The organism is Pseudoalteromonas sp. SWYJZ19, from assembly GCF_015864375.1.
Taxonomy (GTDB): domain Bacteria; phylum Pseudomonadota; class Gammaproteobacteria; order Enterobacterales; family Alteromonadaceae; genus Pseudoalteromonas; species Pseudoalteromonas arctica.
Genome location: NZ_JADYXI010000012.1, coordinates 115,343 through 159,813, shown reverse-complemented (window position 1 = coordinate 159,813; position 44,471 = coordinate 115,343). Strand labels below are relative to the sequence as shown.

Sequence of the window (44,471 nt, the reverse complement as noted above, 5' to 3'; positions counted from 1 at the left end):
CGTTGTCGATTGATGCGAAATCTTTAGCAACACCGCCGTATACTTTTGCAAGTACGTTAGTGATTGCTGCAGTTAGTGTAGTTTTACCGTGGTCAACGTGGCCGATTGTACCAACGTTTACATGCGGTTTTACGCGTTCAAACTTTTCTTTTGCCATCTTAAAAAATTCCTAATAAAGAAATTAAAGCCTGACTCACTATTGAGCCAGACAAGCTAAAATTATATAACAGCGCGAGCTGAAATTATTGTATCTGCAACGTTTTTCGAGGCTTCAGCGTACTTCACAAACTCCATAGAGTATGAGGCACGGCCCTGTGTTGCAGATCGTAAAGCAGTCGCATAACCAAACATTTCAGAAAGAGGAACTTGCGCATTAATTTGCTTAAGTCCACCTAATGCATCTTCCATGCCTTCGATTATGCCGCGGCGACGATTTAAGTCGCCAACTACATCACCCATATTTGAATCAGGAGTGAGTACTTCAACCTTCATTACTGGCTCTAAAAGTACAGGGTCAGCTTTACGCGCCCCATCTCTCATTGCCAGTGAACCTGCTATTTTAAATGCCATTTCATTCGAATCTACATCATGGAATGAACCATCATATAAAGTCGCTTTAACGCCAAGTAATGGGTAGCCTGCCAGTACACCTTGAGACATTTGCTCTTGGATACCTTTGTCTACCGCAGGAACGAACTCTTTAGGAACAGACCCACCTACGGTTTCGTTAACGAACTCGTAAATTGGTGACTCATCATCCGTAATGTCCATCGGTTCAAGTTTAAGCCAAACGTGACCATATTGACCACGACCACCTGACTGACGTATAAACTTCCCTTCAACCTTAACAGTTGAACGAATAGCTTCTCGGTATGAGACCTGCGGCTTACCAACGTTACATTCAACACTGAATTCACGTTTCATACGGTCGACGATGATATCTAGGTGAAGCTCACCCATGCCAGAGATTATAACCTGGCCTGATTCTTCGTCAGTTTGTACGCGAAAAGAAGGGTCTTCAGCAGCTAGTTTACCTAGCGCGATACCCATCTTATCTTGGTCAGCTATAGTGCGAGGCTCAACCGCAATAGAGATTACTGGTTCAGGGAATTCCATACGCTCAAGCGTAATAATAGAATTCGGATCACACAGTGTTTCACCTGTTGTTACGTCTTTAAGACCAATAGCTGCCGCGATGTCGCCTGCGAAAACTTCTTTGATCTCTTCACGAGAGTTTGAATGCATCTGTACGATACGGCCAAGTCGCTCACGCTTACTTTTTACTGGATTATATACCGTGTCACCCTGTTTAACAGTACCAGAGTAAACACGGAAAAAGGTCAAGGTCCCAACGAACGGGTCTGTAGCAATCTTAAATGCGAGTGCAGCAAACGGCGCTTTATCATTAGCAGGACGTTCTTCCTCAGTACCATTTTCTAAGATACCTTGGATTTGTTTCACTTGCTCTGGCGACGGCATATACTCAACAACGCCATCAAGCACAGCTTGAACGCCTTTGTTTTTAAATGCGCTACCACAAGTAACTGGAACAATCTCATTAGCTAATGTTCGTTGGCGTAAAGCATTTTTAATTTCTGCTTCACTTAACTCTTCACCTTCTAAGTATTTATCCATTAGTTCTTCTGTTGCTTCAGCAGCGCTTTCAACTAAATGAGAGCGCCATTCTTCAGCTAATTCCAGAAGTTCTGCCGGTATTGCCTCATATGAAAAAGTCATACCCTGGTCCGCTTCGTTCCAGTTAATCATTTTCATTTTTATGAGGTCAATAACACCTTTAAAGTCGTCCTCAGCGCCTACAGGCAACTGAATTGGAACAGGCGTTGCTCCAAGACGAGATTTCACCTGGCTAACCACTGCTAAGAAGTCAGCGCCCGTGCGATCCATTTTATTTACGAAGATCATTCTCGGAACTTCGTATTTGTTCGCTTGACGCCAAACTGTCTCAGTTTGCGGCTGTACACCAGATGAAGCACAAAGAACAACTACCGCACCATCGAGTACACGTAAAGAACGCTCTACTTCGATAGTGAAATCTACGTGTCCTGGAGTATCAATAATATTGATACGATGGGCGTCAAATTGAGCGTCCATCCCTTTCCAAAAACACGTTGTTGCAGCAGAAGTGATTGTGATACCACGCTCTTGTTCCTGCTCCATCCAATCCATAGTTGCAGCGCCATCATGTACTTCACCGATCTTATGAGAAAGACCTGTGTAGAACAGAACACGTTCTGTTGTGGTGGTTTTGCCTGCATCTACGTGAGCAACAATACCTATATTACGATAGCGCTCAAGTGGAGTTGTACGTGCCATATGATCCTCTTAAAGGTTAAAGACAGATTACCAACGGTAATGAGCGAATGCTTTATTCGCTTCAGCCATACGGTGAACGTCTTCACGTTTCTTAACCGCAGTGCCTTTGTTGTCAGCAGCGTCAACGATTTCTTGAGCTAAACGTAAGCCCATAGATTTTTCGCCACGCTTACGTGCAGCGTCTACTAACCAACGCATACCTAATGCGTTACGACGAACTGGACGTACTTCAACTGGTACTTGATAAGTTGAACCACCAACACGGCGAGATTTAACTTCTACCTGTGGGCGGATGTTATCAAGTGCAGTTTCAAAGATTTCTAGGTGCGACTTGCCTGATTTCTCAGCAGCCACGTCTAGCGCACCATAAACAATTTTTTCAGCAGTAGATTTCTTGCCGTCTAACATTACGATGTTAACGAATTTAGCAAGAAGTTCCGATCCGAACTTAGGATCTGGAAGAATTTTACGTTGACCGATTACGCGTCTTCTAGGCATTTTGTATCTCCGGTTTATTCAGGTTTGCTCTTTCGAGTCAATCACCCAAAACAATAATTATATATATTTAGTGCTTGGCCTTACTAACGGAATACAATTAGCCTTTAGGGCGTTTTGTACCGTATTTAGAACGAGCTTGACGACGATCGCTAACGCCTGCACAGTCAAGTGCACCACGAACAGTGTGAAAACGCACACCTGGTAAATCTTTAACACGACCACCACGGATTAGGATTACACTATGCTCTTGAAGGTTATGACCTTCACCGCCAATGTATGAAGTTACTTCGAAACCGTTAGTTAAACGTACACGTGCTACTTTACGTAACGCCGAGTTAGGTTTCTTAGGTGTAGTTGTATATACGCGAGTACATACACCGCGCTTTTGCGGACACGCTTTTAGTGCAGCTGAGTTACTTTTCGTAACCTTGCTACGGCGTGGCTTACGCACTAGCTGGTTAATAGTTGCCATTTAAATAGCTCCTGAAATTAAAATTACTACTGAAAAAAATAAAAAATCCGCCCTTTATTTACGAGCCTGCATTGAGCACACAAGTAAATGGGTGGCGGAATTTTAATGAGCAAAGTTTAACCTGTCAACCTAAACTAACCGTAAGACAGCATATAACTGCCTCACGATCACTTAATCCATTGATTAAGAACAGTTTATTGATTTCCAGACAAATCAGCATTTAGAGCGTCTGTAAGTGCTTGAGTTGCCTCTTCTGCACTTACTGTTTGCTCTTCTACTACTACTTTGCTTTGTTTACGGCGAGCCATACGTTCTTGATGATACGCAAAACCGGTACCGGCTGGGATCAAACGACCCACAATTACGTTTTCTTTAAGACCGCGAAGCTCATCGCTCTTACCATTCACTGCCGCATCTGTAAGAACACGTGTTGTCTCTTGGAAAGACGCTGCAGAGATGAAAGATTCTGTTGCTAGTGATGCTTTTGTGATACCCATTAACTGGATTTCATACTTAGCTGGTATCTTACCTTGTTTTTCAAGGTCACGGTTTGCGATATTAACGCGCGCCACTTCGATTTGTTCACCGGCTAAGAAGTCAGTATCACCGCTGTGTATGATGGTACATTTACGAATCATCTGACGGATAATTGTTTCAATGTGCTTGTCATTGATCTTAACGCCTTGCAAACGGTAAACCTCTTGCACTTCGTTAACGATGTAGTTAGCAACATGAGTCACACCACGTAGGCGTAAGATGTCATGCGGTGATTCAGGACCATCGGCGATAACTTCACCTTTAGACACTTGCTCACCTTCAAACACGTTAAGTTGACGCCACTTAGGAATCATTTCTTCGTAATGATCACCTTCAGCTGGAGTAATAACTAAACGCTTCTTACCTTTAGTCTCTTTACCGAAGCTAATAGTACCTGTGATCTCAGCTAATATAGCTGGTTCTTTTGGCTTACGAGCTTCAAATAAGTCGGCTACGCGTGGTAGACCACCCGTGATATCACGAGTTTTCGAACCTTCTTGCGGAATACGTGCTAACACGTCACCTGGGTTTGCTGTAACGCCGTCAATAACTTCAATCGTCGTGAATGAAGGAAGACGTGTTTCTTGCAGACCGCGCTCTTCACTTTCGATGATAAGCTTTGGTTCTTTCGTATTTACTTTAGCAAGATCTTTTACAACTACACGGGTTAAACCAGTTAGTTCATCAGTCTGTGCTTCAGTATTTGAATCATCGATATCGCTGAACGATACTTTTGACTTATGCTCAAGAACGATTGGGTGACTATGCGGGTCCCAAGTAGCAACGATGTCGTTACCTTGAACTTCCGTATTGTCTTGCACTGTTAATACCGCACCGTAAGGTACTTTATAGCGCTCTTTCTCACGACCATGACTATCAATGATAGTAATTTCCGTAGAACGAGAAGTAATAACAATCTTACCGTCTGTGTTAAGTACGTACTTAGAGTTATGAAGTTTTAATGTACCGTTAGTTTTAACTTGTACATTATTTTCTGCAGATGCTCTAGATGCCGCACCACCGATGTGGAAGGTACGCATTGTTAACTGTGTACCTGGCTCACCGATTGACTGTGCCGCGATAACACCCACTGATTCACCAGCGTTGATGATATGACCACGTGCTAGGTCACGACCGTAACAGTTAGCACAAACACCAAAGTCATTATCACACGTGATAACAGAACGTACACGAACTTCATCTACTGAGTGCTCTTCTAAAAGGTCACACAGTTTTTCGTCTAGCATGATATTACGTTCAACAAGTACTGTATTAGTACCTGGAATTACAATATCTTCAGCAACAACACGACCTAGAACACGTTCACGAAGTGGTTCTACAACATCACCACCTTCAATAAGCGGTTTCATTGTTAAGCCATCTTCTGTACCACAGTCATCTTCATTGATTACCAAATCTTGTGCAACGTCTACTAGACGACGCGTTAGGTAACCCGAGTTTGCTGTTTTAAGTGCTGTATCGGCAAGACCTTTACGCGCACCATGCGTTGAGATGAAGTACTGAAGTACGTTTAGACCTTCACGGAAGTTAGCTGTGATTGGCGTCTCGATGATTGAACCATCTGGACGTGCCATTAGACCACGCATACCCGCCAACTGACGAATCTGTGCAGCACTACCACGAGCACCTGAGTCGGCCATCATAAACACTGAGTTAAATGACGGTTGCTCTACTTCTTCACCTTGTGCATTGATAACTGTGTCTTTCGACAAGTTAGACATCATCTCACGTGATAAGTTTTCGTTTACACGTGACCAGATATCGATAACTTTGTTGTACTTTTCACCAGCCGTTACAAGACCTGATTGGAATTGTTGGTTGATTTCAGTAACTTCAGCTTCAGCTGATTCAATTATCTGTGCTTTAACCGGTGGGATAACTAAGTCATCAATACCGATAGAAACACCTGACTTCATTGCATAATGGAAACCGGTGTACATAACTTGGTCAGCAAAGATAACTGTATCTTTAAGACCTAAACGACGGTAACACTCATTCAATAAGCCAGAAATCTGCTTTTTACCTAGCGGCTGGTTGATTGACGCAAACGGCATGCCTTTAGGTAAAATTAGAGACAGAATTGCACGACCAACAGTTGTATCGATAACAGTGATAGTGTCTTCTACTACGCCGTCTTCGTTTTTAACTGATTGACTAATACGTACTTTCACGATTGCGTGAAGGTCTGCATTGCCACTGCGGTATGCTTTTTCTGCTTCTTTTGGATCTTTAAATATCGCGCCTTCGCCTTTAGCGTTAATGCGGTCACGAGTCATGTAATAAAGACCCAATACAACATCCTGTGAAGGAACGATGATTGGCTCACCATTCGCAGGAGATAGAATGTTGTTTGTTGACATCATCAATGCACGAGCTTCAAGCTGCGCTTCGATTGTTAACGGTACGTGTACCGCCATTTGGTCACCATCGAAATCGGCGTTGTACGCCGCACATACTAATGGATGCAAATGAATTGCTTTACCTTCGATAAGCACAGGCTCAAACGCTTGGATACCCAAACGGTGAAGTGTTGGTGCACGGTTAAGTAATACTGGATGTTCACGAATTACTTCGTCAAGTACATCCCATACTTCCGGAACTTCACGTTCAACCATCTTCTTAGCAGCTTTGATTGTCGTAGCCATGCCGCGACGTTCTAGTTTGCCATAGATGAATGGTTTGAATAGCTCTAGTGCCATCTTCTTAGGAAGACCACATTGGTGAAGCTTAAGTGTAGGACCAACTGTGATTACAGAACGGCCTGAATAATCTACACGCTTACCAAGTAGATTCTGACGGAAGCGACCTTGCTTACCCTTGATCATATCAGCAAGAGATTTAAGAGGACGTTTGTTAGAACCTGTAATTGCACGACCACGACGACCGTTATCAAGTAGCGCATCTACCGCTTCTTGTAACATACGTTTTTCGTTGCGTACAATAATGTCTGGTGCTGCTAAATCTAGTAGACGTTTAAGACGGTTATTACGGTTAATAACACGACGGTAAAGGTCATTTAGATCAGATGTCGCAAAACGACCACCGTCTAATGGTACTAATGGGCGTAGATCAGGTGGCAATACTGGAAGTACTGTCATGATCATCCACTCAGGGTTATTACCTGATTGGTGGAACGATTCCATTAACTTAAGACGTTTAGTGATTTTTTTACGCTTAGTTTCAGAGTTAATTGTTGGTAACTCTTCACGCATCTCAGCAATTAATTGAGCAAGATCAAGTTCACGAAGCAAGTCTAAAACTGCTTCAGCACCCATCTTAGCTTCAAATTCATCACCATGCTCTTCTAGTGAATCTAAGTATTCTTCTTCACCTAATAGCTGACCACGCTCAAGCGTTGTCATACCAGGCTCAGTTACTACGAATGATTCGAAGTAAAGAACACGTTCAATATCACGAAGCGTCATATCTAGCATTAAGCCAATACGTGACGGTAATGATTTTAAAAACCATATATGTGCAACTGGGCTCGCAAGGTCGATATGACCCATACGATCGCGTCGCACTTTAGTGAGTGTTACTTCAACGCCACACTTTTCACAGATCACACCACGGTGTTTAAGGCGTTTATATTTACCACATAAACACTCATAATCTTTCACTGGGCCGAAAATACGGGCACAGAATAAGCCATCGCGCTCAGGCTTGAAAGTACGGTAGTTAATAGTCTCAGGTTTCTTTACTTCACCGAATGACCATGAACGAACCATGTCTGGTGAAGCAAGACCAATGCGAATTGCATCGAATTCTTCGGTCTTATTTTGTTGCTTCAGAAACTTAAGTAAGTCTTTCACCTTAGCTCTCCTGTCGGAGTTAATCTTGAGGACGGATAATTTCGTCCCTACATTCTATTCAGCCGTAACAGATGCTGCAGCGTTAACTGCAGCATCTAATTGGCTTAATTTTCTTCCAACTCGATGTTGATACCCAGTGAGCGGATTTCTTTCAACAATACGTTGAACGATTCTGGCATACCTGGTTCCATTTTATGGTTACCATCAACGATGTTTTTATACATCTTAGTACGACCGTTCACGTCATCCGATTTCACTGTTAGCATTTCTTGTAGAGTGTAAGCAGCACCGTAAGCTTCAAGTGCCCATACTTCCATCTCACCAAAACGCTGGCCACCGAACTGGGCTTTACCACCCAGCGGCTGCTGAGTAACAAGGCTGTAAGAACCAGTAGAACGTGCATGCATTTTATCATCAACTAAGTGATTCAATTTAAGCATGTACATGTAACCAACAGTTACTTGACGTTCAAACTGATCGCCAGTACGGCCATCATAAAGTGTAACCTGACCACTACGAGGATAGCCCGCAAGCTCAAGCATGTCTTTGATTTCGCTTTCTTTCGCGCCATCAAATGCAGGAGTAGCTATTGGTAAACCACCTTTTAAGTTTTCAGCTAGACGACGAATTTCGTCATCAGTGAAGCTAGCAATATCTACAACTTGGCGAGATTCGCCAATTTCGTATGCTTGCTTGATGAAGTCACGTAGCTCATGAAGCTCACGTTGTTCTTTCATCATCTCTTCAATACGTTCACCGATACCACGTGCAGCAAGACCCATATGTGTTTCAAGGATCTGACCGATGTTCATACGTGATGGTACACCTAGTGGATTCAATACGATATCTACCGTACGACCTTTGTCATCGTAAGGCATATCTTCTACTGGTACGATAGTCGAGATAACACCTTTGTTACCATGACGACCCGCCATTTTATCACCCGGTTGGATACGACGTTTAACAGCTAGGTATACTTTAACAATCTTAAGTACGCCTGGTGCTAAGTCATCACCTTGGGTAATTTTACGACGTTTGTTTTCAAACTTCTTATCGTATTCAGCTTTAAGCTCATCGTATTGTGCAGCTAGTTGCTCAAGCTCAGCTTGCTTGTCTTCTTCAGCAAGACTTTGCGTAAGTACTTTTTCAGCATTTAGAGATGCAAGTTTATCTTCATCAAAACCAGCAGCTATAAGTAGCTTACGTGCACGGTCTAAAACGCCTGCTTCTAAAATACGGAACTCTTCGTTGAAGTCTTTCTTCGCTTCGCGAAGCTGCATGTCTTCAACTTCTAACGCGCGTTTATCTTTTTCAACACCATCACGGGTGAAAACTTGCACGTCAATTACAGTACCAGTTACAGAATTTGGTACACGTAAAGAGCTGTCTTTAACGTCAGACGCTTTTTCGCCGAAGATAGCACGCAGTAGCTTCTCTTCAGGTGTAAGCTGTGTTTCGCCTTTAGGAGTCACTTTACCTACTAGGATATCGCCGCCTTTAACTTCAGCACCAATATATACAACGCCTGATTCATCAAGCTTGCCTAGTGCAGATTCACCCACGTTCGGGATATCTGCTGTGATCTCTTCTGGACCTAATTTAGTATCACGGGCAACACACTGTAGCTCTTGAATATGGATAGTCGTTAGACGATCTTCTTCAACTACGCGCTCAGATAACAAGATTGAATCTTCGAAGTTATAACCGTTCCATGGCATGAATGCCACGCGAAGGTTTTGACCAAGGGCTAAATCACCTAAGTCAGTCGAAGGACCATCTGCTAACACGTCACCACGAGTAACCGGTTCGCCAACCATACAAGTTGGTTTTTGGTTAATACATGTATTTTGGTTTGAACGTGTGTATTTGGTTAAGTTGTAGATGTCGATGCCCGCTTCACCAGGGATGCGTTCTTCTTCATGTACATTTACAACGATGCGACTTGCGTCAGCATACATTACTTCACCACCACGTTTAGCAACGATAGTTACACCAGAGTCTTTCGCTAGTGTTAACTCAATACCAGTACCTACTAACGGCTTATCCGCTTTCAATGTTGGTACTGCTTGACGTTGCATGTTTGAACCCATCAATGCACGGTTAGCATCATCGTGTTCTAGGAACGGGATAAGTGCTGCCGCTACAGAGATCACCTGTTGTGGTGATACATCCATATACTGCTGGTCCATGCGACCCATAAAGGTAGATTCACCTTTGTGACGACATGGGATAAGTTCATCAACAAACTCATTGGTTTCAGTTAAGTTTGAATTCGCCTGTGCTATAACAAACTGACCTTCTTCAATGGCTGATAAATAATCAACTTCATCAGTTACAACACCATCTACCACTTTGCGGTAAGGTGTTTCTAAGAAACCGTAGTCATTTGTACGTGCGTACGTAGACAATGAGTTAATTAGACCGATGTTTGGACCCTCAGGAGTCTCGATTGGACATACGCGACCATAGTGAGTTACGTGAACGTCACGTACTTCAAAGCCTGCACGTTCACGAGTTAGACCGCCCGGACCTAATGCAGAGATACGACGTTTATGCGTAACTTCTGATAGTGGGTTATTTTGGTCCATAAACTGTGATAACTGAGACGAGCCGAAGAACTCTTTAACCGCTGCCGAAATAGGCTTAGCGTTAATAAGATCTTGTGGCATTATCGCGTCAAGGTCACCTAAGCTTAAACGCTCACGTACAGCACGTTCAACACGTACTAGACCAACACGGAATTGGTTCTCAGCCATTTCGCCAACACTACGTATACGACGGTTGCCTAAGTGATCGATATCATCAACATCGCCTTGACCGTTACGAATAGCAATTAATACTTTCATAACAGACACGATGTCTTCTTTGCTTAATGTACCAGGGCCTGTGTCTGTATCGTAACCAACACGGCTATTAAACTTCATACGACCTACAGTAGATAAGTCATAACGTTCTTCAGAGAAGAACAAGTTCTGGAATAAGGCTTCAGCCGCGTCTTTCGTCGGTGGCTCGCCTGGGCGCATCATGCGGTAAATTTCTACTAGTGCTTCTAAACGGCTGCTTGCAGAGTCAATGTTCAAAGTATTTGACATGTAAGCACCGCTGTCCACTTCATTGATATATAACGTATCAATTTTAGTGTAACCGGCTTTAACCAATTCAGCCATTAGCTCTAGAGTTAGCTCGTCATTTGCATTTGCAATAACTTCACCAGTTGACTCATCAACATAGTTTTTAGCTACAATACGGCCAATGATGTACTCATGTGGTACTTCTAATTGCTTAATGCCTTTCTTCTCGATGCTCTTGATGTGGCGAGCCGTAACACGACGACCGCTTTCAACAAATACTTCACCGTCTTCGCTCTTGATATCAAAAGCGGCAGTTTCACCACGTAAACGCGAAGGTACAAGTTCCATAAGAACTTTACCGTTCGTTACTTCAAACGTAGTGTTATCGAAGAACATATCTAGGATTTGTTCGCTAGAATAATCTAGTGCACGTAGGATGATAGACGCCGGTAATTTACGACGGCGGTCAATACGTACATATAAGTTATCTTTTGCATCAAATTCGAAGTCTAACCATGAACCACGGTAAGGTATAACGCGTGCGTTATATAATACTTTACCCGATGAATGGGTTTTACCGCGGTCGTTATCAAAGAATACACCAGGGCTACGGTGTAGCTGAGAAACGATAACACGCTCTGTACCATTGATTACAAAAGTACCGGTATCTGTCATGAGCGGAATTTCGCCCATGTAAACTTCTTGCTCTTTAATGTCTTTAACTGTGCCTGGTGCTTCTTTGTCCATAACAACAAGACGCAGTTTCACGCGAAGTGGAGCAGAATAAGTCACACCGCGAATTTGACATTCTTTTACATCGAAAACTGGCTCACCAATACGGTAACTTACGTATTGAAGCTCAGAATTTCCCGAGTAGCTTTTAATAGGGAACACAGAACGGAAGGCAGCTTCCAAACCATGATCGCCATCAGCGTCCGGCACTAAGAATTTTTTAAACGATTCTAACTGTGTAGACAGTAAAAAAGGTATATCCAAAACTTGTGGACGTTTACCAAAATCCTTACGGATACGTTTCTTTTCAGAATAAGAGTAAGCCATGGGGTTCCTCAGCTTGCTGATCTTTGACCCGACCTGTTCTTGTAAGAACAGACTTAACTGGCAGCTATGCCAAGATTTTACAACATTTAACTGTTGTTCTAATTAGATCCCACTTTAACACTAGCAAACTATAAAGCGTTGAAAGTAAAGAAAAAATCAGATTTTATTTGAACTAAAAGAGTGCATCACTCTATAGCGCAAAAAGGCCGGTGATTAAATAATCACCAGCCCTTGCCTGATTTCTCAGGCAGCGAACTTAGCAAAAGCTAAATTACTTAACCTCAACTTCAGCACCAGCTTCAGTAAGATCTTTTGCAAGTGCTTCAGCTTCTTCTTTAGATACACCTTCTTTAACAGGTGTAGGAGCAGCTTCAACAAGAGCTTTCGCTTCTTTAAGGCCAAGGCCAGTTGCGCTACGAACAGCTTTGATTGCAGAAACCTTGTTAGCGCCAGCGCCAGTAAGGATTACGTCAAATTCTGTTTTCTCTTCAGCAGCTTCAGCAGCTGGACCAGCTACCATTGCAGCTGCAGCAGTTACGCCGAATTTTTCTTCCATTGCTTCGATAAGAGCAACAACGTCCATTACTGACATTTCAGCAATTGCGTCAAGGATTTGGTCTTTAGATACAGACATTACAAATTTCCTAATAATTAACGGACATTACGTCCAAATAAATTTTACACCGAAAGTGATTAAACAGCTTAAAATTAAGCAGCTTGCTCTTCTTTCTGTACACGTACTGCTTCAATTGTTTTACACAATTTGCCAGCAGACGCTTCTTTCATAGCACTCATTAAGCGTGCAACAGCTTCATCGTATGTAGGTAATGTAGCAAGCATTGCTGCATCAACAACATTTCCTTCAAAAGCGGCCGTTTTAAGCTCGAATTTCTCATTCTTTTTCGCGAAATCTGAAAAGATACGCGCAGCAGCACCTGGGTGCTCTGATGAGAAAGCGATTAAGCTTGGACCAACAAATGAATCAGAAAGACACTCAAAATCTGTTCCTTCAAGAGCACGTTTTGCTAAAGTGTTACGGACAACTTTCATCCAAACACCATTTGCACGAGCTTCTTTACGAAGGGCAGTGATTGCGCCAACTGTTACACCACGAGAATCTGCAACAACTGCAGATAGAGCACCATTGGCTGCTTCGTTGACTTCAGCAACTATTGCTTTTTTGCCTTGAAGATTTAAAGCCATGGGTGTTACTCCTGGTTTAATGGGGATACCGATTATCGGATTCCCCTGTTCTACTCTTCCCTACCAAACAAGGTAGAGATGCTTTTTACGGCGAGAGCCAGAAGGATTAGGAAAAATCTATCTGGGGTCTACACCGTCTACGTAGGTGAATATTAAGGCCGAAGCCACCTACGGTCTTGGACGGAAGCCCAATTTATCGTTAACCCCGAAGGCTTAACGAAATTATGGACTTCAACCCGAATTCTTTACTTTGCTAATTAATAAATTAATCAACAAAATGGCGCGAAATTATAGTACAAATTTCACGCCATGTAAACACTAATTAAGCTACAGTTGTGCTTAAAGTGCCTTGGTCAACAGAAACACCTGCGCCCATTGTTGTAGAGATAGTTACTTTCTTCAAGTAAATACCTTTAGCTTGAGAAGGTTTAGCCTTCTTAAGCGCAACAATTAGAGACTCAAGGTTTTGTTGTAATTGCTCTGCAGTGAAATCAACCTTACCAATAGTAGTATGGATGATGCCATTTTTGTCATTACGGTAACGTACTTGACCTGCTTTAGCATTTTTAACTGCTTCTGCAACGTTAGGCGTTACAGTACCAGTTTTAGGGTTTGGCATTAGACCACGTGGGCCTAAGATTTGACCTAGTTGACCAACAACACGCATAGCGTCTGGTGATGCAACAACAACGTCAAAGTTCATCTCGCCTTTTTTAACTAGTTCAGCAAGATCTTCCATGCCTACTAATTCAGCACCGGCTTCTTTTGCAGCTTCTGCATTAGCGCCTTGTGTGAATACAGCAACACGAACGTCACGACCAGTACCGTTAGGTAGTACAGTAGCACCACGAACGTTTTGATCAGATTTACGAGCATCGATACCAAGGTTAACGGCAACGTCAACACTTTCTACGAATTTAGCTGTCGCTAACTCTTTTAAAAGAGCAACTGCTTCATTGATTTCGTAATCTTTTGTTACTTCCACTTTTTCGCGGATAGTACGCATACGTTTAGTTAATTTAGCCATTTCTTAGTCCTCTACGTTCAAGCCCATCGCACGCGCAGAACCTGCGATAGTGCGAACCGCTGCGTCCATATCGGCAGCTGTAAGGTCAGTTCGTTTTGTCTCAACAATTTCTTCAAGTTGAGCACGAGTTACTGTGCCTACTTTATCAGTGTTAGGACGGCCTGAGCCTGACTTGATACCAGCAGCTTTCTTAAGTAAGTAAGCAGCAGGTGGCGTTTTCATGTCGAACGTAAATGAACGGTCACCGTAAACAGAGATCACTACAGGAACTGGAGCGCCTTTTTCGATAGACTCTGTACGTGCGTTAAACGCTTTACAGAATTCCATGATGTTTACACCGTGTTGACCTAGTGCAGGACCTACTGGAGGACTAGGATTAGCCATACCAGCGGCAACTTGTAGCTTGATTAGAGCTTCAACTTTTTTAGCCATTATAAATACCTCATTTGGTGGGTCTCAGCCTTGTGCGCGCGAGGACGCGTACTCTAACGGCTTCCCAGTTTAAAAATTGGTTTCGTACTTTTTGCACAGTAAAAATAAATTTTTACCTTAATACAAAAAGGCCGCTGATTATAAGTTAATCAGCGGCCTTTTTCAAGCTTCATACTAAAATTTAAATAAAAATCAGCGAAGCTTTTTTAATCAATTACCTATCTTGCTCAACTTGACCGAATTCAAGCTCAACTGGCGTAGAACGACCAAAAATAAGTACAGATACTTTTACGCGGCTTTTTTCGTAGTCAACTTCTTCAACTACACCACTGAAATCTGCAAATGGTCCATCAGTAACGCGTACAACTTCACCTGGTTCAAATAATGTAGCAGGTTTAGGTGCTTCAGCATTTTCTTGTAGGCGATTAAGAATACGTTCTGCTTCTTTAGGACTAATTGGAGCAGGACGATCAGACGTACCACCAATAAAGCCCATTACGCGTTCAGTGCTGTTCACTAAGTGCCAGCTTGCGTCATTCATATCCATTTGTACTAGTACATAACCTGGGAAGAATTTACGCTCAGATTTACGCTTTTGTCCAGCGCGCATCTCAACAACTTCTTCAGTTGGTACTAATATTTCACCAAAGCTCGATTCAAGACCTTCGATTTTAATGTGTTCAGTTAACGTTTGAGCTACACGCTTTTCGTAACCAGAAAAGGCTTGTACTACATACCAACGTAACTTAATTTCTTTGTTCTCGTTCTCATCCGACATGGGATCAGATCTCCAATCCAGTTAAAAAGCCTACAGCGCGGAATAAAATGCCATCTAATCCCCAAAGGATAAGTGCCATAATCACTGTTGCAACCATTACAATTAATGTCGTGTGGGTAGTTTCTTGACGCGTTGGCCAAATAACTTTGCGTACTTCAATTCGAGCTTCTTTAGCGAAAGCAAGAAAGTTACGTCCCTTAAATGTTTGCGAGGCAATTGCTAATCCGGCCGCTATTGCAACAACAACGCCGATAGCACGTAGTAATACAGATTGATCTGCATACATATGATTACCAACAACTGCGCCTGCAAGTAGCGCGATTGCTACTAACCACTTTACTGACTCCATCGCACTTGATGGTGTTTCTACATTCGTGCTCATAATATTATTACCTTAACTACAGACACAACAACCCTACACTACGGCAGGGTTAATCCATTAAAATCTAAACTTAAAAACAGACTTAATTTAAACCGGTTTTTAATCTCAGACTACTCAAACCACAAGTAAAACTGGCAGGGGCGGAGAGATTCGAACTCCCAACCATCGGTTTTGGAGACCGCTGTTCTACCAATTGGAACTACGCCCCTGCAAAGTGGATGCCTATTATACTTACGCAGTCCATTAACACAAGCCTAAAAGATACCCACATTGGAAAATCTCGGCATTGCATTAAAAAATCAATCTTAACATTGATTAAAAAGCAGTTTATGATTGTCCAAATTATAGGGACTCACAATTAGATGGGAAGTCTGTGAAAGCAATAAAAACAATCATAAGATATAAAATTATTAGCTTTTTATTATTATTTCATATTAGTTCTTATGCCCTGCCATTGTACTTAGATACATATACAAATGAACAAGGTTTATCACAAAATTCAATTACCTGCAGTACCACTGATGAAAAAGGGTTTCATTGGTTTGCTACCCAAGGTGGCTTAAACCGATTTGATGGGTATGAATTTAAGCACTATAAATTCAATCCTTCACAACCTAGTATTTCGGGAAATTGGATTACGGACTGCCTGAATTTAGGAAACGGCCACATTTGGTTTGCGACAACAAGTAATGGACTTAACTTATTAAATACTGAAACAGGAAGTTTTAGTGTTTTTAACCAGTACTCAGCTCCTCCTATTACAAATGAACGTATTTCATCAATTTCTTCTAATTCGCCACAAATCATTTGGATTGGTCACGATAAAGGGCAACTTACTCGTTTAGATACATACACAGGTACTACCGAATTATTTTCTTATCAGGGCACGAATCACTTAAATGTTGTTTTTAAGGATGTGCTTTTTGATGATCAAAAAAACCTTTGGTTAGCAAGTAGTATCGGGCTGATTAAGTTCGATACACAAACACATCGGTTCGAACATATATCTAATAGCCCTGAACAGCTCTGGCAATTAAAAAAAGTAACAAACGGCAAATTTATTATAGGAGGTAAGACTGGTCTAAGTGTTTTTGACTCAAACACACTCGCATTTTATAACTTTGAGCAACTCAAAAATGTTTGGGTCACAGATATACTTTTTGATGATGAAAAAAAATTATGGGTAAGCACTTATGGTCATGGTCTTTATTACCAAGCTACAGATAATTTACTAAGTAGCGAGTTTCGTCAACTTACTCACTCTCCAGATTTAAAACATGGCTTAGCTAACGATCACCTATTATCACTTTACCAAGACCCTCAAGGCATTATTTGGATTGGTACAGACGGCTATGGATTACATCGCTATGATAAAAGGCAGGCTCAGTTTGGTCATCAAAAACATCAAAGCAATAACCCAGCTTCTATCTCGAATGACTTTGTAAGAGCAATACTCAAAGACAGTAACAACTTACTTTGGGTGGGTACGCGCGACGGACTTAACAAACAAACTGACACAGGATTTAAACGCTATGAAACAGATAAAAATCAAGATATAGGCTTAACTAATAACAATATATTTAGTCTTTATGAAGATGCCAATAAACGCGTATGGATAGGCACATACGGAGGTGGTTTACTGCTTTACAACCCAATTAATGATAACTTTTCGGCTTTTACTGTGCAAAGCCATCAACTCAGTAGTAACCGTATTTATGCAATCGAAGGTGATCTAAGTGGTAATTTATGGCTGGGCAGTAACGAAGGCTTAACGCGATTTAATCCCGATACTTTACAGGTTACAAATTTTAAATACACCGCAGATAAAAATAGTATCTCAAATAATACTGTTTTTAGTATTACTTATGACAGCGACAACAACGCTATATGGGCAGGAACCCGCGCAGGGTTAAATAAACTTTCTTTACATGATGAAACATTCACCCATTACCAAAGCGATCTTAAAAAGCCTAATAGTTTAACGCATGACATGGTTACATCCTTGCATTTACAAGATAAAAACACTTTATGGGTAGGTACTTTTGGCGGGCTCAATAAGTTAAATATCCAAACAAACAAAGTAATAAACATTACAGAGTTTGATGGCTTACTTAACGATAATATTTTTGCAATTAAACAAGATAGCAGCGGTTACTTGTGGCTAAGCAGCAACCAAGGCCTAACCCGTTACGCTCCTCAAACCCAACAAATGCAGCATTTTTTACCCGCAAACGGTATACAGCATCATTCTTTTATTTTAGGTGCCGCTTTTCAAGCCGATGACGGCGAGCTATTTTTTGGTGGTATTAACGGTTTTAATCAATTTGATCCGTTAAAGCTGACTCTAGCAACTCAACCCCCAGAACCCGTTATTACAGACTTACTTATTTTTAACCAGTCAGTCGGGACACAGCAATATATAAAAAACAAGACCCAAACGGCTAAGCTTATAAGCTATACAGACAGACTCTTTTTTAAAGAAGAAGATGGTGTTATCGGCTTTAAATTTTCTGCTTTAAACAGTGCAGAGCCCCCTTCTCAATACCAATATGCTTACAAGTTAGCTGGGTTAGATAAGCAGTTTTTATACGCAAACAAAAACCAGAGGCAAGTTAGTTATTCTCAACTTCCCGCTGGAAGCTATCACTTTATTGTAAAAGTTAAAGATCAATACGGTCAATGGAGTGATGATAAAACAATGGTTGCGCTTAAAGTTACTCCACCTTGGTGGAAGAACAATGTTGCCTATGTAACTTACATCATTATCGTATTATTTATAATGTGGTTAATTATAACAGCAAGGTATAGAGCTAACGTTGCAGAGCAAGCAAACTTAAAAGAGAAAGAACTTAGCAACTTAAAAACCCAACTATTAGATAATGTTAGCCATGAACTTAAAACACCATTGAGCTTAATATTAGCGCCACTTGAGAGTTTACAAAAAAGCCATAAGGATTCAGACACCCAACAAAAACTAGCGATGATTCAACGTAATAGCTATAAGCTATTGGATCAAATAAACCAACTTTTACAGCTCAGCCAGCGCCCAAGCACAGCAGTGAAACACGTCACACCCTATGCTATAAAGCCGGTAGTTGAACAATTAATTGAAGATTTCACCCCTTTATTTAAACAAAAAAATATTACGTTCAAGTTTGAAGATTTAACACAAAAAACTATTCCCATTAAATTAGAGCTAAATCATACAATTTCTATTATCAGTAACTTATTGAGTAACGCACAAAAATACACTCCAAACACTGGCAAAGTATTACTTCAGCTATTAACTCAAAAACAAACATTAATCATCACAGTCTCAGATACTGGTGTTGGTATAGATAAAGAGCACCTTGAGACCGTTTTTCAACGATTTACACGCATAGATACGAGTAATCAAAGTGGTAGCGGTATTGGCTTAGCGCTGGTGAAGCAGCTAGTTGAGCAATATGGAGGAACTATTGAACTTAAAAGTGAATTAAACAAAGGAAGTTGTTTTACTGTTTCACTCCCAACAACTCAAACAGACGAAACCTCTAACCTCACGGCTCTTGCTGTGTCTAAAAACAATAATTTATGTGCAGTAAAAAGTAATAAGATTCTTATTATTGAAGACAACGATGAAATGCGTGATTTAATAACGTCACTATTTATTAGTAGCTTCACGTGTATAAGTGCAGCTAACGGAGAGCTAGGTTTAGCTTTATGTAAAAACGAAATGCCTGACTTGGTAATAAGTGATGTAATGATGCCTGTTATGGATGGCTATCAGTTTATTAAAGCACTGCGCAGCGACACGGCTATTAGCCATATTCCGGTGTTATTACTTTCAGCAAAGGCAGATACGCATAGTAAATTAAAGGGCCTAGACTTACTTGCTGATGACTATTTGAGTAAACCTTTTGAGCCGCAGCTGTTACTCAGCCGCGTTCAAGGGTTATTAACGATTAGAGAAGTACTTAATCAACATTTAAAACAACAACTACCTGCTTTATCACAAACAACCCAGCTCGACCCACAAATGGCGCAAAGTAAAGATTATGTATTTACCGAGCGTGTAAAAACGACAGTAAAAGAGCATTACCAAGACGAAGCATTTAGCGTAGAAGAATTTGCAGCAGCGCTCTACCTTAGCCCTCGCGCTTTACAATTAAAAATGAAAGCCTTGTACAACCTAACACCAAGCGATTACATTCGAAATATTCGTTTAGAATTTGCACAAGAGCTTTTAAAAAATAGTGAGCTTGCAATTGGTCTAGTAGCACAGCAAGTTGGCTTTAATTCACAAAGCTACTTTGCCCGGTGCTTTAAAGCAAAATATAATATGTCCCCAAAACAGTTTCGCGAACAATCCTGATAAATTTCGCCTGTGTGACTAAACATTTCGCACCAGTACTATTATTAACCTACTGATTTAACTAAATTAACATGAATTTAAATATTAAAGGAAATGCACTGCATTTCCCTTGAGCATATTAATTAAGGACAGTCATATGTTAAAAGCACCACAAAAACTATTATTAACGGCACTATTAACTGCCACTCTTAGCGCTTGTCAAAGCACCTCCACAAATGTTACGTCAGGTCAAAATTCACCAGACATAAACACTGTCGCCCAAGAACAATACAATGGGCCTAAAGCTCGTATTGCTGTTGCACGCTTTACCGACAAATCAAACAACTCAAAATGGTGGCGTAAAGAAATAGGCGACGGTATGGCTGATCAATTAACTACGGCACTTGTATCAACAAATCGCTTTATTGTTTTAGAGCGCCAAGCGCTTGATGCTGTTTTATCAGAACAAGACCTAGCAGCCTCAGGTCGCGTTAGTGCATCATCGGGTGCCGCTTATGGTGAGATTGAAGGCGCTGAAATAGTCGTTATTGCAGCGGTAACTGAATTTGATGACGATAGCTCTGGTGCAAGTGTTGGCAGTGGCGGCTTTATGGGTGATGTATTTAGCTCTGTATCCGCTGGTTTCTCAGGCTCGCATATGGCGATTGATCTTCGTCTAATAGATACACGCACATCACGCATTTTAGCTGCAACAAGTGTTGAAGGTGGCAGTAAAGATTTTGACTTTACTGGAGCCGCAACCAACTTTGGTGGCGCACTTGTTGGCGGTAATATTAGTGGATGGTCTGATACCCCTAAAGAAAAAGCCCTTCGTGAAGTTATTATTAAAGCGGTTGAGTTTTTAGAAACTAAAATTCCAGATACTTACTATCGCTATAACAGTAATAACACTTTAGCATCGGGTTACACTGCGCCGCCACCGGCAGCTGTACAAGCAAAAACAGCCAGCAAGAGCGCTGTAACAGTCGATGTACCCACTCATAGAATGCCACATTATGAAAAGATGGATTTAGCAATGTCGCGCCTAAGCTTGGTATGTTTGGGTTACCTAAGAAACCAGCCTGATTACGAAGAATTCGAAACACAGGATGTTGAGTACGATCGTAAAACAGTTATCGCACTTCGTGAGTACCAGCAAGACAAAAAACTAAAGGTAACGGGTTTAGCTGATGAAACAACTAAAAAATCACTTGATGATAGTGGTTGTATTGCTAAAACGAACAAATCAAGCCTCGAAAGTATAAGCAACATGTTTAAGTTTAATTAATAAATATTATCTTTAAGTTTAAAATGAAAAACGGCTGTTACTTAGAGCCGTTTTTCAATCTATACGTAATAACTCACCACGATAAAAATCACACACTAACCAAATTTGCTCAAATTGATAGGTTCTTGGAAAGTTAAGGTCATTGATCACAGCTTCAAAGTCAGCTTTGTGCCAAATAGTACTGGCGTTACGAATAACAAGCCAAGTACGCTCTGAATAATAACGTTTTTTCGCTTTTTGTTTCAGCAACCGCTCTAATGCAGCCCGCAATCTGTGTTCACTTGGCTTTTGTGCCATATCTGCCAAATCTCGTTGCATTTGCATTGACAACGATCGTCCTAAAACAGCCATCGCTTCTGTTTCGCTGGCATATAAATGAGCAATTTCTATATCAAGCTGTTCACTCTCTTGATAACAACTAACGTCAGGTTTATTAGGCTCATTATGCCAAATGTTGCGCATATGAACACCCAACTGCTGCTCATAGCAACGTAAAAACAATTTAGCAGCATCATGCTCTAACTGACGTTTTTCCTCATCACTGCTGCGTTTCATTCAACACCTTGTAAACATCATTCAGTAAGCTTGAAGCACCAAATCTAAATGTATTTGCTTGCAAATAATCATCACCCATTATTGCGCGCGTAAGCGTTAAATAATCACTGGCATCGGCAACAGTTTTAACACCACCGGCAGCTTTAAAGCCCACACGTTTATCCGAGTTTTTAATGGCTGTTAGCATAATTTTTGTTGATTCAAGGGTTGCATTAATGGCCACTTTACCCGTACTGGTTTTTACAAAATCGGCACCACCTTCAATAGCCAATTGAGTAGCCTGCGTTATAAGTGCTTCAGTTTTAAGCTCACCGCTTTCTATTATTACTTTTAGTTGGGCGCGCGACCCACATGCTTTTTTACTTTCGCTTACATAGCTAAGTACTGTTTGAACATCGCCCGCTATGAGTTTTTTGTAAGGAATAACCAAATCAATTTCGTCAGCGCCGCGCTCTATTGCAATAAGTGTTTCGTTAATTACATCACTCAGTGGTGCATCACCTGTTGGAAAATTAGTGACCGTTGCAACTTTTACGTAGTTAAGCTCACGTGCTGCGAGTGCTATTTTTGCATCATCAACAAAGTCGCTATAAACACATACTGCAGCAGGTGTGCCCAGCCTCGGGTTTATACTATCAACAAGCGCTTGAATGTTTTTGGTTGTATCGCTGGTGTTTAAGCTTGTTAAATCCATCAGTGCGACTGCTAATGCGGCATCTTTTTGGTGTTGTGTCATTAGAGCTCCGTTGCTTATGTAATACCAATTTTATTAAAAACATAATCATTTTAGCGTATTAAATAACTCACTAACTACGTTAAAAATTATTTATATAGAACAACTATGTATCATAATTTTAGCCTTGTTATTGAGCTATTTTCTCGTCGCTATTATAGATCACTAATTTAATGCAATTGGTATAAGTACAAAATTTGATATGCCTCCATATTAACAAATTAAACCAAACTCGCTATAGCTCATAACCAAACACTATAAGCTGTTTATTTTACTTGTAACTCGGCGCAATCCCTTGTTAACTAACTCTTAGGCCTAAAAAGCCCACCTATTATAACTTTTGGTTATATCAACTTGGTTTTAATTATTTTTTACTTATTGATAGCCGCTATATTCTGCTTATCAGAATAAAGCGTTTTCTTATATTTGAATTTGTTTAGGGGTCTTATTAACGTGCAGTATTTACCTATCTTTACCAAACTCGACAACAAACCAGTATTGGTTGTTGGCGGTGGAGAGGTCGCATTACGCAAATGTCGCGCGTTTTTAAAAGCGAGAGCGAGCGTTACTTTAGTAGCGCCTTGGTTTTGCGACGAACTAAAAGAGCATGCACATAATAATGAAGTAACGCTTATTGATGCTTATTTTGATGAGTCGCATCTCGATGGAAAAATGCTTGTTATTGCAGCAACCGACCGCGATGAAGTAAACAACAACGTATTTGAACTTGCCAATGCCCGCAATGTATTTGTAAACGTAGTTGATGACCAACCTAAATGTACGTTTATATTCCCATCCATTGTTGACCGCGACCCAATTACGATTGCTATATCAAGTGCAGGCACAGCGCCCGTACTTGCGCGTCGCTTACGCGAAAAGCTCGAAACCCTTATTCCGCATCATATTGGCCCACTTGCAACACTTGTAGGTGGCTTTAGAGACAAAGTAAAAAAACGCTTTAAACATTTTTCAGACCGCCGCCAATTTTGGGAAGGTGTGTTCGACTCATCTGTCGTGAGTAAAGTACAAACCGGCGATACCGAAGGCGCTGAGCAACAGCTAGAGCAAATGCTAGATGCTAAAGCTGAGCCCGAAGGCGAGGTGTATGTAGTAGGTGCAGGCCCTGGCGATCCAGAGCTTTTAACACTTAAAGCACTGCAACTTATGCAACAAGCCGATGTGGTTGTATACGACTTTTTAGTGTCTGACGAAATTATGGAACTAGTGCGCCGCGATGCTGACCTTATTTGTGTAGGCAAACGTTTAGGCGATCACAGTGTTGTTCAAGACGACACCAACCAAATGCTGGTCGACCTTGCTAAACAAGGCAAAAAAGTATGCCGCATTAAAGGTGGTGACCCGTTTATTTATGGCCGTGGTGGCGAAGAAGTACAAGTACTGGCTGCTAACAACGTAAATTATCAAATTGTACCAGGTATTACAGCTGCTGCAGGCTGTAGTGCTTACGCGGGTATTCCGCTAACGCATCGTGACCATGCACAAGCCATTCAATTTGTAACTGGCCACTGTAAAAAAGACGGCCAAGAACTTGATTGGCAATCGCTGGCAAAAGCAAATCAAACGCTTGCTATTTACATGGGCGTAATTAAATCGCCGCACATACAAAGCGAGCTTTTAAAACATGGCCGCAAAGCAGACACCCCTGTTGCCATTATCGAAAACGGTACACGCAAAAATCAGCGTGTAGTAACAGGCCAATTAGGCGAACTTGCCGACTTAATCCAGCGCAACAGCATTATATCGCCTGCGCTACTCATTATTGGTGAAGTAGCCGCCCTGCACTCGCAACTAGCGTGGTTTGGGGAAAACGAACAAACAAGCAGCTTTGCACAGCCGCTAACAGATGTATCAAATACATAACCGAATTTTAAATTTGTAACTTTTAATCATTTTAGTAGGACGACTAACAATGGCTTTAACTCACCTTCAGCAACTTGAAGCTGAAAGTATCAAAATCATGCGCGAAGTCGCCGCTGAGTTTGAGAACCCAGTAATGCTTTACTCTATTGGTAAAGATTCGTCGGTACTTTTGCACTTAGCGCGTAAAGCATTTTACCCTGCAAAAATTCCGTTTCCGTTATTGCACGTAGACACCAATTGGAAGTTTCGTGAAATGATTGAGTTTCGCGACCGTATAGCTAAAGAATACGGTTTTGACCTACTGGTACACAAAAATCCAGAAGGCATTGAAATGGGTGTAGGCCCGTTTACGCATGGCTCGGGTAAACATACCGACATAATGAAAACCCAAGGCTTAAAGCAAGCACTTAACAAATATGGTTTTGATGCTGCATTTGGTGGCGCACGCCGCGATGAAGAAAAGTCACGCGCAAAAGAGCGTGTTTATTCGTTCCGCGACAAACACCACCGTTGGGACCCTAAAAACCAACGTCCTGAGCTTTGGAACACTTATAACAGCCAAGTTAATCCGGGCGAAAGTATTCGTGTTTTCCCGTTATCTAACTGGACTGAGCTTGATATTTGGCAATACATTTACCAAGAAAACATCGACATGGTGCCGCTTTACCTAGCAAAAGAGCGCCCTGTTGTTGACCGTGATGGCACCCTAATTATGGTTGACGATGAGCGTATGCCACTTAATGAAGGTGAAGTACCGCAAATGAAATCTGTACGTTTTCGTACGTTAGGCTGCTACCCACTTACCGGTGCAGTTGAGTCAACAGCAAGTAACCTAACCGAAATTATTGAAGAAATGCTGCTATCTACGTCATCAGAACGTGAAGGTCGTGTTATTGACCATGATTCAGCAGGCTCAATGGAGAAGAAAAAACGTGAGGGGTATTTTTAATGTCTAGCCAAAATAACGATACATACAACGAAGTAAAAGAAATAGGCATAGACGCCTACCTAGCACGCCAACAAGACAAAAGCTTATTGCGTATGCTTACCTGTGGCAGCGTAGATGACGGTAAATCAACATTGATTGGCCGCCTACTGCACGACAGCCACCAAATTTATGAAGATCAGCTAGCAGCCCTTCATAAAGATAACGAAAAAGTAGGTAATGCAGGTGAAGATCTTGACCTTGCTTTATTAGTTGATGGCCTACAAGCTGAGCGTGAGCAAGGCATTACCATTGACGTAGCGTACCGTTACTTTTCAACGGCTAAGCGTAAATTTATTATTGCCGACACACCAGGGCATGAGCAATACACGCGCAACATGGTAACGGGTGCATCAACAAGCGATGTCGCTATTATTTTGGTTGATGCGCGTTACGGCGTGCAAGTACAAACCAAGCGTCACAGCTTTATTTGTGACTCGCTGGGCATTAAGCAGTTTGTTGTTGCCGTTAATAAAATGGATATCGTTGATTTTGACGAAACCGTGTATGAAAAAATTAAGGCCGATTACCTTAAATTTGCTGAGCAACTTAACGTATCAAACATTAAGTTTGTGCCTATGTCGGCGCTTAAAGGCGACAACGTAGTAACTCGCTCTGCTCATACACCGTATTACACTGACAAGCCGCTACTTGAATTACTAGAAGATTCGCCAGCAGCCGAAACAGATACAGGCTTTGAAGCGCGCCTACCAGTGCAATATGTAGTGCGTCCTAATTTAAACTTCCGTGGTTTTCAGGGCACACTTACATCAGGCAAGATACACGTAGGCGATGCTATAAAAGTATTACCATCGGGTAAAACATCAAGCATTAAAGAAATTGTTACCTTTGATGGCAATTTAGACAGCGCAGAAGCAGGCCAAGCAATTACCGTTACCCTAAATAACGAAATTGATATTAGCCGAGGCGACGTAATAGTACCTGCAAATTCAACGGCTGTTGTTACTAACCAGCTGCAAGCTAAAATTGTGTGGATGCATGAGTCGCCATTAGTATTAGGTAAAAGCTATAACCTAAAGCTAGGCAGCAAAAACACCTCAGCTATTGTTACAAAAATTGATTACACAATTGATGTGAATACGCTTGAGCACGGCACTAGCGACTCACTGCAGTTAAACGAAATTGCGATTGTAACGCTTGAACTAACCGAAACTATTTTGGCAGACGAGTACCACAGCAATCACGAAACAGGTTCATTTATCCTAATCGATCGCTTATCAAACTTAACGGTTGCTGCGGGCATGATTGAACAAGTACTACAAAGCCAAGCACAGCAAAGTAACTTTAGCGAATTTGAAGTTGAATTTAACAGCTTAGTACGCAAGCACTTTCCGCATTGGCAAGCGCTTGATATTTCTAAGTTATAAGTTAACTTTAGCCTGTTAGGAATTTAAAAGCATGGTAGAACAGCTCGTTTTAACAGGCATTATGCTTACCTTAGTCGGGTGCCTTTTTGGCACCCGTATTAATCCAGCATGGTTATTTGTAAGCGCCATTGGCACCAGCTACTTAGCAGGGCTAATCGATCTTGAAAGCATGTTAATTAATTATGCTAACCCGTCGCTTATCACCTTAGTGCTATTGGTGTTAGTGTCGACCGCAATAGAAAAAACCACTCTAATTCAAAAGTTAGCGCAATCGCTATCTAAAGGTAGTTTAGTAAAATCGGTAACAAAATTGGGGTTATCAACCGCCTTTTTATCGTCGTTTACTAACAATACCGCCGTTGTTGCATCGCTTATTACCGCGATAAAAGACAACCCTAATCACTCCCCTTCAAAGCTATTATTACCGCTGTCGTACACTGCTATTTTGGGCGGCACCATTACGCTTATTGGTACATCAACCAACTTAATCGTTAATGGCTTTGCAGTTGATGCGGGCATGGAACCGCTGGGCTTTTTTGACTTTACCTTAGTGGGTTTAGGCGCGCTAAGCGTAGGCCTAATTACCATTTTAGTAATGCTTAAATACTTACCTGACAACGGTAAAAGCGACCAAGAAGTCGTGCCTTTTTACCTCGAAGGCAAAGTACAAGCAAACTCAAAATTAATAGGTCAAACCGTTGAAGAAAACGGCCTGCGTGATTTAAAAGACTTATTCCTTGCTGAAATTATTCGCGATGGCAGCCGCATTTGCGCAGTCACCCCGCAGCAAATTATTCAAAAAGATGACGTGCTGCTTTTTGTAGGTGACATAAAGTCGGTGCCATTACTTACCCGTTTCGACGGCCTAAAAGTAGTGCACGAGAATCATCAAAAAGACATAGAACACTTAGTAGAAGTAGTCGTAAGTCAGTCTTCAAAATTTATTGGCAAAACCGTAAAAGAAGCCCGCTTTAGAGAGCAATTTCATGCTGCTGTTATTGCCATTCGCCGTGGTCACGACCGCTTACAAGGCGGCCTTGGGCAAGTGCAATTACAAGCTGGCGACTCACTAATACTCGCCCCAGGCAAAAACTTTTATACCTTGCCTAACTTAAAGCGCGAATTTGTGTATATTTCAGGGTTTGACTTACAAGCCCACCTTGCACCTAAACAATCAAACATTGTGCTACTAAGCTTTGCCGCAGTACTGGGTTTAAGCATTGTTGGCATAGTGCCGCTGGTTAAAGGCTTATTAGTATTACTGATTGGCTTAATGCTCAGTGGCACCATAAAACTTAACGAAGTAAAACGCCGTTTTCCTATCGAGTTACTCGTAGTCGTAGGTAGTGCCATTGGCCTTGCCAAGTTAATGATAGGCACCGGACTTGCCGGGCAAATATCCGACGCCATGTTTATGGTACTTGGCGACTTTGGTCCTTACGGCGCATTTATTGCCATATTTTTAATGACCGTATTATTTACCGAGCTTATTACTAATAACGCAGCAGCTGCCTTGTCGTTCCCTGTTGCTTACTCACTCGCGGTTGGTTTTAATGTAGACCCGCTACCATTTATTATGGCGGTTGCCTTTGGCGCATCAGCCAGCTTTATATCGCCATTTGGGTATCAAACTAATCTAATGGTTTATAGCGCGGGTAACTATCGCTTAAAAGATTACATAGTGATGGGCTTACCCCTTTCTATTATTTATTCAATCACGGTATTAACCTTGATCCCGCTGGTATTTCCGTTTTAATACCTGCGCTCACAGCATAAGAGACTCTCACTATGGATGAAAATATAGTTTGGCATAACTACGCAACTACAAAAGCACAGCGTAGTGAGCAAAAAAAACATAAGCCCGCTATTTTATGGTTTACCGGCTTTTCAGGCTCTGGTAAAAGCACCGTAGCAAACGCACTAGAAGCGGCGCTTAATCAACAAGGTACGCACACTTACCTGCTCGATGGCGACAACGTACGCCACGGTTTATGTAAAGACCTAGGCTTTAGCGACGAAGACCGCATTGAAAACATACGCCGCGTAGGCGAAACCGCTAAACTAATGACCGACGCTGGCTTGTTAGTACTTACTGCGTTTATATCGCCTTTTAGAGCGGAGCGCGATATGGTGCGCAGCCTAGTAGACGAAGGCGAATTTATTGAAGTATTTATCGATACCCCACTGGATGTATGCGAAAGCCGCGATCCAAAAGGCTTATACAAAAAAGCCCGCGCTGGAGAGATAAAACACTTCACCGGTATCGATTCAAGCTACGAAGTGCCAAACAATCCAGAAATAATTTTAGATACAAGTAAAAACACCCTAGACCAATCGGTTACACAACTGATAACGTATCTAAAACAAAAGCACATAATATAGGTTAACCCCATGAATCAAACCGAACTGCTAGAAGAAACCCTCATCCTTGCCCGCAAAGCAGGCCAAGCGATAATGGGAATTTACGAAAAGGATTTTAACGTTGAGTACAAAGCCGATGAAAGCCCCGTAACCGACGCCGATTTAGCAGCTCATAAACTGATTGTGGCAGGGCTTCAACAGCTCACACCCGACATTCCAATACTCAGTGAAGAAAACGCCGACATAAGCTGGGATGTACGCCAAACGTGGAAAAGCTACTGGTTAGTTGACCCAATCGACGGCACTAAAGAATTTATTAAAAAGAACGGTGAATTTACCGTAAATATCGCCCTAATTAAAAACGGCATTCCTATTTTAGCCGTAGTCGATGCACCCGCACTCGGCGTATCGTACTTAGCCGCCGAAGCCATTGGTGCATTTAAAGATAAAGGCGATGAGCGAATCGAGCTTAAAGTAACCACCAAACCTAACAAAGGGTTAATTCGCGTTGTAGGCAGCCGCTCGCACCCATCACCCGATTTAGCCGAGTTTGTAAAACGCTTTGACGACGTTGAAATGGTGTCTAAAGGTAGCTCACTTAAACTGTGTTTAGTGGCTGAGGGCAGTGCCGATATTTACCCGCGCTTAGGTCCAACCTGCGAATGGGATACAGGTGCAGGACATGCAATCGCCGAAATAGCCGGTGCTAAAGTGACCCAACTTGATGGCAGAGCGCTTATTTACAATACCAAAGACGAGTATTTAAATCCGTATTTTATTGTGAGTGCAATAGAAGAGTAAGGACTAAGAGTTACGAGCTGTTAGCTACTAGCAGCTCTATGCAAATTTAAACACAGTAGGTTGGGTTGAGTGGAACGAAACCCAACGAGTACTCGTTGACCATCTACACTATTTCGCACTAAACAAAAACTTGTCTATCAATTGATAAAACGTATGCTTTTTACGGATAAGTTCTCTTATATCTTTATTTAGTTCAGGAGCATTTGGGATACATCTAAAATCAACTTCTTTAAAGCTCGAAATAAAATCAGTAACATCTTCGATCTTATCAGCACCTAGTAAACTAACTAGTTTAATTCCAGACAGTTGAAATGAATCTAAGTGATTCTTAATGTCATTTTTATCTTTACCACGCAAAAATGATTTTAGCAGTCCAAACAAAAGTGTAGTCGCTACTAAATCTGACTTACTAAAGCCATTTCTTAAGACTACAATGAGTTTATCATCGGAAGTACTTTTCACATTTAGGTTCATATGATCTAACAGTCCATCGAAGAAAATGGCATTTTTTGACTGACGCCCAAACTGGGCTAGCCATTCATTTTCTATTGATAACGTCTGCAATAATGGATATAACCATTCAATTGTTACATTGGAAGTTATTGCCTTAATGAGTATCTTATCAATACTTTCTATAGTGGAGTGCTTTGCTCTGTTTTTTCTAAATTGGGTAGTTAATTCACTACCTATCGTATTCTTAAACCGATTTAAATCTTCAGCAGAAAATATCCCATGATGGCCCTTGAACCTCTCAAAATTATATTTTTGAGTGTCGCTATAACTTAATATTTTAGTTACTAAAAGCAGTAATTGACTAAAGTCGGACTTTTCAATTTCAAATAAAGAACGTATATCTCGAATTGCTTCTTGGTCGCTGAAGTCTTCAGCCGCTAACTTTTCTAATTTAAGTCTATTTATGTAACATATCCCACAATCATTACGGGCAATATATTGTTGGTATTGCACTCTATCTTTAGAAAGTATCAGTCTCCTCTGCTCTTTTTTTATTTTTTCTATTTCTTTCTCATTAGTTACTCTTTCTAGTTGCTGCTCTCTATGCTCTAGTGCAACTTTATGTTCTAAACCTAGCATTACTTGAAAATATTCGAACATAAAACTATTTTTTTCATACTCACTAATGCTTTCTATAAATTCTGTAAAATCAAATCTTTCATAATTTATACCATAGCTATTGTTCTGAAGTAGCGAATTAAACTTCTGTGGCGAGACTTCTTTTAAAGTAATATTCATTAATAGTGAGATAAAATTAACTTCCCCCATCAACCCTGTGGGTTGCCATATTTGAGACACCCTCCTTAGAATTTTCTTTAACACTCTAAGTGAGGTTATATTTATATCAACTAACTTTACTGAACTATAAAAAGGAAGCCTGTTCAACTTTTTCATACGCCATACATTTATATCAGTAGAACAAATAAACTTATCATCTTCTAAAATATAAAAACGTTCATCGTTTTTGATATGATAATTAACAGCAAGCTCTAAAGAGCTTATTATGAAATTAACTAAAACCCTTTTAGTATCGAGTGTCAGGATATCTTCTTTATAATCAGTTGCCTTTGAAATAACTTCAGCGGCAACTTCATTTTCATTACCCATTGCGACGATAAAGTTGATATGACTTAAACTTCTACCTTTCAGTTTATCCAAAAGTGCAGCTATATCATTGAACCGCTTTTCGTTTTCATCGCCTGTTCCACGATCCACATCTTGCAAAGTGATTAGCAATTTATGATTTGTTGTTTTTAGTACATTATTAAGTTTTTGAAAACTTCCCTCAATATCAACAGGGCCTGCGAGTAACGTAGATGCAAACTGAAATGCACTACCGCCCGATTTGAGGGCTTCGGTATAATGCTTAGGTAGCGCACGGAAGGCACACATATCAATATGTTGGCTTATGTCATCAATAATATTACTAAGCACTACATGAGCGACGCTGCCACTGGCTGCCCCCCACGTTGATATATCACTGTGTATCCAAGTACTCTGTTTTTTAGCGTTTTTTGCTAAATCATTCACAATACTTTCTACTATACTGCTTTTTCCGCAACCATAAGGCCCACATAAAGCTATGTGCTGCGCTAAATCCTTTTCATACTTACCACCACCATTTTTTAACCGTTCGGTGATCCGCGTGGCGTAAACCTGTAAATCGGGTTCTAATTCCTCTGTGCTTTTAATAGTTGAATCGTCTTTAAACCAATTTTTAAACTGACCTAATGTTTTAAAATCACCAGGGTTAACACTTGTCGTACGCTCTAAAGTTATTTGATTACGCTTCCATTTAGCTTTAATGTATTTATTAACATATTTGATTATCAACAATATTACAGAGATTATATAAATATCTACTGTTATAAAAAGCGCCCAGCTAAAGCCTATCTGACTCATATGCCAATAAATGAAACCTGCACTAGTCGCTGCGATAAAAGAAAAGCACACAACTAAATTAAGGCTAATTCTTTCTTTGCTTTGTTGATAAGCTGTAATTATGGAAGAGCCTAAAATTAATACGATGAAATACTCAAAACAAGAAGTAGCAGCTATTAACTCTTCTTGGTTGGAAGTGAAATAAAAAATCGACCCTATAATAGTTACCGATAACCATAAGCTCATTGTCACTGGCGGATATCGCCAGCTAAATACAATACTGCGTTTAAGATGCGATATATAAAACTTATCAAGCAGGAGCTTTACGCCAATACCTGCTAAAAATGCGCTGCTGTAATGTAGAATTGGATTCGCATTTAAAATAGCGCTCCAACTTGAATATGCCTTTTGTACAAAACCGACTTTGCTTAAAAATACAGTAATTGTTGCGGCGGTAATTGCACACAATAAAAGAGAAAGCCAGCGTGTGGCTGTAATAGGGAGAGTTTTAACTTGCGACAACTTAATATCCTTATCAATACGTTACTTTGCCAGTGTATATCAATTGAACATTATTGAATAAGCAAGTTTAATAAATAAAACCGCCTATCTTGGCTTTGCGATTCGCATGACGCTATGACATGTTGGGTTTCGCTTCGCTCTACCCAACCTACGCTTTGATATAGAAGTGAAGCTATAAATTGAATAAAACCTAATTTATGAAAATACTGCCCCATAAGTTGGGTTTTATTCTTTCAGCACTCCTTCAAGTCTTGTTTTGAGTTTAGGGCGAAAATCAAAAAAGAATGTACCGATCCTATTCCTTCTAAAATCCTTAACGGTTTTGCTGGGCGATAAATGCAAGCGAGTGCTGATTGAATAAGTCAGGGCGTTCCACATTGCAGACATGGCCACAATGGTGAATCGTTTGCAGTACGCTATTTTTATGGCGCTTTACCATTTCTTTAACAGGGCCAAGGAACATATGATCTTCCTTACCCATAATGTACAGAATGGGAATATCAATGTCTTTTTCTTTGAAGTACTGCATTAAGGGGTTTACGTCCATGGCTAATTTAAACCATTTTATAAACTCTTTTTGGCACAAGCGTTTTGCTTCACGAACAAACAAAAGTCGAGATTCTTTATGGCGCTTTTTAGGCATCATAATAAAAGCAAATAAGCGATACAGCCACATATAAGGCAAGAAGTGTTTAAAAGTATTACCTAAATAAACCAATGTATTACTGCGAGTATTAAAACGAGTAACCGCTCCACCTAGCACCATGCTAGAAACATATTGCGGCGCAATTTCAGCAATATTTCGAATAATAATTGTGCCCAATGAAATGCCAACAAAGTGTGCGCTGGTGATATTGTTATGATCTAACACATCGATAATGTCTTTAGAGACATTATTAAATGAATAATTATTATCAACAAAGTTTTGTACTAAATTATTCGATTTACCGTGACCACGAAGATCTAGCAACAACACATTATATTCTTTTTTATAGGCCTTAAGCTGACGAAACCAGATTGCCGAACTACCACCTGCTCCATGGACAAATACAACCCATGTTTTACTGGTTTCGTGCGCAAAAGTAGTATGGAAAAGAATTTCTTTGCTCATTGCAGTTAGCGGCCTATTTACTTCGTTTGGCATATTCAATTGTAGGAAGTATAACGGAGTTTAATAAAAATCTCTTATGAAGTTCAGATCAATGGCTTCTACTTAATAGCTTTTGGGAGCAGATTTTGATTTTTAAATGAAAACCAATAAAAATGACCTTCCCCTATTTTTACGTTATGAAAACCGCCTTCCTCGGCTTTCCTGCTAGCATGACGCTATAGCGTGTTGGGTTTCGCTCCAACTAACCAACCTACCCCGTACAGTAACTCTATAATGTGGCTTGCCATTTAAGGCTTTTGCTCACTTTTACACCACTGTTTCGTATTCATGACACTTACCCTCCAATTGAGCCTAATTAATTAGTCTAAAAATCTCTTCAAAACATGAAAAATGTCTCTAAAAACTATACCCTTCGGCGCAGTTATTATTTAAATAATGGATGAGCACACACATGACAACATCTCAAGATGCAACGCTTTCAAATGCATCACCAAACACACACACAAATTCAAGCAAAAATTCAAATACAAAAACTAAATGGAACCTGCACGATACGCAGTGGACATTAAGTTTATTTGGTACCGCCGTTGGTGCGGGTATTTTATTTTTACCTATTAACATTGGTATTGGCGGTTTTTGGCCGTTAATTATTATGGCGTGTTTAGCGTTCCCAATGACCTTTTTTGCGCACCGTGGATTAGCGCGCTTTGTACTTTCATCAAAAAATAAAGATGCCGATTTTACCGATGTAGTTGAAGAGCACTTTGGTGTGACTGCGGGCCGGTTAATTTCCTTGTTGTACTTTTTATCTATATTCCCAATTTTGCTTATTTACGGTGTGGGCTTAACCAATACCGTTGATAGCTTTATGGTTAATCAAATGGGGATGGAATCACCTTCTCGCGTGCTACTTTCGGGTGTATTAGTTGCAGGTATGATTAGCTTAATGATGGGCGGCGAGCGCTTAATGCTACGTGCCTTTGCTATTTTAGTTTATCCGCTTGTGGGCATATTGTTCTTTTTATCACTTTATTTAATCCCTAGCTGGCAAATGCCAGATATGACGGTGCCTGAAATAGGCAGCTTTGGTAAAACGTTGTGGTTATCGATTCCTATAATTGTGTTTTCGTTTAGCCACGCAGCGGCTATCTCAAGCTTTGTAAATGTGCAACGCGGTCATTACGGCGAACAAGCTACACGTAAGTCTGAGGCGATTTTAAAGCGCACTAGCTTGCTACTTATTACCTTTGTACTGTTATTTGTGTTCTCTTGCGTGCTGTCGCTTACAGGCGAGCAAATGGCAGCGGCTAAAGCGGCTAACGTATCGGTTTTATCCTACCTTGCTAATATTACTGATAACTCGTTTATTGCCACACTTGGGCCACTTGTTGCCTTTATTGCTATTACATCGTCGTTTTTGGGTCATTTTTTAGGTGCACGCGAAAGCTTTACAGGATTAGTAACTAAACAAACAGGCTTAAGCGCTGGCGTTACCGATAAAATTGGTGTGTTAATCATGTTTTTAGCTATTTGGTTTTGTGCTGTTAAAAATCCAAGTATTTTAGACATGATGGATCAGTTATCGGGCCCTATCATTGCGATGATTTTATTCATTATGCCAATGATTGCAGTTTATAAAGTACCTGCACTTAATAAATACCGAAATCGCTTTAGCACGCTATTTATATTAGCGGTTGGCTCACTTGCTGTATTTGCACTTTTATACAGTATGCTTAAGTAATAAAACTGTTTATACAAAAGCCCGGCTACTTTTTAGCTGGGCTTTTTTGTGTGCTGTTTATCTCAAATTGTTTTTTTATAGTCGCTCTTCAGGCATGTTATAAATTAACTAGCCTAAAAATAAAACAATTATGCACTTTACTAAACAACTCCTACTTTACGTAAGCTTGCTAACTACGCTTGTTTTAAGCCTCTTTGTTAAAGCTGATGACGCTCCCGCTATTTTATCGATGAAAGAGCGCGCTACGTTTATAGATAAAATAACTGAGCTTAGAGTTAATACCTTAATGCCCTCATTAATGAAGCAGCACAGCACTGATATGTGGCTACTTATAAGTCGTGAATATAACGAAGATCCAATATTAAAAACAATGCTGCCTGCAACATGGCTTTCAGCCAGACGCACCACTATTTTGCTATTTGCACTTAATAAACAAGGTGGTGTTGATGCTTACGCTATTGCGCCTTATAAAATAGGTAACGTATTTAAAAAAGGGTGGGATAAACAAACACAACCAAGCCAGTGGGAAGCACTCAATACACTTATTGAGCAATACAAACCTCGCAACATTGCGCTTAATACTTCTACCGACTGGGCACATGCCGATGGCCTTGTGCTAGGCGATTACAAAACCTTAATGGCTAACTTGCCCGCCACTTATCACAATAAAATAATTTCTGCAGAGCCGCTTGCTGTTGCGTGGTTAGAGCAACGCATTCCTGAAGAAGTTAAAATGTATAAACATATTGTCGCTATTGCCCATCATATTATTGCAGAGGGGTTTTCGGGTAAAACAATTACGGTTGGTGAAACAACTAACGATGACTTGGTATGGTGGTTTAGAGAGCGCGTAAAAGAGCTCAAACTACAAACATGGTTTCACCCGAGTATTGCTATTCAGCGCGCCGATGCGAAGTCGTTCGATCATGAAGAAAGCTTTACCAATGGCTACGATGATAACGTTATACAAGCCGGTGACTTGCTTCATGTAGATTTTGGGATTACTTATTTACGCTTAAATACCGACACGCAGCAGCATGCGTATGTGCTCAAAGAAAACGAAATAAGTGCGCCTAGTTACTTAGTTGAAGCACTAAAAAGCGGTAATAAACTACAAGACATATTTACCAATCAATTTGCTGTAGGTAAAACCGGTAATGAGGTTTTAGCTGCAGCACGAAAAGCCGCTATTGATCAGGGATTAAAACCCACTATTTATACTCATCCTCTTGGCTATCATGGCCACGCTGCTGGCACTACATTAGGTATGTGGGATTCTCAGCAAGGTGTACCGGGAAATGGTGACTATCCGCTACATTTAAATACGGCTTACTCAATTGAGCTTAACAATGCTGTGTTTATAAAACAGTGGAATAAAGAAATAAGAATAATGCTAGAGGAAGATGCTATTTTTGATAAAAGCGGTGTCTGGTATTTAAATGGCCGACAAACACAGCTATTGCTTGTAAAATAAAGTATAAAAAAATGGCGCTCACTGAGCGCCATTTTTAATTTAATTCGTTGCTATTATTCTGTATCTGGCAGGTTACGGCCATAGAATATTTCTTGCATTTCACGGGTCAGCTTTGAGCGAATTTCGTCTTCTTCGCCCTCTGATAAATCTGCCGTAGAAAGGCCGAACAAATAAGTGTTTAGATCGGTTTCTTTTAACATCATTTTGGTATGGAACAGGTTTTCTTGATACACATTCACGTCCATCATTTGGTACGCTTCTTTTGTATCTTCTGTCATGAAGTTTTGAATCGAGCTAATAGCATGATCAATGTAGTGCTTAACACCGTTTATGTCGCGGGTAAAACCACGAACGCGGTAGTCAATTGTTACTACGTCTGATTCAAGGCTATGAATTAAGAAGTTTAACGCTTTAAGTGGCGAAATAATGCCACAAGTAGACACTTCAATATCAGCACGGAATGTACAAATACCATCATCAGGGTGAGCTTCTGGGTATGTGTGTACACAAATGTGGCTTTTATCTAGGTGCGCAACAACTGAATCAGGTAATGGGCCTGGTGCTTCGTCAGCATCGTAATTTTGCTGTTCTTCTACTGGTTCTTCTGAAACCAAAATAGTTACACTTGCGCCTTGCGGTTCATAGTCTTGGCGCGCTACATTTAAAATGTTAGCACCAATAATATCAACAACTTCACCTAAAATGTCGGTTAGTCTATCTGCACTGTACTGCTCATCGATATATTCAATATATTCTTTACGTTGTTGCTCGGTCTTTGCGTAACAAATATCATAAATACTAAAGCTTAAACTTTTGGTTAAATTGTTAAAGCCATGAAGTTTAAGTTTATCGAAGGGTTTGTTCATAATAAACCAACCTATAAATTAGTGGGTTCTGCACCTGCAGAATGAAAAGTTCGCGGATTTTATACGAATTTCCCTCGTGGAAAAAGCGTTATTTTGCTTGATCTTGCACAACTTCGTGGCTATGCGTAATTTCTACTGTTTTATCAAGCATTAATGCAACTGAACAATACTTTTCAGCAGAGAGTGAAACCGCGCGTGCAAGGTGCTTTTCAGACACATTATTGCCTTTAACAACAAAGTGTAAGTTGATTTTGGTAAACACACGTGGGGCTGTTTCGGCGCGCTCTGCACTTAGTTGTACTTGTACATCTGAAAAATCTTGTTTGGCTTTTTTTAAAATACTAACCACATCAACTGATGAACAACAGCCAACTGACATTAAAACCATTTCCATTGGGCTTGGTGCTGCACTATCGCTGCCGCCATCAAACACAACATTGTGGTTAGAATTAGAACGACCAATAAACGTATCGCCTTCAACCCATTTTACATTTGCTTGCATTGTTATATCTCAAAAAAATATTTTCTTGATTGTAAGCAAGTTAGCCGTAGTTGCAAATGAAAATGCAACGCAGGGCTATAAAATGGCTAAGATTGTTGTGTTAAAGCGCTATCAAAGAGGTTTTTTACTAAACCTGCAAATTCATCTATAAAGGCATGCTGTTCAACCGTGACAGGCTGTGAGGTGATGCTGCTGAGGACTTCTTCTAAATCGTAAACTATGCCATCAACTTCACGTACAATTTGGCTACGCTGCTCTGTGTTGAGGTTTGTGTGCTGCTCGCAAATAAGCATCACATTTTGTGCAATAACGTCTTCGATTAATTCCATTACTGTTGGGGCACCTGGTTTTATTTCGCCTGGCTTCTCAAACAATGCTAAATTTTGAGTTAGATACATGATCAAATCATCGTACCCTTGCCTATCTAAAACCATTTTTGTACCACCTTTGTATAATTAATTATTTTTGATTTAAGCAGAAAGCGCTGTTGATTGCTAGCTTTGCGCGTTAGCAATACAAAAAAAGCAGCCGAAGCTGCTTTTATAATGATTAAGTAGTATTACTACTTAATCTATTTTTAAGCCTGGGCTTAGTGTTGCTGGCATCGCTACTTTTTCAAGCTCTACCGAAGCAACAGGGTATGCACAGTAATCGGCTGCGTAATACGCGCTTGCTCTGTGGTTGCCCGATGCGCCAATACCACCAAACGGTGCTGCGCTTGATGCGCCAGTAATTGGGCGATTCCAGTTAACAATACCTGCACGAATACGACGTAAGAAATAGTCGTAATCTGCTGCACTATCACTTAATAAACCAGCCGATAAACCAAAGGTTGTATCGTTTGCTTTATCAATGGCTTGGTCAAAGTCGTCAAAGCGGAATACTTTTAAAAGTGGTCCAAAATGCTCTTCATCTGGGAAGTCACTAATATTTGTACACTCAATAATACCTGGTGTTACAAAACCGGTATTAGCTGTGTGCTCAAGTTCTACTAATACTTCACCACCAAGCTCAACAAGCTCGTTTTGCGCTTTAACCATACCCGCAGCTGCAGCTGATGAGATCATAGAGCCCATAAATGGCTGGTCTGCATCGTCATAATTACCTACTTTAATCGCTTTAGTTGCTGTGATTAAACGCTCCAGTATCACATCGCCTTTGCTACCAGTTGGTAAAAATAGTTTACGTGCACACGTACAACGCTGGCCGCTTGAGATAAACGCTGATTGAATAATATCGTGAACAACCGCTTTAGTGTCTTCAACGTCAGTAATAATAAGTGGATTATTACCACCCATTTCTAGCGCTAAAATTTTGCCAGGTTGACCCGCAAACTGTTCATGTAAAATATGACCAGTACGCGAAGAACCCGTAAAGAACAAGCCATCAATACCTTTGTGAGCAGCAAGGGCTTTACCCGTTTCTACTTCACCTTGTACAAGGTTAATGACACCTGCTGGTAAGCCTGCTTTTTCCCACAGTTTAAGCGTAAGCTCAGCTACTTTAGGAGTAAGTTCAGACGGTTTAAACACAACCGTGTTACCTGCTAAAAGCGCTGGCACAATGTGGCCATTAGGTAAGTGACCAGGAAAGTTATACGGACCAAATACGGCTACAACACCATGTGGCTTATGACGAATCATCGCACGGCCAAGTGGCATTGCGTTTTCTACGTCGCCAGTGCGCTCTAAAAATGCTTTTTCAGAAATGGCAATTTTACCAACCATAGCACCCGCTTCTGTGCGAGTTTCCCACAATGGCTTACCTGTTTCTTGTGCAATAGTAATAGCGAGCTCTTCGCTGTTTTCTTTTAATTGCGCTGCAAATGCTTTAATTATTTCCAAGCGCTCAGTAAAGCTTTTATCAGCCCATGCATAAAACGCTTCGCGCGCTGCATTTACTGCGGTGTCTACTTGCGCCGCAGTTGCCGATGAAGCCTGCCAAATAACGTCGTTATTTGCAGGGTTTACTGAATTAAATTCTGTGCCTTGGCCTTGTGACCATTGACCATTTATAAATTGTGCAGGATGAGTCATATACTTTCTCCTAAATTAAATCGTGGTTGCACTAACAATATCGCCAGTTTGCAAATGCAGTGCATCTGCTATTTCTTGCGATAAAATAAGGCTTTTTGCGCGCTCGTCAAATGTCATTGGTGCAACGGTTGCTCTAAAGTCATTAAGCTTTTCGTTAGCTAGTAACACCATGGTGTCGCCAGTCATTTCGCCAATTTCAACGTTAAAGTTACGTGCATTACGAATAGTCGCAATGTTATCTACTTTTGCTTCAACCGTTGGGCCGCCGTCAAAAATGTCTACGTAGCCATTAAACGTAAAGCCTTCGCTTTTTAATAACTCGATTGCTGGGCGAGTGTTGTCGTGTACTTTACCTATTACGGCTTGCGCATCTTTACTTAGCAAGTTTACGTAAATTGGGTATTTAGGCATTAATTCAGCAATGAAAACCTTTTGGCCAATACCTGTTAGGTAATCAGCTGTTGGAAAATCCATTGAGAAGAAGTGCTCTTCAAGCCACTGCCAAAAAGGGCTGCTGCCGTTTTCGTCAGACACACCGCGCATTTCTGCGATTACTGTTTGCGCAAAACGCTCTTGATGCTGTTTTATAAACATAAAGCGCGCTTTTGAAAGTAGCTTACCGTTACAATTTTTACGATAACCATCTTTTAAAAACAATGTGCAAAGCTCTGTAGCACCTGTGTAGTCGTTACATAGCGTTAGAATATCAACCGCTTTGTATACGTCTAATGTGCGCGAAGAGTGAATCACTTTACTTAAGTGATAATGATAAAATGCATCATCAAGCCCTACCGCAGCTTCAATTGCAGATGTTCCTACAACGTCACCGGTTTCGCTATCTTCAAGAACAAACAGGTAGCCTTCGTCACCAGGTTGTGACGTTTGTTTAGCAAAAGAGCTTACTGAATGGTCGATCTTTTTTTGCAATAGTTCTTCGTTTAATGGCAAAGACGTAAAACCATGCCCTGATTCGTGGGCAATTTTCAGTAATGCTGAATAATCATTTTGCTGGATTGGGCGAAGGATCATCATGAGTCCGCTTGCTCCCTTATAAATAACGGTAAATAGGAATTGCAGGGCAAGCAGTGCTTGCCCTTAATTGGTTGGCTTAAGTCGCTTATGCGTTTACTACGCTTGCTACTGCTTTTTCAAAGCGTGCCATACCTTCGCGAATGTCCGCTTCAGGAATTACTAAAGATGGAGTGAAACGTATTACGTCTGCACCAGCAACTAATGACATAAGGCCTTGCTCAGTCCCTGCCACTAAAAACTCTTTTGCACGACCTTTATATTGCTCGTTCACTACTGCACCAATTAATAAACCTTGGCCACGGATTTCGCTAAATACGTTGTATTTGTCGTTAACCGCAGTAAGTAGTTCATTAAATAATGCTGCTTTAGCTTTTACGCCAGCAAGTACTTCTGGGGTATTTACTGTATCAAATGCAGCTTCTGCAACAGCACACGCAAGCGGGTTGCCGCCATAAGTAGAACCATGAGTACCTACTTTAAGATGCTGTGCAATTTCAGTTGTTGTGATCATAGCGCCAATAGGGAAACCGCCGCCAAGTGCTTTAGCTGAAGTTAAAATATCAGGTACTATGTTTAAGCCTTGGTATGCGTATAAATCGCCAGTACGGCCAACACCTGTTTGAACTTCATCAAAAATAAGCAGTGCGTTATGTTTAGTACATAAATCGCGAACGCCTTGAGCAAACTCGTCAGTTGGTGAAACAATACCGCCTTCACCTTGAAGAGGTTCCATCATTACGGCACATGTTTTATCGCTGATAAGCGCTTCAAAAGCAGCTAGGTCGTTGTAATCACAATGTACAATGTCGCCAGGCTTAGGACCAAAACCATCTGAATATGCAGCTTGGCCACCAACAGTTACGGTAAAGAATGTACGACCGTGGAAACCTTTGTTAAACGCGATGATTTGTGATTTTTCTGCGCCAAACTTATCAAGTGCAAAACGACGCGCTAATTTAAGCGCTGCTTCGTTTGCTTCTGCGCCTGAGTTGGCAAAGTAAACTTTTTCAGCAAATGTAGCATCAACCATTTTTTTAGCTAGGCGAAGTGCCGGCTCATTGGTCATTACATTTGATAGATGCCAGATTTTTTCGCCTTGCTCTTTTAATGCGCCTACTAATGCAGGGTGACAATGGCCAAGACAGTTAACTGCAATACCACCAGCAAAGTCGATAAACTCTCGACCTTGTTGATCCCAGACGCGAGAACCTTCGCCTCGAACAGGAATTACGCTTGAAGGTGCGTAGTTAGGAACCATTACGTGATCAAATAATTCGCGATTGACTGTCATTTTATTTCCTCTTAATTGTGAGCAACACAAAACATCAAAATAGGTGTTTGGTTAATATTTGTAACCAACTTTATAGGCAAGATCAGTAACCTGATAATTGCGCAAAATTGCTTTGTGGTTCAATTTTCAGACGCACATTATTTCAGAATTACTTATATCTGTCTCGTTAAAAACTTTCATGTATCCCTTGAAAATAAAGGGCTAAAGATATTATTTCATAGATAGTGAATAACTATTTGCATAGCTATTTATGCTTATTTTTAAACAACTAACCGCATGAGCACCAAGGCGCGCATGCTTTAATCGGCAAATATGCAATATAACAATAGAGTGAGAATGAATGGTTAGTCGCAAAAAAATTAACAAAAAATTCAGATTTTTAGTCAATTTGAATAGCTAAATTGGTAAAATTACTCGATTGAAGGGTTTTTAGTTCCGTTTTAGTGAACTTAAAGTACGAAAACCAGCTTAGAGTTTCATCGGGCTCAATAAGTTGATGCTCTTTTAAATTAAGATATTGAGAGTAGCAACGTGCCTTTAGCATTACTTCTGTTAATGGCAGTAATGTATCGCCTTTATCTACCCCATTTACTAGCTGCTGCATTACACCTTTAAACGGTAAATATTTAAAAGCCATTTTGTCTATTACTTTGGCGCTTACTTCTATCGACTTATTGCTAAGTAGAGTGGTTAAAAATAACGGGTCGGGCTGTAGCTCTAATAATGCGGTGTGCAAATCTTTTTGGTTTTCATTTCGGGCTAACTGCACTTTGCGTTGCCATACTTTCTCAAACGTTTTTAAGTACAAGCGCACTAATGCAATTCGTCCTACATCTAAAAGCATTCCAAGGGTAAATGCATGTACGTCATTCACATTATTAATTTGTGCAATTTTTTGCGCTGCAATCGCGTTTGCCATCGCGCTGTCGCGTAGCCGGCGTTTTAATAATGAAAATGGTTCGGTGCTATGTGGCATCCAATGACGCGCTGCAAATGTAGGAATCACTAGCTGTAAGTTATCAAGGCCAATATAACGAAGGGCAAGCGATGGTTTATCTACTTTTACAGACGTGTTTTTACTACGTTGATTACGGTAGTAAGGTAAATTAACAAGCGTTACTAATTCTCTACCCAACCAGCTTATATCATTAACCAGTGGCTCTAAACGCCCTACCGATGCCGACTTTACAGCTAATATATCGAGTATATTGGCAATGCCATCTTCAATACCTATAGTACTGTGAATTACGCCATCTATATCTTCAAGCTGCTTATATATAGCTGTTTCAATTGTTTTGTGCAGTTGCTCACTCGCTTGAGCGCGGTACTTATGATGTGCAGTACTGCTTTGCTGGCGTTTATTCTGTGCGGCCACTTCAACCTGAAGCAAAGTACGTTGCTTCATGGGTTCGCCGTAATCTATATCTAATGTATGAATGAAACCAATTTGCTGATGCGCAAAGCTGTGCCCAAGCAATAGGTCATGAGCCCGTTGGCTTAGTATTTTAGCAGTACGCTGTTGCGCTACAAGTTCAGTCATGACATCCATTA

33 protein-coding genes and 1 tRNA gene are annotated in these 44,471 nt (G+C 40.8%); 10 read left to right on the top strand and 24 right to left on the bottom strand.

Going from position 1 to position 44,471, the window contains the following annotated elements; translation table 11 throughout:
* The 13 genes from I6F45_RS13360 to I6F45_RS13300 all read right to left on the bottom strand — a co-directional run.
* The coding region (locus tag I6F45_RS13360) for a GTP-binding protein (RefSeq protein WP_231609672.1) at nt 1-157 on the bottom strand (157 nt) is incomplete at its 3' end.
* A 62-nt stretch (nt 158-219) separates the two neighbouring features.
* Nucleotides 220-2,334, bottom strand: a complete 2,115-nt coding sequence (gene fusA, locus I6F45_RS13355) for an elongation factor G (RefSeq protein ID WP_165728275.1) — start codon at nt 2,332-2,334, stop codon at nt 220-222.
* A 27-nt stretch (nt 2,335-2,361) separates the two neighbouring features.
* Nucleotides 2,362-2,832 carry a 30S ribosomal protein S7 gene (rpsG, locus tag I6F45_RS13350; protein WP_010392135.1) on the bottom strand — a complete coding sequence of 157 codons (471 nt, stop codon included), beginning with the start codon at nt 2,830-2,832 and terminating at the stop codon, nt 2,362-2,364.
* 97 nt (nt 2,833-2,929) lie between these two features.
* Nucleotides 2,930-3,304, bottom strand: a complete 375-nt coding sequence (gene rpsL / locus I6F45_RS13345; RefSeq protein ID WP_008165517.1) for a 30S ribosomal protein S12 — start codon at nt 3,302-3,304, stop codon at nt 2,930-2,932.
* Between the two features lie 194 nt (nt 3,305-3,498).
* Nucleotides 3,499-7,674, bottom strand: coding sequence for a DNA-directed RNA polymerase subunit beta' (gene rpoC, locus I6F45_RS13340; RefSeq protein ID WP_165740514.1), 4,176 nt, complete (start codon nt 7,672-7,674; stop codon nt 3,499-3,501).
* A gap of 104 nt (nt 7,675-7,778) precedes the next feature.
* Entirely contained in the window at nt 7,779-11,804 is a 4,026-nt protein-coding gene (rpoB, locus tag I6F45_RS13335; protein ID WP_165740515.1) for a DNA-directed RNA polymerase subunit beta, read from the bottom strand.
* A 271-nt stretch (nt 11,805-12,075) separates the two neighbouring features.
* The gene (rplL, locus tag I6F45_RS13330) at nt 12,076-12,438 is read right to left on the bottom strand and encodes a 50S ribosomal protein L7/L12 (RefSeq protein WP_002958882.1); all 363 of its coding nucleotides are present in this window, start codon (nt 12,436-12,438) and stop codon (nt 12,076-12,078) included.
* 74 nt (nt 12,439-12,512) lie between these two features.
* Nucleotides 12,513-13,007: a 50S ribosomal protein L10 gene (gene rplJ, locus I6F45_RS13325; RefSeq protein ID WP_002958881.1), complete on the bottom strand. Its 495-nt coding sequence runs from the start codon at nt 13,005-13,007 to the stop codon at nt 12,513-12,515.
* Nucleotides 13,008-13,329: 322 nt separating this feature from the next.
* A complete protein-coding gene (rplA, locus tag I6F45_RS13320; RefSeq protein ID WP_165740516.1) occupies nt 13,330-14,034 on the bottom strand; it encodes a 50S ribosomal protein L1 in 705 nt (234 codons plus the stop codon).
* A 3-nt stretch (nt 14,035-14,037) separates the two neighbouring features.
* Nucleotides 14,038-14,466 carry a 50S ribosomal protein L11 gene (rplK, locus tag I6F45_RS13315; RefSeq protein WP_002958879.1) on the bottom strand — a complete coding sequence of 143 codons (429 nt, stop codon included), beginning with the start codon at nt 14,464-14,466 and terminating at the stop codon, nt 14,038-14,040.
* 214 nt (nt 14,467-14,680) lie between these two features.
* Nucleotides 14,681-15,244, bottom strand: coding sequence for a transcription termination/antitermination protein NusG (nusG, locus tag I6F45_RS13310; protein ID WP_166420077.1), 564 nt, complete (start codon nt 15,242-15,244; stop codon nt 14,681-14,683).
* A gap of 4 nt (nt 15,245-15,248) precedes the next feature.
* Nucleotides 15,249-15,626: a preprotein translocase subunit SecE gene (secE, locus tag I6F45_RS13305; protein ID WP_002958877.1), complete on the bottom strand. Its 378-nt coding sequence runs from the start codon at nt 15,624-15,626 to the stop codon at nt 15,249-15,251.
* A gap of 132 nt (nt 15,627-15,758) precedes the next feature.
* A tRNA-Trp gene (locus tag I6F45_RS13300) sits at nt 15,759-15,835 on the bottom strand.
* Between the two features lie 164 nt (nt 15,836-15,999).
* On the opposite strand from I6F45_RS13300, the gene I6F45_RS13295 reads away from it, so the two are divergent.
* Both I6F45_RS13295 and I6F45_RS13290 read left to right on the top strand, forming a co-directional pair.
* A complete protein-coding gene (locus I6F45_RS13295) occupies nt 16,000-19,980 on the top strand; it encodes a hybrid sensor histidine kinase/response regulator transcription factor (protein ID WP_197160770.1) in 3,981 nt (1,326 codons plus the stop codon).
* A 136-nt stretch (nt 19,981-20,116) separates the two neighbouring features.
* Entirely contained in the window at nt 20,117-21,247 is a 1,131-nt protein-coding gene (locus tag I6F45_RS13290; protein ID WP_165740251.1) for a CsgG/HfaB family protein, read from the top strand.
* 54 nt (nt 21,248-21,301) lie between these two features.
* Here the strand turns inward: I6F45_RS13290 and I6F45_RS13285 are convergent, their stop codons facing one another.
* Nucleotides 21,302-21,802 (bottom strand): hypothetical protein, encoded by a 501-nt coding sequence (locus tag I6F45_RS13285; protein ID WP_101216814.1) that lies wholly within the window; start codon nt 21,800-21,802, stop codon nt 21,302-21,304.
* Nucleotides 21,786-22,538 carry a deoxyribose-phosphate aldolase gene (gene deoC / locus I6F45_RS13280; RefSeq protein ID WP_197119360.1) on the bottom strand — a complete coding sequence of 251 codons (753 nt, stop codon included), beginning with the start codon at nt 22,536-22,538 and terminating at the stop codon, nt 21,786-21,788. The genes I6F45_RS13285 and deoC overlap by 17 nt, the downstream gene beginning before the upstream one ends.
* A gap of 450 nt (nt 22,539-22,988) precedes the next feature.
* On the opposite strand from deoC, the gene cysG reads away from it, so the two are divergent.
* The 6 genes from cysG to cysQ are packed head-to-tail and all read left to right on the top strand — an operon-like array spanning nt 22,989 to nt 29,951.
* Entirely contained in the window at nt 22,989-24,416 is a 1,428-nt protein-coding gene (cysG, locus tag I6F45_RS13275; RefSeq protein WP_197160769.1) for a siroheme synthase CysG, read from the top strand.
* Nucleotides 24,417-24,465: 49 nt separating this feature from the next.
* Nucleotides 24,466-25,365: a sulfate adenylyltransferase subunit CysD gene (gene cysD / locus I6F45_RS13270; protein WP_138586364.1), complete on the top strand. Its 900-nt coding sequence runs from the start codon at nt 24,466-24,468 to the stop codon at nt 25,363-25,365.
* Nucleotides 25,365-26,789, top strand: a complete 1,425-nt coding sequence (gene cysN, locus I6F45_RS13265; protein WP_197160768.1) for a sulfate adenylyltransferase subunit CysN — start codon at nt 25,365-25,367, stop codon at nt 26,787-26,789. The genes cysD and cysN overlap by 1 nt, the downstream gene beginning before the upstream one ends.
* A 31-nt stretch (nt 26,790-26,820) precedes the next feature.
* A complete protein-coding gene (locus tag I6F45_RS13260) occupies nt 26,821-28,545 on the top strand; it encodes an SLC13 family permease (RefSeq protein WP_197160766.1) in 1,725 nt (574 codons plus the stop codon).
* A gap of 32 nt (nt 28,546-28,577) precedes the next feature.
* The gene (cysC, locus tag I6F45_RS13255; protein WP_007378439.1) at nt 28,578-29,171 is read left to right on the top strand and encodes an adenylyl-sulfate kinase; all 594 of its coding nucleotides are present in this window, start codon (nt 28,578-28,580) and stop codon (nt 29,169-29,171) included.
* A gap of 9 nt (nt 29,172-29,180) precedes the next feature.
* A complete protein-coding gene (gene cysQ, locus I6F45_RS13250) occupies nt 29,181-29,951 on the top strand; it encodes a 3'(2'),5'-bisphosphate nucleotidase CysQ (RefSeq protein ID WP_197160764.1) in 771 nt (256 codons plus the stop codon).
* Nucleotides 29,952-30,059: 108 nt separating this feature from the next.
* Here the strand turns inward: cysQ and I6F45_RS13245 are convergent, their stop codons facing one another.
* Nucleotides 30,060-32,867, bottom strand: coding sequence for a P-loop NTPase fold protein (locus I6F45_RS13245; RefSeq protein ID WP_197160762.1), 2,808 nt, complete (start codon nt 32,865-32,867; stop codon nt 30,060-30,062).
* Between the two features lie 313 nt (nt 32,868-33,180).
* The gene (locus I6F45_RS13240; protein WP_007580097.1) at nt 33,181-33,978 is read right to left on the bottom strand and encodes an alpha/beta fold hydrolase; all 798 of its coding nucleotides are present in this window, start codon (nt 33,976-33,978) and stop codon (nt 33,181-33,183) included.
* Nucleotides 33,979-34,429: 451 nt separating this feature from the next.
* Between I6F45_RS13240 and I6F45_RS13235 the strand changes: the two genes are divergently transcribed.
* Together I6F45_RS13235 and I6F45_RS13230 are read left to right on the top strand one after the other, a co-directional pair.
* Complete coding sequence (locus I6F45_RS13235) at nt 34,430-35,719, top strand: aromatic amino acid transport family protein (RefSeq protein ID WP_007580094.1); 1,290 nt, start codon at nt 34,430-34,432, stop codon at nt 35,717-35,719.
* 130 nt (nt 35,720-35,849) lie between these two features.
* Entirely contained in the window at nt 35,850-37,193 is a 1,344-nt protein-coding gene (locus I6F45_RS13230) for a M24 family metallopeptidase (RefSeq protein ID WP_165742204.1), read from the top strand.
* A gap of 53 nt (nt 37,194-37,246) precedes the next feature.
* Here the strand turns inward: I6F45_RS13230 and speD are convergent, their stop codons facing one another.
* From speD to I6F45_RS13195, 7 genes are all read right to left on the bottom strand, one after another.
* A complete protein-coding gene (gene speD, locus I6F45_RS13225) occupies nt 37,247-38,059 on the bottom strand; it encodes an adenosylmethionine decarboxylase (RefSeq protein WP_007376266.1) in 813 nt (270 codons plus the stop codon).
* Between the two features lie 88 nt (nt 38,060-38,147).
* Nucleotides 38,148-38,561, bottom strand: a complete 414-nt coding sequence (locus tag I6F45_RS13220; protein WP_002958863.1) for an OsmC family protein — start codon at nt 38,559-38,561, stop codon at nt 38,148-38,150.
* 86 nt (nt 38,562-38,647) lie between these two features.
* Complete coding sequence (locus tag I6F45_RS13215; protein ID WP_007580087.1) at nt 38,648-38,995, bottom strand: DUF3802 family protein; 348 nt, start codon at nt 38,993-38,995, stop codon at nt 38,648-38,650.
* A gap of 132 nt (nt 38,996-39,127) precedes the next feature.
* Nucleotides 39,128-40,597 carry a succinylglutamate-semialdehyde dehydrogenase gene (astD, locus tag I6F45_RS13210; protein WP_197160760.1) on the bottom strand — a complete coding sequence of 490 codons (1,470 nt, stop codon included), beginning with the start codon at nt 40,595-40,597 and terminating at the stop codon, nt 39,128-39,130.
* 15 nt (nt 40,598-40,612) lie between these two features.
* A complete protein-coding gene (gene astA, locus I6F45_RS13205) occupies nt 40,613-41,629 on the bottom strand; it encodes an arginine N-succinyltransferase (protein WP_010555013.1) in 1,017 nt (338 codons plus the stop codon).
* Nucleotides 41,630-41,714: 85 nt separating this feature from the next.
* Complete coding sequence (locus I6F45_RS13200) at nt 41,715-42,920, bottom strand: aspartate aminotransferase family protein (RefSeq protein ID WP_165728288.1); 1,206 nt, start codon at nt 42,918-42,920, stop codon at nt 41,715-41,717.
* A 379-nt stretch (nt 42,921-43,299) separates the two neighbouring features.
* Complete coding sequence (locus I6F45_RS13195) at nt 43,300-44,460, bottom strand: HDOD domain-containing protein (protein WP_024593401.1); 1,161 nt, start codon at nt 44,458-44,460, stop codon at nt 43,300-43,302.
* Nucleotides 44,461-44,471 lie beyond the last annotated feature (11 nt).

Bases quoted from the DNA above. Each gene is read 5' to 3' on its own strand.
- fusA (WP_165728275.1), bottom strand. From the start codon at position 2,334: ATGGCACGTACAACTCCACTTGAGCGCTATCGTAATATAGGTATTGTT.
- rpsG (WP_010392135.1), bottom strand. From the start codon at position 2,832: ATGCCTAGAAGACGCGTAATCGGTCAACGTAAAATTCTTCCAGATCCT.
- rpsL (WP_008165517.1), bottom strand. From the start codon at position 3,304: ATGGCAACTATTAACCAGCTAGTGCGTAAGCCACGCCGTAGCAAGGTT.
- rpoB (WP_165740515.1), bottom strand. From the start codon at position 11,804: ATGGCTTACTCTTATTCTGAAAAGAAACGTATCCGTAAGGATTTTGGT.
- rplL (WP_002958882.1), bottom strand. From the start codon at position 12,438: ATGTCTGTATCTAAAGACCAAATCCTTGACGCAATTGCTGAAATGTCA.
- rplJ (WP_002958881.1), bottom strand. From the start codon at position 13,007: ATGGCTTTAAATCTTCAAGGCAAAAAAGCAATAGTTGCTGAAGTCAAC.
- rplA (WP_165740516.1), bottom strand. From the start codon at position 14,034: ATGGCTAAATTAACTAAACGTATGCGTACTATCCGCGAAAAAGTGGAA.
- rplK (WP_002958879.1), bottom strand. From the start codon at position 14,466: ATGGCTAAAAAAGTTGAAGCTCTAATCAAGCTACAAGTTGCCGCTGGT.
- nusG (WP_166420077.1), bottom strand. From the start codon at position 15,244: ATGTCGGATGAGAACGAGAACAAAGAAATTAAGTTACGTTGGTATGTA.
- secE (WP_002958877.1), bottom strand. From the start codon at position 15,626: ATGAGCACGAATGTAGAAACACCATCAAGTGCGATGGAGTCAGTAAAG.
- I6F45_RS13290 (WP_165740251.1), top strand. From the start codon at position 20,117: ATGTTAAAAGCACCACAAAAACTATTATTAACGGCACTATTAACTGCC.
- I6F45_RS13285 (WP_101216814.1), bottom strand. From the start codon at position 21,802: ATGAAACGCAGCAGTGATGAGGAAAAACGTCAGTTAGAGCATGATGCT.
- deoC (WP_197119360.1), bottom strand. From the start codon at position 22,538: ATGACACAACACCAAAAAGATGCCGCATTAGCAGTCGCACTGATGGAT.
- cysD (WP_138586364.1), top strand. From the start codon at position 24,466: ATGGCTTTAACTCACCTTCAGCAACTTGAAGCTGAAAGTATCAAAATC.
- cysN (WP_197160768.1), top strand. From the start codon at position 25,365: ATGTCTAGCCAAAATAACGATACATACAACGAAGTAAAAGAAATAGGC.
- I6F45_RS13260 (WP_197160766.1), top strand. From the start codon at position 26,821: ATGGTAGAACAGCTCGTTTTAACAGGCATTATGCTTACCTTAGTCGGG.
- cysC (WP_007378439.1), top strand. From the start codon at position 28,578: ATGGATGAAAATATAGTTTGGCATAACTACGCAACTACAAAAGCACAG.
- cysQ (WP_197160764.1), top strand. From the start codon at position 29,181: ATGAATCAAACCGAACTGCTAGAAGAAACCCTCATCCTTGCCCGCAAA.
- I6F45_RS13240 (WP_007580097.1), bottom strand. From the start codon at position 33,978: ATGAGCAAAGAAATTCTTTTCCATACTACTTTTGCGCACGAAACCAGT.
- I6F45_RS13235 (WP_007580094.1), top strand. From the start codon at position 34,430: ATGACAACATCTCAAGATGCAACGCTTTCAAATGCATCACCAAACACA.
- I6F45_RS13230 (WP_165742204.1), top strand. From the start codon at position 35,850: ATGCACTTTACTAAACAACTCCTACTTTACGTAAGCTTGCTAACTACG.
- speD (WP_007376266.1), bottom strand. From the start codon at position 38,059: ATGAACAAACCCTTCGATAAACTTAAACTTCATGGCTTTAACAATTTA.
- I6F45_RS13220 (WP_002958863.1), bottom strand. From the start codon at position 38,561: ATGCAAGCAAATGTAAAATGGGTTGAAGGCGATACGTTTATTGGTCGT.
- I6F45_RS13215 (WP_007580087.1), bottom strand. From the start codon at position 38,995: ATGGTTTTAGATAGGCAAGGGTACGATGATTTGATCATGTATCTAACT.
- astD (WP_197160760.1), bottom strand. From the start codon at position 40,597: ATGACTCATCCTGCACAATTTATAAATGGTCAATGGTCACAAGGCCAA.
- astA (WP_010555013.1), bottom strand. From the start codon at position 41,629: ATGATGATCCTTCGCCCAATCCAGCAAAATGATTATTCAGCATTACTG.
- I6F45_RS13200 (WP_165728288.1), bottom strand. From the start codon at position 42,920: ATGACAGTCAATCGCGAATTATTTGATCACGTAATGGTTCCTAACTAC.
- I6F45_RS13195 (WP_024593401.1), bottom strand. From the start codon at position 44,460: ATGACTGAACTTGTAGCGCAACAGCGTACTGCTAAAATACTAAGCCAA.